Origin of the sequence: Sphingopyxis soli (genome assembly GCF_018682675.1) — a bacterium.
Lineage (GTDB): Bacteria > Pseudomonadota > Alphaproteobacteria > Sphingomonadales > Sphingomonadaceae > Sphingopyxis > Sphingopyxis soli.
Genome location: NZ_JAFMTR010000051.1, coordinates 1 through 57,671, shown reverse-complemented (window position 1 = coordinate 57,671; position 57,671 = coordinate 1). Strand labels below are relative to the sequence as shown.

45 protein-coding genes and 2 tRNA genes are annotated in these 57,671 nt (G+C 66.3%); 17 read left to right on the top strand and 30 right to left on the bottom strand.

From position 1 onward, the window contains the following. The first annotated feature begins 257 nt into the window (after positions 1–257). The 5 genes from J1N50_RS07505 to J1N50_RS07485 all read left to right on the top strand — a co-directional run bounded on the left by J1N50_RS07505 (position 258) and on the right by J1N50_RS07485 (position 10,160). A complete protein-coding gene (locus J1N50_RS07505; protein ID WP_215352077.1) occupies positions 258–3,083 on the top strand; it encodes a TonB-dependent receptor in 2,826 nt (941 codons plus the stop codon). Between the two features lie 74 nt (positions 3,084–3,157). Next, positions 3,158–4,663, top strand: coding sequence for a tryptophan halogenase family protein (locus tag J1N50_RS07500; protein ID WP_215352075.1), 1,506 nt, complete (start codon positions 3,158–3,160; stop codon positions 4,661–4,663). Further along, entirely contained in the window at positions 4,660–6,468 is a 1,809-nt protein-coding gene (locus J1N50_RS07495; protein WP_215352073.1) for an alpha-amylase family glycosyl hydrolase, read from the top strand. Before J1N50_RS07500 ends, J1N50_RS07495 begins: the two co-directional genes overlap by 4 nt. A gap of 15 nt (positions 6,469–6,483) precedes the next feature. Beyond that, positions 6,484–8,118 carry an alpha-amylase family glycosyl hydrolase gene (locus tag J1N50_RS07490; protein WP_215352071.1) on the top strand — a complete coding sequence of 545 codons (1,635 nt, stop codon included), beginning with the start codon at positions 6,484–6,486 and terminating at the stop codon, positions 8,116–8,118. Continuing rightward, a complete protein-coding gene (locus J1N50_RS07485; RefSeq protein WP_215352063.1) occupies positions 8,118–10,160 on the top strand; it encodes a glycoside hydrolase family 97 protein in 2,043 nt (680 codons plus the stop codon). Before J1N50_RS07490 ends, J1N50_RS07485 begins: the two co-directional genes overlap by 1 nt. A gap of 561 nt (positions 10,161–10,721) precedes the next feature. Here the strand turns inward: J1N50_RS07485 and J1N50_RS07480 are convergent. Both J1N50_RS07480 and J1N50_RS07475 read right to left on the bottom strand, forming a co-directional pair. Then, positions 10,722–11,450 (bottom strand): HPP family protein, encoded by a 729-nt coding sequence (locus J1N50_RS07480; protein WP_343828308.1) that lies wholly within the window; start codon positions 11,448–11,450, stop codon positions 10,722–10,724. A gap of 117 nt (positions 11,451–11,567) precedes the next feature. Further along, positions 11,568–11,981: a MarR family winged helix-turn-helix transcriptional regulator gene (locus J1N50_RS07475; protein ID WP_215352061.1), complete on the bottom strand. Its 414-nt coding sequence runs from the start codon at positions 11,979–11,981 to the stop codon at positions 11,568–11,570. Between the two features lie 75 nt (positions 11,982–12,056). On the opposite strand from J1N50_RS07475, the gene J1N50_RS07470 reads away from it, so the two are divergent. Next, positions 12,057–13,796 (top strand): chloride channel protein, encoded by a 1,740-nt coding sequence (locus tag J1N50_RS07470; protein WP_246553220.1) that lies wholly within the window; start codon positions 12,057–12,059, stop codon positions 13,794–13,796. Between the two features lie 154 nt (positions 13,797–13,950). On the opposite strand, the gene J1N50_RS07465 is transcribed toward J1N50_RS07470, so the two are convergent. Genes J1N50_RS07465 through J1N50_RS07445 form a run of 5 tightly spaced genes read right to left on the bottom strand, consistent with a single transcriptional unit; the run spans position 13,951 to position 16,179 of the window. Next, positions 13,951–14,238 carry a TehB family protein gene (locus J1N50_RS07465; RefSeq protein ID WP_054586750.1) on the bottom strand — a complete coding sequence of 96 codons (288 nt, stop codon included), beginning with the start codon at positions 14,236–14,238 and terminating at the stop codon, positions 13,951–13,953. Beyond that, positions 14,235–14,654, bottom strand: coding sequence for a group III truncated hemoglobin (locus J1N50_RS07460; protein WP_420496828.1), 420 nt, complete (start codon positions 14,652–14,654; stop codon positions 14,235–14,237). The genes J1N50_RS07465 and J1N50_RS07460 overlap by 4 nt, the downstream gene beginning before the upstream one ends. Continuing rightward, positions 14,632–15,081 carry a globin domain-containing protein gene (locus J1N50_RS07455; protein WP_215352059.1) on the bottom strand — a complete coding sequence of 150 codons (450 nt, stop codon included), beginning with the start codon at positions 15,079–15,081 and terminating at the stop codon, positions 14,632–14,634. The genes J1N50_RS07460 and J1N50_RS07455 overlap by 23 nt, the downstream gene beginning before the upstream one ends. Before the next feature lie 35 nt (positions 15,082–15,116). Next, positions 15,117–15,461, bottom strand: coding sequence for a DNA-binding transcriptional response regulator (locus tag J1N50_RS07450; protein WP_054586752.1), 345 nt, complete (start codon positions 15,459–15,461; stop codon positions 15,117–15,119). A 28-nt stretch (positions 15,462–15,489) separates the two neighbouring features. Beyond that, entirely contained in the window at positions 15,490–16,179 is a 690-nt protein-coding gene (locus tag J1N50_RS07445) for an alternative oxidase (RefSeq protein ID WP_215352057.1), read from the bottom strand. A 125-nt stretch (positions 16,180–16,304) separates the two neighbouring features. Between J1N50_RS07445 and J1N50_RS07440 the strand changes: the two genes are divergently transcribed. Together J1N50_RS07440 and fixJ are read left to right on the top strand one after the other, a co-directional pair. Continuing rightward, positions 16,305–17,804: a PAS domain S-box protein gene (locus J1N50_RS07440; protein ID WP_343227854.1), complete on the top strand. Its 1,500-nt coding sequence runs from the start codon at positions 16,305–16,307 to the stop codon at positions 17,802–17,804. Next, the gene (fixJ, locus tag J1N50_RS07435; RefSeq protein ID WP_215352053.1) at positions 17,794–18,414 is read left to right on the top strand and encodes a response regulator FixJ; all 621 of its coding nucleotides are present in this window, start codon (positions 17,794–17,796) and stop codon (positions 18,412–18,414) included. The genes J1N50_RS07440 and fixJ overlap by 11 nt, the downstream gene beginning before the upstream one ends. A 126-nt stretch (positions 18,415–18,540) precedes the next feature. Here the strand turns inward: fixJ and J1N50_RS07430 are convergent, their stop codons facing one another. From J1N50_RS07430 to J1N50_RS07410, 5 genes are all read right to left on the bottom strand, one after another. Beyond that, a complete protein-coding gene (locus J1N50_RS07430) occupies positions 18,541–18,837 on the bottom strand; it encodes a helix-turn-helix transcriptional regulator (protein WP_215352051.1) in 297 nt (98 codons plus the stop codon). A gap of 76 nt (positions 18,838–18,913) precedes the next feature. Next, positions 18,914–20,272: a tyrosine-type recombinase/integrase gene (locus tag J1N50_RS07425; protein ID WP_215352043.1), complete on the bottom strand. Its 1,359-nt coding sequence runs from the start codon at positions 20,270–20,272 to the stop codon at positions 18,914–18,916. Positions 20,273–20,698: 426 nt separating this feature from the next. Beyond that, positions 20,699–22,249: a bifunctional 3-(3-hydroxy-phenyl)propionate/3-hydroxycinnamic acid hydroxylase gene (locus tag J1N50_RS07420; protein WP_215352041.1), complete on the bottom strand. Its 1,551-nt coding sequence runs from the start codon at positions 22,247–22,249 to the stop codon at positions 20,699–20,701. After that, positions 22,246–23,079 (bottom strand): fumarylacetoacetate hydrolase family protein, encoded by an 834-nt coding sequence (locus tag J1N50_RS07415; RefSeq protein ID WP_215352039.1) that lies wholly within the window; start codon positions 23,077–23,079, stop codon positions 22,246–22,248. The genes J1N50_RS07420 and J1N50_RS07415 overlap by 4 nt, the downstream gene beginning before the upstream one ends. Beyond that, positions 23,076–24,095 (bottom strand): VOC family protein, encoded by a 1,020-nt coding sequence (locus tag J1N50_RS07410; protein ID WP_215352037.1) that lies wholly within the window; start codon positions 24,093–24,095, stop codon positions 23,076–23,078. The genes J1N50_RS07415 and J1N50_RS07410 overlap by 4 nt, the downstream gene beginning before the upstream one ends. 70 nt (positions 24,096–24,165) lie before the next feature. On the opposite strand from J1N50_RS07410, the gene J1N50_RS07405 reads away from it, so the two are divergent. Further along, positions 24,166–24,828, top strand: a complete 663-nt coding sequence (locus J1N50_RS07405) for a TetR/AcrR family transcriptional regulator (protein ID WP_215352024.1) — start codon at positions 24,166–24,168, stop codon at positions 24,826–24,828. A gap of 45 nt (positions 24,829–24,873) precedes the next feature. On the opposite strand, the gene J1N50_RS07400 is transcribed toward J1N50_RS07405, so the two are convergent. The 5 genes from J1N50_RS07400 to J1N50_RS07380 form a co-directional block, all read right to left on the bottom strand. Continuing rightward, positions 24,874–26,916, bottom strand: coding sequence for a hypothetical protein (locus J1N50_RS07400; RefSeq protein WP_215352022.1), 2,043 nt, complete (start codon positions 26,914–26,916; stop codon positions 24,874–24,876). A 200-nt stretch (positions 26,917–27,116) separates the two neighbouring features. Then, on the bottom strand, positions 27,117–28,610 hold the full coding sequence (locus J1N50_RS07395; protein WP_215352200.1) for a DHA2 family efflux MFS transporter permease subunit: 1,494 nt from the start codon (positions 28,608–28,610) through the stop codon (positions 27,117–27,119). Positions 28,611–28,672: 62 nt separating this feature from the next. Then, a complete protein-coding gene (locus tag J1N50_RS07390; RefSeq protein WP_215352020.1) occupies positions 28,673–29,863 on the bottom strand; it encodes an HlyD family secretion protein in 1,191 nt (396 codons plus the stop codon). A gap of 18 nt (positions 29,864–29,881) precedes the next feature. Further along, complete coding sequence (locus J1N50_RS07385) at positions 29,882–30,040, bottom strand: hypothetical protein (protein WP_215352018.1); 159 nt, start codon at positions 30,038–30,040, stop codon at positions 29,882–29,884. Between the two features lie 40 nt (positions 30,041–30,080). Next, a complete protein-coding gene (locus J1N50_RS07380) occupies positions 30,081–31,505 on the bottom strand; it encodes an efflux transporter outer membrane subunit (RefSeq protein ID WP_215352016.1) in 1,425 nt (474 codons plus the stop codon). A gap of 245 nt (positions 31,506–31,750) precedes the next feature. Here J1N50_RS07380 and J1N50_RS07375 point away from each other — a divergent pair, with 245 nt between their 5' ends. Together J1N50_RS07375 and J1N50_RS07370 are read left to right on the top strand one after the other, a co-directional pair. Beyond that, positions 31,751–32,416: a TetR/AcrR family transcriptional regulator gene (locus tag J1N50_RS07375; RefSeq protein WP_215352009.1), complete on the top strand. Its 666-nt coding sequence runs from the start codon at positions 31,751–31,753 to the stop codon at positions 32,414–32,416. 196 nt (positions 32,417–32,612) lie between these two features. Further along, on the top strand, positions 32,613–33,230 hold the full coding sequence (locus tag J1N50_RS07370) for a response regulator (protein ID WP_215352006.1): 618 nt from the start codon (positions 32,613–32,615) through the stop codon (positions 33,228–33,230). On the opposite strand, the gene J1N50_RS07365 is transcribed toward J1N50_RS07370, so the two are convergent. The 7 genes from J1N50_RS07365 to J1N50_RS07335 all read right to left on the bottom strand — a co-directional run bounded on the left by J1N50_RS07365 (position 33,216) and on the right by J1N50_RS07335 (position 42,137). Beyond that, positions 33,216–35,465 (bottom strand): sensor histidine kinase, encoded by a 2,250-nt coding sequence (locus tag J1N50_RS07365; protein ID WP_215352004.1) that lies wholly within the window; start codon positions 35,463–35,465, stop codon positions 33,216–33,218. The genes J1N50_RS07370 and J1N50_RS07365 overlap by 15 nt on opposite strands. Before the next feature lie 529 nt (positions 35,466–35,994). Then, positions 35,995–36,069: transfer RNA gene (locus J1N50_RS07360), tRNA-Glu, on the bottom strand. A gap of 65 nt (positions 36,070–36,134) precedes the next feature. Beyond that, positions 36,135–36,210: transfer RNA gene (locus J1N50_RS07355), tRNA-Glu, on the bottom strand. Positions 36,211–36,333: 123 nt separating this feature from the next. Continuing rightward, positions 36,334–38,115, bottom strand: a complete 1,782-nt coding sequence (recJ, locus tag J1N50_RS07350) for a single-stranded-DNA-specific exonuclease RecJ (RefSeq protein ID WP_215352002.1) — start codon at positions 38,113–38,115, stop codon at positions 36,334–36,336. Further along, positions 38,112–39,626 (bottom strand): PH domain-containing protein, encoded by a 1,515-nt coding sequence (locus J1N50_RS07345; RefSeq protein WP_215351995.1) that lies wholly within the window; start codon positions 39,624–39,626, stop codon positions 38,112–38,114. Before J1N50_RS07345 ends, recJ begins: the two co-directional genes overlap by 4 nt. Then, positions 39,623–40,150, bottom strand: a complete 528-nt coding sequence (locus J1N50_RS07340) for a PH domain-containing protein (RefSeq protein ID WP_215351992.1) — start codon at positions 40,148–40,150, stop codon at positions 39,623–39,625. The genes J1N50_RS07345 and J1N50_RS07340 overlap by 4 nt, the downstream gene beginning before the upstream one ends. 25 nt (positions 40,151–40,175) lie before the next feature. Beyond that, entirely contained in the window at positions 40,176–42,137 is a 1,962-nt protein-coding gene (locus tag J1N50_RS07335) for an alkyl/aryl-sulfatase (protein ID WP_215351990.1), read from the bottom strand. A gap of 62 nt (positions 42,138–42,199) precedes the next feature. On the opposite strand from J1N50_RS07335, the gene J1N50_RS07330 reads away from it, so the two are divergent. Further along, positions 42,200–42,685, top strand: coding sequence for a flavodoxin family protein (locus J1N50_RS07330; protein WP_215351981.1), 486 nt, complete (start codon positions 42,200–42,202; stop codon positions 42,683–42,685). A 229-nt stretch (positions 42,686–42,914) separates the two neighbouring features. Here the strand turns inward: J1N50_RS07330 and J1N50_RS07325 are convergent, their stop codons facing one another. Beyond that, positions 42,915–43,574 (bottom strand): YggS family pyridoxal phosphate-dependent enzyme, encoded by a 660-nt coding sequence (locus tag J1N50_RS07325; RefSeq protein ID WP_215351979.1) that lies wholly within the window; start codon positions 43,572–43,574, stop codon positions 42,915–42,917. A 56-nt stretch (positions 43,575–43,630) separates the two neighbouring features. On the opposite strand from J1N50_RS07325, the gene J1N50_RS07320 reads away from it, so the two are divergent. Further along, entirely contained in the window at positions 43,631–44,260 is a 630-nt protein-coding gene (locus J1N50_RS07320) for a thiamine phosphate synthase (protein WP_215351977.1), read from the top strand. Here J1N50_RS07320 and J1N50_RS07315 read toward each other — a convergent pair. Beyond that, positions 44,233–44,952, bottom strand: coding sequence for a hypothetical protein (locus J1N50_RS07315; RefSeq protein WP_215351975.1), 720 nt, complete (start codon positions 44,950–44,952; stop codon positions 44,233–44,235). The two genes, J1N50_RS07320 and J1N50_RS07315, sit on opposite strands and share 28 nt — an antisense overlap. A gap of 278 nt (positions 44,953–45,230) precedes the next feature. Between J1N50_RS07315 and J1N50_RS07310 the strand changes: the two genes are divergently transcribed. The 4 genes from J1N50_RS07310 to holA all read left to right on the top strand — a co-directional run bounded on the left by J1N50_RS07310 (position 45,231) and on the right by holA (position 50,079). Beyond that, positions 45,231–45,692, top strand: coding sequence for a DUF3576 domain-containing protein (locus J1N50_RS07310; RefSeq protein ID WP_204994280.1), 462 nt, complete (start codon positions 45,231–45,233; stop codon positions 45,690–45,692). 122 nt (positions 45,693–45,814) lie between these two features. Continuing rightward, entirely contained in the window at positions 45,815–48,379 is a 2,565-nt protein-coding gene (leuS, locus tag J1N50_RS07305) for a leucine--tRNA ligase (protein WP_215351973.1), read from the top strand. A 121-nt stretch (positions 48,380–48,500) separates the two neighbouring features. Then, positions 48,501–49,043, top strand: a complete 543-nt coding sequence (lptE, locus tag J1N50_RS07300) for an LPS assembly lipoprotein LptE (RefSeq protein ID WP_215351971.1) — start codon at positions 48,501–48,503, stop codon at positions 49,041–49,043. A 4-nt stretch (positions 49,044–49,047) separates the two neighbouring features. Beyond that, the gene (holA, locus tag J1N50_RS07295; RefSeq protein ID WP_215351969.1) at positions 49,048–50,079 is read left to right on the top strand and encodes a DNA polymerase III subunit delta; all 1,032 of its coding nucleotides are present in this window, start codon (positions 49,048–49,050) and stop codon (positions 50,077–50,079) included. Between the two features lie 197 nt (positions 50,080–50,276). Here holA and J1N50_RS07290 read toward each other — a convergent pair whose 3' ends face one another. From J1N50_RS07290 to J1N50_RS07275, 4 genes are all read right to left on the bottom strand, one after another. Beyond that, positions 50,277–53,066 (bottom strand): TonB-dependent receptor, encoded by a 2,790-nt coding sequence (locus J1N50_RS07290; protein ID WP_215351967.1) that lies wholly within the window; start codon positions 53,064–53,066, stop codon positions 50,277–50,279. Between the two features lie 158 nt (positions 53,067–53,224). Then, on the bottom strand, positions 53,225–53,935 hold the full coding sequence (pdeM, locus tag J1N50_RS07285) for a ligase-associated DNA damage response endonuclease PdeM (protein ID WP_215351965.1): 711 nt from the start codon (positions 53,933–53,935) through the stop codon (positions 53,225–53,227). 50 nt (positions 53,936–53,985) lie between these two features. Continuing rightward, positions 53,986–55,014 (bottom strand): aspartyl protease family protein, encoded by a 1,029-nt coding sequence (locus J1N50_RS07280; protein WP_215351963.1) that lies wholly within the window; start codon positions 55,012–55,014, stop codon positions 53,986–53,988. A gap of 95 nt (positions 55,015–55,109) precedes the next feature. Further along, positions 55,110–57,518 (bottom strand): ligase-associated DNA damage response DEXH box helicase, encoded by a 2,409-nt coding sequence (locus J1N50_RS07275; RefSeq protein ID WP_215351961.1) that lies wholly within the window; start codon positions 57,516–57,518, stop codon positions 55,110–55,112. Positions 57,519–57,671: the final 153 nt, after the last annotated feature.

Here is a 57,671-nt window from a genome sequence, read left to right as displayed (position 1 = left end):
GCGGGCGATGCCAATCGTCTCGCGCGACGTGCCCGTACCGGGCAAGCGCGACCTGTCGTCGCTGTGACATTTGCGCGGCAGGACGCCCCCCTGCATATTATGCGTATACGTATACCCTATAGCCGCGCCGCCGATTTGGCCTCAATTGCTGCTGCGACGATGGGAAAACCCACGCGACGATGAGGATGCCCACGGCGTGACACGCCGCTTCCCAGCCGCCGCGCGACCGACCATCCCGTCGCAACAGGGGAGCGATTATGCCTAATTCCACCAGCCTTCGCCGCGGCGTCAGCACCGTAGCGGTCGGCCTTGCCTTGGCAGCGATGCTATCGGGAACCGCGATGGCGCAAGACAGCGCCACGCCGCCGGCTGAAGACGTGCCCGCCGAGGGCGATATCGTCGTTACCGGCTATTCGGCCAGCCTCCAGAGCGCGGTCAACGCCAAGAAAACGCGCGACCAGGTCGTCGAATCGATTTCGGCCGAGGATATCGGCAAGCTTCCCGACGCCTCGATCGCGGAGTCGATCGCGCGCCTGCCGGGCCTGACCTCGCAGCGCGTTTCGGGGCGCTCGAACGCGATCTCGATCCGCGGCTTCGCGCCCGACTTCTCGACCACGCTGCTCAACGGCCGCGAACAGACCTCGACCGGCGACAACCGCGCGGTCGAATATGACCAATATCCCAGCGAGGTCATCAACCAGGTGCTCGTCTACAAGACGCCGATGGCGTCGATCGTCGGGCAGGGGCTTTCGGGCACGGTCGATCTGCGCACGATCCGTCCGCTCGACTATGGCAAGCGCGTGATCTCGGTCGGCGGGCGCGGCAGCTGGGCCGAAATCGGCAAGCTCAACGCCGGATCGAAGAAATATGGCTACCGCGTCAACGGCGTGTATGTCGATCAGTTCGCGAACGATACGCTGGGGATCGCATTGTCGGCAAGCTATGTCGACGAACCGTATCAGATCCAGGAATTCAACGCGTGGGGCTATGCCGGCGACGGCACCACTGCGAACCCCGTGGTTATCGGCGGGTCGAAAAGCTATGCCACCTCGACCCAGCTGACGCGGCTTGGCCTGCAGGGCACGCTGCAGTGGCGGCCGAGCCCCAATTTCACCTCGACCATCGATGCCTTCTATTCGGACTTTAAGGACGACCAGATCAAGCGCGGCATCGAACTGCCGCTCGCCTTCGGCGGCGCCGGGGTCAATGTCACCGACGTCGACAGCAGCGGCCAATATGTCTTCGCGCGGTCGGGCACCTTCACCAGTGTCGAGGGCGTCGTGCGCAACGACGTCTTCGAACGGCAGGCAAAGCTCTACAGCTTCGGCTGGAACAACCGCTGGGAAGGCGGCGACGGCTGGAACGTCACCGCCGATATCAGCCTGTCGAAGACCGACCGCAACGAACTGATCCTCGAAAGCAATGCCGGCACCGGGCGCGGCGCGGGCGTCGGCGCGACCGACACGATCGGTTTCACCAGCGACCGCAACGGCACGGTGTTCAGCCCCGGGCTGAACTATGGCGACTATGATCTGATCCAGCTCACCAGCCCGCTCGGCTGGGGCGGCGACCAGACCGGTGTCGACGGCACGCGCATCCGCGGCGGCCAGGACGGCTATTACAACAACCGCATCATCAAGGACGAGCTGTGGCAATATCGCGTCGAAGTCGAACGCGAGCTGGAAGGCTTCCTGAAATCGGTGCAGTTCGGCGTGAACTATACCGATCGCAGCAAGAGCCTTGTCCCCGACGAAGCCTTCGTCGGTCTCGTCGCCAACACCGACGGCCTGACCAGCGTGCCGATCCCCGAACAATATCGCCTTGGCACGACCAACCTGTCGTACCTCGGGCTGGGGCCTGTCGTCAGCTATGACCCGCGCGACCTGCTCGCGGCCGGCATCTATCAGCTGGTCGCCAATCCCTATGGCGACGTCGTGGTCAAATCCTACGACGTGTCCGAAAAGCTGATGACTACCTATCTCCAGGCCAACATCGACCAGGAAATGGGCTCGTCGGTGCTGACCGGGAATGTGGGCGTGCAGGCGGTCTTCACCGACCAGAATTCGAACGGTGCCAGCGCCGCCTATATCGGCCAGAATGCCAACGGATCGCCGAACATCCAGGGCATCCCGCAGCGCGCGAGCACCGACTATGTCGATGTCCTGCCCAGCCTGAACCTGTCGCTGCGTACCGCCAGCGATTTCGTGGTCCGCTTCAGCCTGGCGCGCGAGATCATCCGTCCGCGCCTCGACGACATGCGCGCGTCGCTGAAATATGGCACGACGATCGGCGACGTCGGCAGCGGCGTCTGCCCCGTCGGCCGGCAGTGCGCGGTCGTTCGCGGCGACGCCGGCAACCCGGACCTGCGTCCGTGGCGCGCCAATGCCGCCGACCTGACGTTCGAGAAATATTTCGGGTCGAAGGGCTATCTGGCGGTGCAGCTCTTCTACAAGGACCTGAAGAGCTACATCTACAATCAGGACGTCGCCTTCGATTTCACCGGCTATCCGATCCAGGATCCGGGGCTCGACGTGAACGGCAATCCGATCATCGTGAACTATCTGGGCACCGTGAACGTCCCGATCAACGGCAAAGGCGGCAAGCTTTACGGCGTCGAACTGGCCGGCACCTTGCCCCTTGGCGAGCTGGTATCGGCGCTCGACGGATTCGGCGTGACGGGCGGCGCATCCTATACGAAGACCAAGATCCAGCCGACGCCGGGGGCGCCGGCCCAGGATATCCCCGGCTATTCGAAATGGGTCGCCAACGGCACCGCCTATTTCGAGAAATGGGGCTTTAACGCCCGCGTCAGCGCGCGCTACCGGTCGAGCTTCGTCGGCGAGCTGTCGGGCTTCGGTGGCAACCGTGTCCGCCGCCGCGCCCGCGCAGAGACGATCGTCGACGCGCAGATCGGCTATGACTTCCAGCCGGGCAGCGCGCTTGAGGGGCTGTCGCTCTTTGTCCAGGGCCAGAACCTGACGAACGAGCCCTTCGTGACCGACGATCCGCGCGATAGCCGGGCGGTGATCGACTATCAGGTCTATGGCCGCCGCTACCTCGCGGGCGCCTCGTTCAAATTCTGAACCCTCCCTGACGGGGGCGGCCGGATCGCGCCGCCCCCGTCCTCTTGTTGCGCTACAGGGCAGAGGCTGATCTTATGTCCCCCATGCGGCTAATTATCATCGGCGGAGGCACGGCGGGCTGGATGGCCGCGGCCTGTTTGCGCCATTTCCTGCCGGCGAGCTGGTCGGTCCGGCTGGTCGAATCCGACGCGATCGCGACCGTCGGAGTCGGCGAAGCGACGATCCCGCAGATCCGTCTCTTCAACGACGCGCTCGGAATCGACGAGGATGAGTTTCTTGCCGCGACGCAGGGCACGATCAAGCTCGGCATCGAATTCAACGGCTGGACGCGGCCTGGTCATCGCTACATGCACGCCTTCGGGGCGATCGGGCGCGGGCTCGGCCTGCTTGAGTTCCATCACTATTGGTTGCGCGCGTGGGCGACCGGGGTGGCCGAACCGCTCGACCATTATTCGCTCAACGAGCGGGCCGCATATGCGCGGCGGATGCAGCGCGGCGCGCCTCGCACGTCGCCGCACCTGCTCGAGATGCCCTATGCATATCATTTCGACGCCGCGCTCTACGCCGCCTTTCTCCGCCGCCGCGCCGAAACCGCCGGTGTCGAGCGGATCGAGGGGAAAGTGGTCGATGTCCGTCTGAATGGCGAGACCGGCGATGTCACCGGCGTCGCACTCGATGACGGGCGGTCTGTCGAGGGCGATTTCTTCATCGACTGTTCGGGTTTCCGGGGCCTGCTGATCGAGGGCGCGCTCGAAACCGGATATGAGGACTGGTCGCACTGGCTCCTCAACAATCGCGCGGTGGCGGTGCCGTGCGCGCACGGTGCCACGCCGCAGCTACCGTGGACCGGGGCAACGACGCGCGACGCGGGTTGGCAGTGGCGTATCCCGCTGCAGCACCGGATCGGCAATGGCTATGTCTATTGTTCGGACCATGTAACGGACGACGAGGCCGTCGCGACCCTGCTTGCCAATCTCGACGGACCCGCGCAGGCGGAACCGAACCGGCTGCGCTTCGTCAGCGGCAAGCGGCGCCGGATGTGGAACCGCAATGTCGTTGCGCTTGGACTGGCCAGCGGCTTCATGGAGCCGCTCGAATCGACGAGCATCCATCTGGTGCAGGCCGGCATATCGCGGCTGCTCAAGATGTTGCCATCGGGCGCGACCGACCCCGCTGTCGCTGCCGAGTTCAACCGGCAGAGCGACTTCGAGTGGGAGCGTATCCGCGATTTCATCATCCTGCATTTCAAGGCGACCGAGCGGCGCGACACGGCTTATTGGCGCGACCGGGCAGAGATGCCGGTTCCCGACACGCTCGCGGCGAAGATCGAGCTGTTCCTCGCCCAGGGCCTGATCTTTCGCGAGCATGAGGAGCTGTTCACCGAATCCGGCTGGCTGCAAGTGCTGGTGGGGCAGGGGATTGCGCCGCGCGCGTGGCATCCGCTGGCCGATGGGATCGGCGCCGACGACCTCGCGCGCTATATGGCCGGCGTCGCGGCGATGGTCGAAGCGGAGGTCGCGCAAATGGCGAGCTATGACGATTTCCTTGCGGCAACCTCGCGCGCGGCGGTGGCGGCGTGATCCGCGGGCTCGCCGCGCTTGCGCTGATACTGGCGCCGCTTCCGGTGCTGGCGCAGGCCGGCCTCGCCGACGTCCGCGCGCGTCCCGCGACCGACGAAGTGATCTATTTCGTCCTGCCCGACCGGTTCGAGAATGGCGACCCGCGCAACGATCGCGGCGGGCTGACGGGCGACCGGCTCGCAACCGGTTACGATCCGTCGGCCAAGGGCTTCTATCACGGCGGCGATCTTGCCGGGCTGACGAAGCGGCTCGATTATATCCAGGGGATGGGCGCGACCGCGATCTGGTTCGCCCCCATCTTCAAGAACAAGCCGGTGCAAGGACCCAAGGGCGACGAGAGCGCTGGTTATCACGGCTATTGGGTCACCGATTTCACGCGCGTCGATCCGCACTTCGGGACCAATGACGAGTTCCGGGCTTTCGTCGACGCGGCGCACGCGCGCGGGATGAAGGTCTATATGGACATCATCACCAACCACACCGCCGACGTCATTCGCTACACCGAAGGCGAAGCGGAGGGCTATAAATATCGCAGCCTCGCCGACTATCCTTATTCGCGCCGCGGCGGGGTGAACGGGGCGCCGATCAACCCGGGCTTCGCCGGCGATCAGGATTCCTCGCCCGAAAACTGGGCCAAGCTGACCGACCCGTCTTTCGCCTACACGGCTGTCGTGCCGAAGGGTGAGGAAAACGCCAAGGTTCCGGCGTGGCTGAACGATCCGATCTATTATCATAATCGGGGCAACAGCGACTGGGTCGGCGAGTCCGCGCTTTATGGCGATTTCGCCGGTCTCGACGATCTGGCGACCGAGAATCCGAAGGTCGTACAGGGTTTCATCGACATCTATGGCCGCTGGATCGACGCATTCGGGATCGACGGATTCCGTATCGACACCGCGAAGCATGTGAACCCCGAATTCTGGCAGGCTTTCGTTCCAGCGATGCTGGCCCGCGCAAAGGCGCGCGGGATTCCGAATTTCCACATCTTTGGCGAAGTCTATAACGACGCGGTCGATCCCGGATCGCTGGCGCGCCACACGCGCGTCGCCGGACTGCCGGCGGTGCTCGACTTCAGCTTCGCTCGCGCGGTGATCGATGCGGTCGGCGGAACAACCGGAACCGCCGTCTTCGAACGGCTGCTCGACGGCGATGTTCTGTACAAGGGCGGGCCGGCCGCGGCGCTGCAACTCCCGACCTTCCTCGGCAACCACGACATGGGCCGCTTCGCGATGTTCGTGAAGCAGGAAAACCCCGGTGCGAGCGCCGACGAACTGCTGAAGCGCGTGATGCTGGGTCATGCCATGCTGCTGACGCTGCGCGGTGTCCCGACGATCTATTATGGCGACGAGCAGGGTTTCGTGTCCGACGGAGGCGACCAGCTCGCGCGCGAGGACATGTTCGCCTCGACGGTCGACGTCTATAACGACAACGACCTGATCGGCACCGATGCGACCACCGCGTCGGCCAATTTCGACCCGGCCCATCCGCTCTACCGCGAGATCGCGGCGCTTTCGGCGATCCGCCGCAAGACGCCCGCGCTGCTGCACGGGACGACGAAGCTGCGCGCCATTTCGGAAAAGCCCGGCTTGCTCGCGGTCTCGCGGTTCGATCCCGACTCCGGCCGCGAGGTGTTGCTGGCGTTCAATACGTCTGCAACGCCCGTCTCGGCCAATATTGCCATCGACATGAGGAGCGCGGCCTTTACGTCGCTCCTTGGCGACTGTCCGGCGCAAGCCGCCGCGCCGGGCAGCCTGTTCCTCACTCTCCCCGCCTTCGGTACCGCCATATGCCAGGCCAAAGACTAAGCGGAAAAACGACGCGTGACGACGAACCATAGCCTTGCCCCACAGCCGCACGCCGTCGCCGACCTGCCGTGGTGGAAGGGCGCGGCGATCTACCAGATTTATCCGCGCAGCTTTGCAGATTCGAACGGCGACGGGATCGGTGATCTGGCGGGCATCACCGCGCGGCTCGATTATGTCGCCTCGCTGGGTGTCGACGCCATCTGGCTGTCGCCCTTCTATCCCTCGCCAATGGACGATTTCGGATACGATATTTCTGATTATTGCGGTGTCGATCCGATCTTCGGAACGCTCGACGATTTCGATGCGCTCGTCGCGCGCGCGCACGCGCTGGGTCTGAAGGTGACGACCGACCTTGTCTTTGCGCACACGTCGGACCGACACGATTGGTTCGCGACCAGCCGCGCGAGCAGGGACAATGCGATGGCCGACTGGTATGTCTGGGCCGATGCGAAGCCCGACGGCTCGCCGCCCACCAACTGGCAGTCGGTGTTCGGCGGTCCGGCATGGACGTGGGACGCGCGGCGCGGCCAATATTATATGCACAATTTCCTCGGGACCCAGCCGCAGCTCAACGTCCACAACCGCGCGGTTCAGGATGCATTGCTCGACGTGGTCCGCTTCTGGCTCGATCGCGGCGTCGACGGGTTCCGCATCGACGCGATCAATTTTGCGATGCACGATCCCGAATTGCGCGACAATCCGCCGGCGCCGCCGTCGAACAAGGTCCGCACCCGGCCGTTCGATTTCCAGCTGAAAATCCACAACCAGTCGCATCCCGACATTCCGCTGTTCCTTGAGCGCATTCGCGCGCTGACCGACGAATATGGCGGCAGCTTCACCGTCGCCGAGGTCGGCGGCGACGATGCGGTGCGCGAGATGAAGCTGTTCACCGCGGGCGACCGGCGCCTGAACAGCGCCTATGGTTTCGACTTCCTCTACGCGGACCGGCTGACGCCGAAGCTCGTTCGCGAAGCTGCCGAGCAATGGCCCGACGCGCCGGGTATCGGCTGGCCGAGCTGGGCCTTCGAAAACCACGATGCGCCGCGCGCGGTGTCGCGCTGGACGCCCGCCGGCGTCGATGCCACCGCCTATTCGCGCATGAAGATGGTGCTGCTATGTGCGCTGCGCGGCAACATCATCATCTATAATGGCGAGGAACTGGGGCTCGATCAGGTCGATATCCCGTTCGAGATGGTCAAGGATCCCGAGGCGCTGAAGAACTGGCCGCTGACCCTGTCGCGCGACGGCGCGCGGACGCCTTTGCCGTGGGCAGCGGATGCGGCGCATGCCGGATTTTCGTCTGCCAGCCCGTGGCTACCCCTCGGCGACGCGCACGCCGGCCTCGCGGTCGACCGGCAGGATGGCGACCCCGCCTCGCTGCTCAACCTGACGCGGCGGCTCGTCGCGCTGCGGGCAGCGCACCCCGCGCTCCGTCACGGCCGCGACGGCGGCTGGGTGGCCGAGGGCGACCTGCTGGCCTTCGACCGCGTGGCCGAAGGCGAAACGATCCGCTGCCTCTTCAACCTCGGCGGCGCGTCCATCGACATTGCTGCCCAGCATCGCGGCGGAATGCCGATCGTGGCGCTCAATGGCGCCGACGCCGACACCCTGCCGCCTTGCGGTGCCCTCTGGATCCGGATCGACCATTGATGTCCATGCTTCGCCTTGCCCCGCTCGCGCTTCTCGCCGCGTCGCCCGCCTTCGCGCAGGAGGCGCCCGCGTCGGTCACCGCGACCTCGCCCGATGGTAGCCTGGTGCTGACCGTCGCGACCGACAACGACCAGCGCCCGACCTGGTCGCTGTCGCGCAAGGGGCAATTGCTGTTCGCGCCGTCGAAGCTCGGCTTCCTGCTCACCGACGGGATCGGCCTGCAACGCGGCTTCGCGATTCAGGGTGTCGAGCGCGCCAGCGCCGACAGCCGCTGGGAACAGCCGTGGGGCGAACGCCGCTTTGTGCGCGACCACCACAATGAACTGCTCGTTCGCCTGCGCCAGAACGAAAGCTGGGGCGGCCACGCGATGAACGTCCGTTTCCGCCTGTTCGACGACGGCATCGGCTTTCGCTACGAACTCCCCGAACAGGCGGGGCTCAAGACCGCGAAAATAGCCGACGAGATCACCGAGTTCGACCTGGTGCCCAAGGGCACGGCGTGGTGGATCACCGCCGGCGAGTGGAACCGGTACGAACAAGTCTATCAGAAGACGCCGGTCGATGCCGTCGCCACCGCGCACACGCCGATGACCGTGCGGCTCGACGACGGGACGCACCTGTCGTTCCACGAGGCAGCGCTCGTCGACTATTCGGGGATGTGGCTGAAGCGCGCCGAAGGGCAGAAATTCCGCGCCACGCTGGCGCCTTCGTCGAAAGGACCGCGCGTCGTCCGCGACCTTCCGTTCGCGACGCCGTGGCGCACGATCCGTATTGCAGGCAGCGCGGCGGGGCTGGTCGAAAGCGACCTCGAGCTCAATCTCAACGAACCGAACAAGCTGGGCGATGTTAGCTGGTTCAAGCCGATGAAATATGTCGGCATCTGGTGGGGGATGATCCGCGGCGACTGGACATGGGCCGAGGGGCCAAAGCACGGCGCGACGACCGAACGCACGAAGGCGACGATCGATTTCGCGGCGAAGCACGGGTTCGGCGGCGTGCTGGTCGAGGGCTGGAACAAGGGCTGGAACGGCAACTGGTTCGGCCACGGCGACGAGTTCAGCTTTACCGAGGCGACCCCCGATTTCGACTTGAAGGCGGTCACCGACTATGCCCGCGCGAAGCATGTCCAGCTGATCGGGCATCATGAAACCGGCGGGAATATAAAGGTTTACGAGGCGCAGCTCGACGATGCGATGAGGCTTTACGGGCGGCTTGGCGTCGGGACGATCAAGACCGGCTATGTCGCCGACGCGGGCGGCATCATCGCGCCGGGCGACACCCCCGACAGCGTCGCGATGGAATGGCACGACGGCCAGCGACAGGTGCATCATCATCTGAAGGTCGTCGAGACCGCGGCTAAATATCATATCGCGGTGAATCCGCACGAGCCGGTCAAGGACACCGGCCTTCGCCGCACCTATCCCAACTGGGTCGCACGCGAAGGTGCCCGGGGCATGGAATATAATGCCTGGGGCGCCTTCGCCAACGGTCCCGATCACGAACCGACGCTCGTCTATACGCGGATGCTGTCGGGTCCGATGGACTTCACCCCCGGGGTGCTCAGCCTCGAGGGGGCGAACCATACACCGCTTGCTTCGACGCTGGCGAAGCAGCTCGGCCTCTATCTCGCCATCTATTCGCCGATCCAGATGGCGGCCGATTTTCCCGAAACGCTGGAGAAATTTCCGCGCGAGCTCGATTTCATTTCCAAGGTTCCGGCCGACTGGTCGCAAAGCCACCTGATCGCTGGAGAAGTCGGCGATTTTGCGATCTTCGCGCGCAAGGATGGTGCGAGTGCGGACTGGTATGTCGGCGGGGTCAACGATGCGACCGAACGGACCCTCGACCTGAGCTTCGACTTTCTCGAACCCGGCAAGACCTACACCGCGAAGGTCTATAAGGATGGCGAGGGCGCGACCTATCTGACCGACGCGCGGCACCGGATCGCCTATGACATGGTCAAGGTGAAGAAGGGCGACCACTACCGCCTATGGCTCGCGCCGGGCGGCGGCGCGGCGATGCGGCTCAGTCCCGACCTATGAAAGTCACACGTTATCTCTCCTCGCATTGGTTGCGCCGGGCGCGTGGCTTGCTCTACCGCCGCTTATGCCGAGCGGGGCCTCTTTCTGGAATATCCGCGTGTCGCCGCCACGGGCCTGTCTGAGCAGCGCCTGACCATCGGGTTGCCGCCATCGCCTCCGACACAAGGGCGACCGGCACTTTCGGGTCGGCCGTATGCACGATCGCCTCGACCTCCTCGATCGCGCAGCGTCAAGGTCCGGCAAATGCGGCGGGCCATAAGACGTCGACTTGTTGATCGAAGCGAAGGCAATATCGACTACGGAATCTGCCCGCTCTCGGCATCATGAAAAAGGGAACATCCGTTTCCAGAAGCAGCGTGTTCCGCAATATCCGCTTTTGACAATGACTGCCCTAGCTGCAGACCGTCCGCCATCGGCCAGTACGGGTCTTCTCGCCACTCGCGCTCTAGCTAGCGCGCTTCAGCTCTCGCTGCCGCCTCATAGTCATTTGCTTCATATCCGGTTTGGTGGCATTCTTCATCTCACGCAAGCAGGTGCTGCCGTCCCGTTTGCGCAGCCAGATCAGGCAGCGCGGCTGATATACGAGCGCTGGCCGGTTTCGCCCAAGAGTTGCTCTCGTGTTGCGGCGCGCCGTTCGACAGCACGGACGATCACTGCGAGATCATCGATGTCGATATCGAAGGACTCACCGAGCTCGTCGAGCACGGCTTCGACATCGGCAGCATCGAGGCTTCTTCGATCAATCGATTGGAAGTTGCCTGAAGCAGGGATCGCGCGGTGGGGATAGGAATGGCCCGAGAAGCGGTGAAACGCAATTCCTGCCGCGACCAGAAGGATGGAATTCAGTCCGACCGCCAGAATGGGAAAGTTCCAGCCGAGCGCGTGAACCGCTGGTCCGCCTATGACGGCGGTGAGGGCGGCAGCACCTCCGGGTGGGTGGAGGCAGCGCGCCATAGACATGACGGCAATCGCAAGCCCGACCGCGAGGGCTGCAGCCAACTCGTGCGAGGTTGCGGAATTTGCCACGACGACGCCTGCCAGTGCCGACAGAATATTGCCCCCGATCACGGGCCAGGGTTGAGCCAGCGGGCTGGCGGGCACGGCAAACACGAGGACCGCCGATGCGCCGATCGGTGCGACAAGCCATATCGGAGTGAGGCTCGCCAACAGCGCAGCGCTCGTCAACGCGACAATTAGGATAGCCGCAAGTGCTCCCAGTGATGCCGCCAGACGATCGCTCGACCGGGCACCGGCTAGCCGTGGATGGAAACGCAACCAATCGAAACGCACAGGAGAAGACCCTTGAATATATCCGGCGCGCGCCTTGGCGCATCGCCGATCGTCCGCAAAGAAAGCATTATTTGTGCGGCATGAAGCGCCCAGTCTTCGTCGGTTGCTTGCGCGCGATCATCCGAACCTGTCGAGGAGGTCGGAAAGCAACGGCTTGATGCGCCGTATCTCCTGCTGATGCGCCGCCGACAGTGCCCGCAGCAGATTTTCGGCCTTGGGCGTCAGGTGCAACACGAGTTTGCGGCGATCGCCCTGGGGGGCTTCGCCGGCCAGCAGTCCCAGAGCCGAAAGCCGCTTCGCCAGCTCCGATACGGTGTGCGGCCGCAGAATCAGGCGCTGCGCGAGATAGCCGACGGTGGCTTCGCCGCGCGGTACGCCGCGTATCGCGAGCAGCGCTTGATGCTGCCTGGGGGAGAGGCCGGCCTTGGCGGCTTCGCCTTCGCTGAACGCGAGAAAAATGCGGATCGTCGCACGGAAATCGGCCAGCGCCGCATAATCGGCGTCATCGAGCGCGGCAGGATCTTTGCTCATCGAGCGAAACGGGATTGAGAAATATCGTAATACGACATAATGGGCGGCCTCTCACTGTTCATCCGGAGTTTGTCTATGCCCGCCCACGCAGACAGGCGCCACCGTCTGGCCGATCATAGCGCGGATCGCCGGATGCTGCTTCTGGCGGTGATGGCACTGGTTGTGGGCATTGGAGCGACGGGCGGGGCGTGGCTCCTCATTAGGGCGATCGCATTGATGACGAACCTGTTCTGGTTCGGTCGTCTGTCCACCGCGCCGACCGAGATTATCGATTCGGCGCTCGGGTTCGGTACGATGTTCGTCCCTGTTCTCGGAAGCCTGTTCGTTGGCGTCATGGCACGGTTCGGCTCAGACAAGATCAGGGGCCACGGCATCCCAGAGGCGATCGAGGCGATCCTATTCGGCGAGAGCCGCCTGTCGCTGAAGGTCGCTGTCTTGAAGCCGGTTTCTTCGGCAATCTCGATCGGCAGCGGCGGCCCCTTCGGTGCGGAGGGGCCGATCATCATGACGGGGGGCGCCATCGGCTCGCTCTTTGCGCAGCGCTTCCGGTTGAGCGCCGCGGAGCGCAAGACGTTACTGGTGGCCGGCGCCGCCGCCGGCATGACGGCCATTTTCAACACCCCGCTCGCTGCGATCCTGCTCGCGATCGAAGTTCTCCTCTTCGAATGGAAGCCGCGCAGCTTCGTGCCGCTCGTCGCCGCGGTTCTTGTCGCGTGGACGGCGCGGCCATCGCTTATCGGCGTTGGACCGATGTTTCCCTTTGACGCGGCGATGCCCGCATCGGCGGAATTGGCCGGTGGAGCTGCTGCGATCGGCATCGTCACCGGCCTCCTTTCGGCATTCATCTCGTCGACGCTCTATCTAACCGAGGACCTGTTCCAGCGGCTACCCGTCCACTGGATGTGGTGGCCTGCCATAGGCGCGGTTGCGGTGGGTATCGGCGGCCTGATCGACAAGCATGTTCTCGGGGCCGGCTATGCGAGCATTCAGGCGCTGCTCGATAGCTCGCTCGCGCTCCGGGTCGTTATCGCGCTGATGGTCGTCAAGGCGCTCGTCTGGCTGATCGCGCTCGGTTCGGGCACGTCCGGCGGCGTGCTGGCACCGCTGCTGATCCTGGGCGGAGCAGCCGGATACCTTGCGGGGCAGATGTTGCCGGGCGACGCCGGCTTCTGGGCGATGATCGGTATGGCAGGCATTTTGAGCGGCGCGATGAGAGCACCGCTGATGGGCGCACTCTTCGCGGCCGAGGTAACCGGACATTTCGATGCGCTACCCTTTACCGTCGCTGCCGCGGGTTCCGCCTATGCGGTCAGCGTGCTGCTCATCCGGCGATCGATCCTGACCGAGAAGATCGCGCGCCGCGGCCGCCACATCGTTCAGGAATATAGCGTCGATCCGCTAGCGCTGTTCCAGGCCGATCAGATCATGACACGCGATCCCGCCACGCTGAAAGGCGATCTGCGTGTAGGCGAGGCGCTCGACTTCTTCCAGACCCGCGCTACGCATCGAAGCTATCCCATTGTCGATGAGGAGGGCAGTCTGATCGGACTTGTGTCGCGCACCGATGCGCTGCGCTGGCAAGCGGGCGAGACGCTCCTCACGGCGACATTGTCCGACGCCATTTCCGATGCCGGCCTGCCTTTTGCTTACCCGGACGCGCCAATCGGTGCGATCGCCGATTTGATCGTCGAGACCGGATTTGGCCGGATTCCTATCGTCGAGCCCGTTTCCCGGCGAGTGGTTGGAATTCTCTCGCGGCAGGACCTTTTGAAGGCACGAAAATTTCATCGAATTGCCGAAGATCGGCGCAATTGAGAGTGCCGCGAATGCAGAAGACTGGCTGCGGCGCGACCGCCAATCGCTGGCCCGGAACCCGTGGTGACGGTCATAATAGCTACTTTCGTCCGCTTACCTGGTACCGCAATGCAAAGCTGCCAGTCGGCTCCCGGCCAGCCGCTGCCTCGATGCCTCAGCGCAGAAACTCGACGAAGAACCGCACCCGCCCGATGATCTCCACCTTGTGTATTATCGTCGGTTCCACAATGCCTGGACCACAATCGGATGTCAGGATTTGTTGGGAGGACTGGCGCTGGCTATCGGTCACCAGATAGTACAAGCTGCCCTCTTCGACGTGAATCAAGCCCCAGACGCCCTCTTTCGTCGAATGATCGTTCATCAAGGCGGCGGGTGTCGTCGCTTCGGTGAATGTGGCGGTCCGCTTGTAGGATTGCAGACCGGCGGGCAAGGCTTTCGTCACGATCTCGCCAATCGTTCGCTCTGAAACTGGACGCCAAGCTGCAAGCTCTCGGCGATCCGCGCCGCCTTCGCCTGAAGTGCGGCTGCATTGTCCGGGTCGAGAATATCCCCCGTCGTCTTTTGCCACAAGGCGAGCCAGCGGTCGAAATTGGCCGCACTCATGGCGCCTTCGTGGCGCAGATGGGCGACCATCGGTTGCCCCTTATACCGCCCGCTCGTGAGCATGACGGACGACCAGAAGGCCTGCAACTTTTCAATATGCTCGTCCCAGTCGTCGATTGCGCCATCGAAAATTGGACCCAGAACCGGATCGGCCCTGACGCGCGCGTAAAATTCCGGAACGAGTTTCGTGAGGTCCTGCTCCGAGAGCTCAAGTCTCATCCTGTCTTCCATATCAGGCCGCCACGGCGTCTTCATAGGCTTGCGCCTCTGCGGCGATGAGAATGTCGGCGAGCATCCAATAGGCTTCGCCCCAGGCCGCCAGCACCTCGTCGGTCGCGACATCGGGGCCGAGTACATCGCGGATCGCAGGAAGCAAGGCTTCGGCGACATAGGGATAATGCTCGGCCTTGACGCCGGTTTCGACATGGCGCGCGACCATTCGCGAGACGGCCGGGCGAAGGTTCGCGAGCTTGTCGATGTTGCGGGCGTAGGCAAGGATCGCACCGGCAAGCCGTCGCGGCTGCTCGCCGCTGCTCTGCGCGGCCTTGTCGAACAGGGCCTCGATGGCGGGATCCCGAAAGAGCCGCGCGTACATGGCGGTAGTGATCTCGACGCCATGCTTCTCAAGTGCCGGCGCGGTCGATTTGACGATGGTCATGGCATGGGGAGAGGCGGTGCGCATGCTGTGTTCCTTTGTCTCGATTGGTGCCGCGGCTGTCAGGCGGCGGGATGATAGGTCAGGATATCGGTCAGGGCGTCCGTCAGTTCGTCGCCCGTCAGCGGCTTTTCGATCAGCCGGGCGCCGAGCGCCGCGGCGGAGGCGCGGAGGGTGCGGTCAGGGTGCGTCACAAGCAGAATGGCCGGCGACGCGTTCCCCTCCGCGCGGAGGCTGGCGAGCCATGCCAGTCCGTCGCCGCGAAAACCCTGGTCGATGACCAGGCACATTCGGCTTGTGGGGCGTTCGGCGTCGCCGCGAACGTCGAACCCTTCGAGCGTCAGCGAAAACCGGAGTGCGGAAAGAAGGGCAGGATCGCTCGCGAAGAGTATCACAGGGTGGTCCATGTCCTTCCTCCGTTGCCCGGAGCCGCGGTCAGGCAGCCTTCTTCCAGTTGGGTTCCAGCGTCACGTGCGGCGGGCACTCGGCCACCGGGCCGACGGGCAGGCCGGCAAGCTCGTTGGCGAAGCCGTGGTTGACGTCGCGGTGGTGCGCTTCGTCGGCGCGAACCACCAGGACGACATCGCGTAGCGTCGCATCGGCGGGGAGGCCCCAATAGTCCTTCGCGATTTTCGGTGCCGGCACATTGGCGCTGCGGCCTTCGTCGATCTCGGCGAGATAATGCGTGTAGCTGATCACCGCCTCTTCCTCGAAATAGCCCACGACGCGGTGCGCCGTCTTGGAACTGATCAGGTAGAGCGCGAAGAAGCAGATATAGAACACCCATTGCACGCCGATGATTACGGCCCGTTCGAAGAGCGTCGGCTTGGAAATCTCGATGAAGGTCATGAGGTGCATGCGCTCATTCTCGGCCTCGTCCATGAGCGTCTTGATCCAGCCCTTGTCGTCGCACATGCGGCGGAGACAGGCGAGATGGTTGATTGTCGCGCCCACCATCCCCGGAACCGCAGCGACCGTTTCCAAGACGACAGCGCGGTGTCCGTAACGCTCGGCGAAAAAGGTGTCGGCGCACCAGCGCAGGACCTTGGTGAAGCCATAGGCGACGCGATCGGACAGACCCTTGGGGTTGTGATGAACGCTGAGATCGATGAAAGGTGCAGTCATTGGAACATCTCCGTTCCGGCGGCAGGGGTAGTGATGCCGTCGATGGGGACGAAATAGGCCGGAACGAGGAGCGCGGAAATTTGGATGATGTCCTTACCGTATCTCCCCTAAGGGATTTACCGGAGGTGCGCCGTGCTCGTCTGACGAGCCGTTTCCTTCCGCGCCTCCCCGTGCTCGCGGCCTTCGGCATCGCCCTGCTTTTCGTCGCCGGCGGCGTGGCGGTGCGCCTGCTGTTCGCTACGGAGCTCGGGCAGCGCGCGACCTTCATCTTTTTCGTGCCGGGGGTCGTGGTCGCGGGCGCGCTTTCGGGGCTCCGCGCGGGCACTCTGGCGGCTCTGGCCGGCGTGGCGACGGGCTTGTGGTGCGACAGCCGAATCGCGCCTGTCGAGGGCGGCAGCCTGATTGCCGCCGGCTCTTTCTTTGTGATTTCGCTCGCGATCTCGCTGGGCGGCGAGTGGTTTCAGCATGCCCGTGTCGAAACCGAAGAGGGTGCCGCGGCGCTGGCGGACCGCGAGGCGCATTTGCGTTCGATCCTCGAAACCGTCCCCGACGCCATGGTGGTGATCGACGAGGCGGGTGCGATCCGCGATTTCAGCCCCGCGGCGGAGCGCATGTTCGGCTGGCGAGCGGACGAGGCGGTAGGGAAAAATGTCCGGATGCTGATGCCCGAGCCCTATCGCGCCGCGCATGACGAATATCTCGATCGCTATTACCGGACGGGTGAGAAACGGATCATCGGCATGGGGCGGCTCGTCGTCGGCGAACGGCACGACGGCTCGACTTTCCCTATCGAATTGTCGGTGGGCGAGATGCGAGCAGGCGGTGAGCGCTTCTTTACCGGCTTCATTCGCGACCTCACCGAACGCCAGCAGGCCGAGGCGCGGTTACAGGAGCTGCAGAACGAACTCGTCCATATGTCCCGCCTCACCAGCCTGGGCGAGATGGCTTCGGCGCTCGCGCACGAGATCAACCAGCCGCTTTCGGCGATAGCCAACTATCTGAAGGGCAGCCGGATGCTGCTTGCGCGCGAGGACGTCCCGCACGATCGGCTGTCAGAGGCCGTCGAAAAAGCCGCGGCGGAAGCGCTTCGCGCAGGCGATATCATCCGGCGCCTGCGCGATTTCGTGGCGCGCGGCGAGACTGAGCGCGCCGTCGAAAACCTGCCCCAGCTGGTCGAGGAGGCGAGTGCGCTTGCGCTGGTCGGCGCGCGCGAACATGATATTCGCATTCGCTTCGCCTTCGATACCGCCGTCGATCTGGTGCTCGTGGACAAGGTACAGATACAGCAGGTGGTGCTGAACCTCGTACGCAACGCGGTCGACGCCTTTGCCGAAACGGCTGCCGGGGACCGCAAGCTGACGATAGCGATCGAGGCCGATGGTGACATGGCCCGGGTCACCGTGACCGACAATGGCCCCGGCATTGCCCCGGCCGTCGCGGCGCAATTGTTTCAGCCCTTCATAACCACGAAGCGGACCGGCATGGGCGTGGGCTTGTCGATCTCGCGCACGATCATCGAAGCGCATGGCGGAAAGATTTGGGTCGATCCGGCACCTGGCGGCGGGGCACAGTTCAGCTTCACCTTGCCGAGGATGGGTCAAGAGGAGTTATATGATGGCGAGTGATCCGATCGTCTATGTGATCGACGATGACGACGGCGCTCGAGGCTCGCTCGAGTTTCTTCTCGATTGTGCCGAAATTCGCGTCCGGGGTTTCGCGTCCGCCGATGCGTTCCTGAAAGCCTCGCCGCCGCTCGAAGGCGCGTGCGTGGTGACCGATGTGCGGATGCCGGGCACGAGCGGTATCGAGCTGGTCGAGGCGCTGAAGGCGCGAGGCGTGGCAGTCCCGGTCATCATGATCACCGGCCATGCCGATGTTCCGCTCGCCATTCAGGCCATGAAGGCGGGTGTCGCCGATTTCATCGAGAAGCCGTTCGATGACGAGGTCATGCTCGGCGCCATCCGGCGCGCGCTGACGGTGCAGGCCGGGAGCGAAAGTGCGCGGGCCGAACGGCAGGCAATCCTCGAACGGATGGCCGCACTTTCGGCGCGTGAGCGGGAAGTCGTCGACGGTCTTGTTGCCGGCAAGGCGAACAAGGCCATCGCTTTCGATCTTTCAATTAGCGCGCGGACGGTCGAGGTCTACCGCGCGAATGCGATGATGAAGATGCAGGCGAAGACATTGTCCGATCTGGTGCGGATGGCGACGATCATCCAGCTCGACGCGCCGCGATAGCGAGCGCTTATGGGCCGCTTTTGCCGTCGCCTCATCGCTTAGCGGAAAGTCTGGTTTCGGCCAGAAGCAGCCGGTAGGTCCAAAGCCGGCACCGAATATACCGATGCCGGCTCATATATTGCTTGGCTAATTCTTCACTGCTTTGACGGGTGCATGAGGCGAGCCATGTTTGGCTGGTCTCACCTCGCCCAAACCCGGATCTGAGGTCGACCGCCGCGTTCCAAGCTCGGCCCACGCATCAAGATCGTCGATCGCGTAGACCACCCGGCCGCCCAGCTTGCGATATGTCGGGCCAGTACCGTAGCATCGATGCTTCTCGAGAGTTCGAGGCGATAGGCCGAGGTGTATGGCTGCATCCGGCGTCGTCACATAACGAGGCGTGATCGTCGTGTCGGTTATCGACCGTTTGATGTCATTGGACATGTCTTACTCCTTGTAACCGGGCCATAATTGGCCCGATCAAAGGAACGGTTCTGGCTATGGGCGTGACCTTGCCCCCTCAAGCGGCGAGAGATTCTCCGCTCGCGTCGGCGGCGGGCTCCTCTGCAACAGCGGCCGCCAGAAAGCTCGCAAGAGCTTGCTTTCGAGAAGTATGGTCGAGTGCGTAAGCCGTCAGCTTGTAATGGGCTCCATCAAGAAGGCCTTGGATATATCCGGCAACCGTGTCTGCGGCTGCGATGAGCGCGGCATCTATCGTGTGGATATAGCGGCCGGTCACCGACCCCTTGGCATGCCCTAGAAGCGCTGCAACCGTGGTCTCAGTAAAGCCAAGATCATTCGCTATACTGGCGAAACTATGCCGCAGCACATGAGGTGTGATGTCGTCCAGACCGCATCCGCCGAGTATCTTCGTCCAGTGATCGGGAAGGGCTCCGAAGGCGTTGTCGCGGCCGGTGCCCGGGAATACATAGGTTCGAGCATCGGACACCCTCTGTTGTTGCAGGCATTCAATGACCGGCAAGCCGACGGGCCGAACTGATTTTCCTTCCTTGCTATCTTCGAGGCGAAGGCAGCTGCTTTCGATGTCGACTTCGCTCCACCGGAGCTTGGTGAGTTCGCTACGACGACAACCGGTAAGCGCCAGCAGTCTGATAATCTGTGCAGCTATCGCATATTGCCCATCGATCTCCGCTTCGCGAAGTTTGGTACCGATCAAGCGGTACTCGGCCTCCGACAACCGACGGTCGCGAACATTGTCCTTCGGTTTGCGGATACCGAACGCCGGATTGGTTTCGATGATCCCGGCCTCGACGGCATAGGTCAGGATGCCTCCAAGCAAGCCAATCGTTCTGGCGGCGGTTCCAGCTCCGCCTCGCACAATAGCCTTGCCTCGCAATTTCGCTGTCTTGACGCTGACCGCTGTCCTACCGGCCATGATGTCTTTCATCGCCTTGTTAATGTCGGCCTTGTCCAGATCCTTGACCCGCCGCGGTCCAAGCAGCGGCACGATGTGGCGGTGCATGCGACCCGTATCGGTGTCGATGGTCGATTGCTTCTTCGGCCGCCCACCTTTGCCGATAATAAGCCCGGCGTTGAGGTCGGTCAGATACAAGGCGCAAAGCTCCTTGACCGTGATCGCCTGCCTGTCGATCTGTCGCTCTTCCTGCGGGTCTTCGCCTTGAGCCACGCGGCCCAGTTGAATGCGTGCTTCCCGGCGCGCCATTTCGGGGGTCCAGATGCCGTGCATGCCGATCGTCAGACGCCGGGATCGTCCCTGGGTGCGATACTGGATGATGTAGCTGCGCTTGCCAGACGCGAATATCCGGATACCGAAACCCGGCAATTCATCGTCCCAGATGATATAATCCTTCACCTCGGCGACAGCCGCCTCTACAAGGCGTTTTGTGATCCTGCCCATAGGCTGCAACCTCTTCGAACCGTACTGCTTCCGCGAAAGCACCGCGTAAGCAACAGGGGGTGTATTCTCGGCGGGCCTAGGTTAGCATCGGCAGCAGCGATTTTCATCTTTCCGATGAAATATGAGTATCTTAGAGTAGGAAAACAGGCTCTGGCGTTGAATAGCGTAGCCTGTTAGTACCCGCTCCGAAGGCAGAGGCCAGGGGTTCGAATCCCTTCGGGTGCGCCATTTTCTGCGGCTCTCGAAACTTCGCTGCATATGTGTGGCGGTTTGGGGCCTTGTCGGCCTTCCAGGTCAGCGAGAAATTCCGACACCGGCGTCACGCCGCTGACGTGAAGGCGGTCGCGAGGGTGGCCTTGTCGCCAGTGAACATCGTGTTGCGGAAGCCCGGGATGGGCGGCGCGAGTGCCTCTTCCTTCGGGCTCGTTACCGCGAGACTGAAGCAATGCCGCGATCCGAAATCGCCGGATCCCGACCCTGGCCGCTGCGTGCCGCCGGATGCCCGCGCAGATCCGCAAGGTATCGCGCCGTCAGTTCGTCCGCCGGCCCGCTGCCGAACACATAGCGGTCGGCTCGGACGAGCACTGCCTCGGCGCCATGGTCATCGAGCCAGTGCCGGACTTCGGCGCCAAAAGGTTCGATGTCATCGAGCGAATAGCAGGGCACGGCGCTGCTGGACGGCGGGGTTTCCCGCGCGACGACCCAAGGTCCCGGGCCCAGCAGATCGTCGAGCCGCCTCGGCCCCGCTTTGGGCTGCGGAAAATAGCTTCCCGCGCCCGGCGTGCCCGCGTGGATCAGGCCGGTCAGAATATCGGGAAAGGCCGCCGCCGCGGCCGACTGCGGATTGGCGGCGCGCGCCGCGAGCATCTGCGCGTCGCGGGCGGCTGCCGCGTCGGGATCGGTGATGCACACCGTCCGACCCATCATCATCGCGAGACCGACGATCGCGCGGACGTTGGGCTCGCGCTCGGGCTGGTAGGTCTCGAGGATGGCCGCGGCGGCTTCGCCCTTTACGACAGCGGCGATTTTCCACGCGAGATTGGCCGCGTCGCGAATGCCCGAACACAAGCCCTGACCGGCAAATGGCGGCATCTGGTGCGCGGCGTCCCCTGCGAGGAAGATGGCGCCCCGCTGCCACTGTTCGGCGATCCGCGCCGAAAAACGATAGACCGCCTTGCGTTCGATCTCGACTGCGCCCGCGACATCCCAAGGTTCGAGCAGGCGTCCGATCATGGGGTCGTCGAGCAGGTCGTCGGGCGTTTCGCCCGGCTTCACCATGAATTCCCAGCGGTGACGCCCTTCGCCCATCAGCACGCACGTCGTCGGGCGCGTGGGATCGCAAACCTGCAGATTGACCTCGGGAAGCCGCGATACGTCGTTTACGATCGTGTCGACGATCAACCAGCTTTCGTCGAAATCGAGGTCGTCGATGCCGATGCCGGCCAGGTCGCGCACGGTGCTGCGCGCACCGTCGGCACCTACAAGAAAGCGGGGCCGAACGAGCTGCGCGCCTTGCTCCGTCGCGAACTCCGCCGCCGGAGCGTCGCAACCGCCGCCGAGGCCGGTCAGCCGCCATCCCGCGCGTAGCTCGATATTCGGCTGTGCCGCAACGGCCTCGCGCAACAGCCGCTCGATCGACGGCTGATGGATCATGTTCGCGCTATGCCAGCCGCCCGCCGCGATCCTGTCCGCCCCGTCGAGGCGAAGCAGCACCTGCCCGTCGGCGGTCACGAAATCATAGCGCGGGCTGTGGCGGCACGTCGCGACGATGGCTTCGGCGATGCCGAGTTCCTGAAAGACGCGGAGGATCTGGTGATCGATATGCGCGGCGCGTGGCAGGGCGTAAGGCTCGGTGGCGCGCTCGGCGACGATGACCGTCACGCCACGCCGCGCGAGCAGCAGCGCAAGCGTAAGCCCGGTTGGCCCGGCGCCGACGATCAGGACGTCGCAGGAGTCGGCTTTGGTGCTGCTGCTCACGCCTCCGCCTCCATCGCCCCCTCGATCGCGCCGAGCCCGTCGATTTCGCAGCGCACGACGTCGCCGGGCTTCAGGAACCGGCGCGGGTCCATTGCGGCGCCGACGCCGCCGGGCGTGCCGGTGAAGACGAGGTCGCCGGGTTCGAGCGTCATCGCCGCCGAAAGATGCTCGATCTGCTGCCACAGGTCGAAGACCAGATGACGGGTGTTCGACGATTGGCGCAGCTCGCCGTTCACAAGGCAGCGGAGGTCCAGGGCGTGCGGGTCGACTTCGTCTGCCGTCGTGATCCACGGCCCGATCGGGGCGTGCGTGTCGAACGACTTTCCGAGCGACCATTGCGGCCCCGCATGCTGCCACATGCGTTCGGTCACATCGTTGCCGACGCAATAGCCGAAGACATGCTCGTGCGCCTGCGTCGCGGGAATATGCTTGCCGCGTTTGCCGATCACCGCGACCAGTTCGACCTCATAGTCGGCGGTGAAGGTATTTTTCGCGATCAGGATCGGGGCGAAGGGGCCGTTGATCGAGGTCTGCGCCTTGGTGAACCAGACCTGCCGCTGCGGCGTCTCCATCTTCGATTCGGCGATATGGTCGGCATAGTTGAGGCCGATCGCGAATATCTTGCCGGGGCGCGCGATGGGGGCGGCCAGTGTTACCGCGGCAAGCGATAGCGCGCCGCGGTCGTCGAGCGCTTCGAAGGCGGGGCGCAGCTCGTCCCAGCGCGCGATCAGATCGATCATGCTGCCGGGAAAGCCGGTGTCGACGATCGTCTCGCCGCGAACGATGCCGATGCGCGCGGCGCCATTCTGTTCGTAGGTTGCGATTTTCATGCTGCGATATCCTTGGGTTTGCGGCGGAACAGCGCCTTGAAGCGGAGCCGGAGGGCAAGCAGCCTGCCGATGGTCTCGGGCTTCGGCGCGCGCTTGCCGGCGAGCGCGGGGAAGGGCGCCCCCCATTGCACGCCCAACAGGTCGCGCATGGTCGACAGGCGCGAACCGTCGGCGGCGGCGAACAGGTCGCCGTCGGTCCAATGCTCGAGTTCGTGCCCCCAGGGATCCTTCCAATAGTCGAAGATCTGGCTGCCGAGCACATGGCGCCCGACGCCCCATGCGGCGGTGCGCCCGGCGCGCTTCAGATGCTCGTGGCCGGCCATCAGGTCGTCGAGACCCTCGACCTCGAACGCGGCGTGGTTGAAGCCGGGGCCGGGCGGCAGCTGGGCGAGGAACAGCGTGTGGTGATCGGTCGGCGTGTCGCCGCGGTCGCAGCGCATGAAGGCGCCGATCGCGAGCCCCGGCGCCGCCTCGATCTCGTCGGAGGTGATGAAGCCGAAGCGCGCCTTGTACCACGCCTCCGACCGACGAAAGTCCGCGACGTTCAGCACCACATGACCGAGACGCCGGACGCGCGAGGGCCGCTGCGCGATGCGCACGGGCGCGCGCAAGCGGCGGCGCGCCGCGACCGAATTGAAAGGGGCTTCGCGGTCGGGTGAAACCGGCTCTCCCCATGCCTGTCCGGTGACGGCTTCGACGCGGTTGCCATCGGGGTCGGCGAGGCGGACGACATGGCCGCCGCCCGGCGCGGCCGATGCCTCGACCGCGACGCCATCGGCGGCCGCCAATGCCTCGAGGTCGGCGAGGCTGCCGACCCGAAAGGCGAGGCCGGCGAAGCCTGCATTCCCCGCGACCGTCGCGTGGGCAAAGGGCGCGCCGTCGGACCCGCGGCCGTAGAGCACGCCCTGCTCCTCGAAACAGGCGAGCCCGAAATCCTCGAGAAATGTCCGCATCGCGCCGAGGTCCGGCGCGGCGAAGCGCACATGCGCGATATCCTCTGCCCGTGTAATGCTCATCGTTCGCGACTCGCTGTTGACTATCCGGTCAACTAAGCGAATATGACCATTTAGTCAACTGTGAGCGAAGATGACGAGCGAAGCCCTCTCCCCCCGCGCCGCGCGGACCCGGACCGCCCTGCTCGACGCGGGGCTGGACCTGCTCGCCGACCGGCCGATCGATGCCATCGCGATCGACGAACTGGTCGCCGCCGCCGGGGTCGCAAAAGGATCCTTTTTCAATCATTTCGGCGACAAATATGGTTTTGCGAATGCGATTGCCGAGGCGATCCGCAGCGATATCGAGGCGCTGATCGGCGCGCTCAACGCCGATGAGCGCGACCCGCTGGCGCGGCTGTGCGGCGGGATGATCGGCGCCGCCGCCTTTGCCCTCAGCGAGCGCAAGCGCGCGGCGGTGCTGATGCGCAGTGCGCGCGGCATGACGCTCGAGCAGCATGTGCTCAACCGCGGCGTCATCGCCGACCTCGGCGCCGTCGGCGCGGCGCATCGGCTGGTACCCGCCGCCGGGCGCGCGGGGGTGCTCTTCTGGCTCGGCTGCTGCCAAGCGCTGATGGGCGGGCTGATCGAGCAGGAGGCCGCTCGCGCCGAGGTCGCCGCAATGCTGTCGGACATGATCGCGCTGGGGCTCGGCGGGCTCGGCGTCGATGCGGCAAACCGCGCGCGGCTGAGCGACGCCGCGCGTATCGGGCAAGAACTCGACCGCGCGATCGGGCTTTTGAACGGAAATCGATAGGGCCGCGGCAGGCGAGGGCGCACCGGTGCGCCCTCGCCCGAACCGTCACCGCTTGCGGGGACGGCCGCCCTTCGCGGGGCGACCGCCGCCGCCGATCGCAGGACGGCTGCCACCCTTGGCGCCGGTGATCCCGCCGTTTCCGATGCTGCCGCGTTCGGGTCGCTGACGGCTGGTCGAGGCGGCCTTGCTGCCGGTGCCGCGGTCCACCGGCCCGGTCGTCGTGCCGGACGATCGCTGCCCATTCTGCCGCTGCGCCGTGCTGCGCTCCACCTGTTCCCAGCCGCTGTCGGTCTTTTGATAGACGTCGCCATTTTTCCCGGCATAGACATCGTCGCCGACCTTGACCGCGCCACCGGCGTTCACCGTGCCGCTGTCACGGTCGTAAGTGACGCCGCCGACGCCCGCAGCGTTGCCGCCGGAACCCGTCGTCGAGAATCCGCCGACCGCGCCCGCGCCTTCCGGGCCGACACCCGCCGCGCCCGCCATGCTCGTCTGGCGGCCGGTGTTGCTATTATAGACCTCGCGGTGGTTCGCGGCGCCCGCCTGTCCCGTATAGGGGTTATAGGCTGCGACGCCTTCGTTCGCGACGACACGGCCTGTTTCGGGATTGTAGCGCACACCGCGCGCCACCGCGGTGGTGGTGCCGGTATAGGCGTTGGTGTTGACCGCCGCCTGTCCGACCCCGCCTCCACCGGTCGCCTGGTTGTAATAGCCGCCTTCCACCGCGCGGCCGTAATTGCCGGTCCACGGATTGGCCCATGCCGCCGCGGTGCCCGCGACGACGGCATTGCCCCACTGGCCATAGACGTTCCACGCCCCCGCGACGGGATAGGCGCCGCCATACCAATAGGCGGCGGGCGCGTAAGTGGCGGGACAGCCATACCAGACCGAACCGACCCACGCGGTGCAGCGATAGCCGGTGCCATAGACGACGACGGTTCCGGTCGACACGATGCCGTAATAGCCGGGCGTATAGCCGACCAGAACGCTGTCGCCGCTGACCCCATAGACGCGGACATAGGTCACAAAATGGAGCGGCGAGCTGGCCGGGATCGTATAGATTGCGGGCGCGACGCTGGTCGCGACCACCCACGGACCGTGCGGCGACGACGCGGCGAACCAGACGCCATTCGAAACGGCGTAATAGTGGCTGGCATCGACGCCGATCACCGGCACCGCCGCATTGCGCGCGTAGGTAAGACCGGTCCCCGTCACGGCGCGGAATTCGGGATTGCCGTCATAAGTCGCGGTGAAGCTTGCCTGCTTGCGATCGACCGTCGCGGTCTGCGGGATGCTGTTGCTGGCGATTGCCGCCTTCGCCTGCGGCGTCCCGGCAACCGATGCGAGGACCACGCCCTTGGGGCTGTCGGCGGGGATGCGCGCGAAGTCGGCGGGCAGCCTGTCGGGCGCGACATAAGTCCATGGCCCCTTCGCCGACGGCGCGACGAACCAGCGTCCCGACAGCAGCAGATACCAGTTGGTGTTCGCGGTGACAAAGACGTCGGCGCGCGTGTTCGCGACATAGGCGAGCGTCGTGCCCGCGATCGGCGCGAATTGCGGCTCGCCCGATATGGCGATCAGCTCGGCAGCGTCGCTGCGCACGACGATCACCGGCGCGCGGCCGGTGCGCAGCAGCGCGGCGACATCGTCCGCCGTCTTGTCCATCGGATCGGCCAGCTTGTGCGATGTGGCTTCGTTCAGCGCCCAGGTCACATTGGCAGGCACGTCGCGGGCCAGCGTCCAGCGGGCGTTCAGCGCGGTTGCGGTCAGCCAGCGGCCGCCGACGCGCAGATAGTAAAGATTGCCTGCCCGGACCAGCAGCGCGCGCGTGTTGACGACGCGCCGGACGCCCGCCGACTTCATGTCGCGAAGCACGGGCTTGCCGTCGATATGCACCATGACCGTCGGCTCGAAGGCGAAGACGATCGCGGGCGGTGTGTTGTCGACCGCAATCGTAGCGGTCGTCGCGGTGGTCGCGGCGTCGGCGGGATGTTCCATGGCGACGAGCGATGCGCCGGCAAAAAGCAGCCACAGCGCGGCGGCTTTGCCGTATCCGGCGCGGCGGTTTCGGTTGGGAATATTGGTCATGACATAATCCTTGTTGCTTGATTTCGGGTGCAAAAATCCTGTGACGCAGAATCGCGTTTCGGCTTGATTGCGGGGCGAAGGATCGAACGCGAGCCGACCGACACGGGGGGAGCGGTCGACCGGCTCGCGCCGACGATGGTCGTTCCGGGCGGGCGGGGGGCAGGGGGAGGTGCCCGCCCGGAACTTCCGCACGATGCAGGTCAGTGCACCGAACTGGTATCCACGGCGCGCGTCGGCCGCGGGGCAAGCCAGATGATCGAGGCGGCGGCAGCGAAGACGAACGCGGCCCAGACGAAGGTCTGCCCTGTCGCCAGCGCGACGCTTTCCTTGTCGACCATCTGGCTGATGATCTGGCGGGCCTGCTCGAGGCTGTAGCCCTTGGCCATCAGCCCATCGATCGCCGCCTGCGTGCCGTGGAGGACGCCCGAGAGGCCGTCGCGCTTTTCCTGCGCGCCGTCGTACCAGAGCGTCGTCGAGATCGCGACGGCGACGGCCCCGGCCATCGTCCGCAGGAAGTTCATCACCCCCGCCGCCGAGGCCGTTTCCTCTTCGTCGACCGCGCCGAGGGCGATGGTCGTCAAAGGCACGAAGAAGAAGGGCATGCCCGCGCCCTGGATCAACTGGGGGAGCGCCAGCGTCCAGAAGTCGGCGCCGCTGTTCCACCAGAAGACGCGGAGCAGCGAGGTGCCGCCGAGCCAGAGCACGCCGATGAAGACGAGCCGGCGCGGATCGACCTCGGTCATCCGCTTCGCGACGACCGGCGCCATCAGCACCGCCGCCACGCCGTTGAACGCGGTGGCATAGCCGGCCCAGGTCGCGGTGTAGCCCATCGCGCCCTGCAACCATTGCGGGATCACCACCAGGCTTGCGAAGAAGGTGCCGTAAGCGAACACCAATGCGATGACCGCCACGGTGAAGCCGCGGTGGCGGAAAGGCCGAAGGTCGACCACGGGCCTGTCGTGCGTCAGCTCCCAGATCAGGAAGCTCGCGAAGCCGATGATCGCGATGATGGCGAGCTGGACGATGATGTCCGCGCTGAACCAGTCATGTTCGCGCCCGAGATCGAGCATCAGCTGCAACGCACCGACCCAGAGGACGAGCAGAACCAGCCCGAAACCGTCGACGGGCTCGTTCACCTTCTCGGTCTCCGCTTTGCGCAGCACCGTCCACGCCGTGAAGGCGCAGATCGCCGCAACGGGGACGTTGATGAAGAAGATCCAGTGCCAGCCCCAGCTGTCGGAGATGGTGCCGCCCAGGATCGGGCCGAAGATCGGCGCGGTCAGCGTCGTCATCGCCCAAATCCCCATCGTCATCGCATGTTTGTCCTTGGGAAAGACCCGCAGCAGCAGGGTCTGACTGAGCGCCATCAGCGGCCCGCCGCAAATCCCCTGCCCGATACGGAAGGCGACGAGCATGGTGAGGCTGGTCGCGGTGCCGCAGAGGAAGGAGAAGATGCCGAAGCCGAGCATCCCGCCCGCGAACAGCCGCACGGTGCCGAGGCGCCGCGAGAGCCATCCGGTGAGCGGCACGCAGATCGCCTCGGCCACGGCATAGGATGTGATCACCCATGTTCCCTCCGAGGAGGAGATGCCGAGGCCGCCGGCGATATGCGCGACCGACACGTTCGCGATCGTGGTATCGAGCACGACCATGAAGTTGCTGACCGCGAGCACCGCCCCGGCGAGCAGCAACATGCTGCCCGTCAGGATCGTCGAGCTGTGGTCCCCGGCGCCGGAGTGCTGGGTGCCCGCCGCGCTCACCGGACGTCCTTCCGGCGGCTTGCGACGTCGATCTCGGCCTCCATCGACAGGCCGACGCGCAACGGATGCCGCTTGAGCTCCTTCGGATCGAGCGAGACGCGCACCGGCAGGCGCTGGACCACCTTGATCCAGTTGCCCGTCGCATTCTGCGCGGGGATCAGCGCGAACGCCGAACCGGTACCGCCCGAAAAGCCCTCGACGCGGCCGTGGAAGACGACGTCCGACCCATAGAGGTCGGAGACGAGCTCGACCGGCTGGCCGACGCGAACGCGTTCGAGCTGGCCTTCCTTGAAGTTGGCGTCGACATAGACGGCGCCGATCGGAACGATCGTCATCGCGACGCTGCCCGCCGAAACGCGCTGGCCGACCTGCACTTGCTTGTTGGTGACGACGCCGTCGACGGGCGCGCGGATCACCGTGCGTTCCAGGTCGATACGCGCCTGATCGAGCTTCGCCTTGGCGGCGAGCACATCGGGGTGGTTGTTGACCGAAACGCCCGCGATCATCGCATTGTTCGCGGCGAGCGAGCCCGACGCCGAATTGCGCGAGGCGACGGCCTGGGCCAGCCCGGCCTTCGCCTGCGCCAGATTGCCCTGCGCGGCGGCATAGGCGTTGCGGACGACGGTCAGTTCCTCGCCCGACACCGCGCCGCCGTCGGCAATGCCGGCGCGGCGGTCGAGGTCGATGCGCGCCTTGGCCAGCGCTGCAGTCGCGATCTGCACCTGCGCCTCTGCCTGACCGATCGAGGCCGCACCGGCGCTGACCTGTCCGGCCAGCGAGCTGCTGGTCGCGACCGCCTGGCCGAACTGGCGGCGGGCGCGGGCATAATCGGCCTCGGCGCGCGCCAGCGCCAGTCTGGCGTCGGTGTCGTCGAGCTGGATCAGGATATCGCCGCGCTTCACATTCTGCGTGTTGACGACGAACACCTTGACCACCGCGCCCGAGACAAGCGGGGTTACCTGCGCCGAGTCCGCGGCGACATAGGCATTGTCGGTCGCGACCAGATCGCCGTCGGCGAGCAGCCAGTAACCGGCACCGGCGAGGAGCACCGCGCCGCCGAGCGCGGCAAACAGCTTCTTGCGCCTGGCCGAGGTCGCGGCCTCGTTCGCGTTGATCGTCGGTTCGGTGGCCCGCGCGCCGTCGTCGCGGAAATCATCGGCATGGTCGAGAAAAGCTACTTGAGTCATCGGTCTGTCCTTTGGAAATCATCGTGCGGAAATGATCAGAGGGGGGGTGGTCATGATCTGCTGGGCGGTTGCGGCGAACAGCCAGGCGCCGCCAACGAGCGCGAGCTTGAGCAGCAGGCCGTAGCCCAGCCAGCGCAGCGCGCGCTGGCGCTTCGGATTTTTGACATTGCTATTCATGGGGATGGGTCTTTCCTTTGGTGGTTGGGAGGGGAGAGGATCAGGCTTTGGTGAATCCGCCGCCGAGCGAGCGGACCATCTGGACGTCGAGCGTGAAGACGCGCGCCTGGAGGTCGGCGACCGAACGCCTCGCCTGCAGGACATTTTCCTCGTTGCTGAGCACATCGAGATAGGAGGCGAGTCCGCGCTCGTAGCGCTGGCGCGAAAGGTCGTGCGCGGCCTCGGCATCCTTGAGCGAAGCCAGCGACAGGCTCAGCCGTTCGGCGAGCGCGCGGCGGCTGACCAGCGTGTCGGCGACATCGTGGAGCGCGCCGATCACGGTCGCGTCGTAGCGCGCGACGGCTTCGTCATATTGCGCCCGCGTGCCGCGATATTGCGCGCTGATCGCGCCGCCGTGGAAGACCGGCAGGCTGATCGCGGGGCCGGCACTGCCATAGAGCGAGCCGCTGTCGGCGAGATTGCCGATGCCGAGCGCCTGCAAACCGATCAGCCCGGTAAGGCTGATGTTCGGATAGAAGGCGGCACGCGCCGCCTTGATCCGGCTCGTCTGCGCATCGACACCGGCGAGCGCCGCAGCGATGTCGGGACGGCGGCCGATCAGGTCGATCGACGCATTGGCGGGGACGCCGCGGACGGCGGCGAGCGCGACCGCGGGGCGGCCGATCGTCAGCGCGCGGTCGGGACCGGCGCCGGTGAGTTCGGCGATGCTGTTCTTCGTCAGCGCGATCGCTTCGTCGGTTGCGGCGAGCTCGGCCCTGGCGGCGGGAACGCGCGAGCGCGCCTGCTTGAGCGCGGCCTGATTGTCGAGCCCGGCATAGACGCGGTCGCCGACGAGCTTCAGCGTCTCGAGCCGGTTCTGCACCGTGCGGTCGAGCACGTCGCGCTGGGCATGAAGCCGGGCGAGTTCGGCATAGCTGCCGGCGAGCGCGGCGGTCAGTGCGCTCCGCGCTTCCTGCACCTCATAGGCCGCCGCCAGCGCATCGGCTTTCGCGGCGGCGAGCGTCGCGCGGTTCTTGCCCCACAGATCGAGGTCGAGCGAGAAGGAGAGCCCGGTCTTCGCGGTGTCTTCCCAGCCGTCGGGGACGAATTGCGCGGGGACGCCGTTATTCTCGCTCTGCTGGACGAAGCCCGCGCTGCTCGTCCCATCGATTTGCGGCAGCAGTGCTGCGCCCGCCTGACGGGCATAGGCCTGCGCCTTGCGGAGTCGCGCCGAAGCCATGCGCAGGTCGGGCGATCCGGCGATCGCTTCCTGCATCAGCGCGTCGAGCTGGGCATCGCCATAGCCTTTCCACCAGCCGTCGGCGGGCCAGACACCGGCGTCGCCGCCCAGGCTTGCGGCGCTGGCGATGGTTTCCGGCGCACGGGTTTCGGGGCGCGCACCGAGGTCGGGGACCGAGGCGCAGGCGGTCAAAGTGGCGGCGCTGGTCATGAGCATGGCCAGCCCGCCGAAGCGGGTTACGATCATCGTCGATTCCTTTGAGGTACTATTCAGTACCCTTTAAATCGCGATTCGTGCCCCGAATGTCAATCCAAAAATGGTACTACGCGGTACCTTTATATAACACCATAAATTTCAACATGATATGCGGCATTATGCGATAAATTCAGTCATGATATGGTACCGGAATGCAGAGAATGTGCAACGATGCAGTACCCCATTCGGGATTTTCCTCTCTTGCAAAGGGTGGGGGCTGGTACCATATTGACGGGATGAAAATTGGTAAGAGAGAGAGCCAGCGGCTCCAGAAGCGCGCCCAGATCATCGCTGTCGCGCGCGAGCATTTTTTCGAGAAGGGCTTCGAGGGCGCGTCGATGTCGGCCATCGCGGCGCAGCTCGGCGGGTCCAAGCGCACCCTCTGGTCCTATTTCCCGTCGAAGGAGGAGTTATTCGCCGCGGTCGTCGAGGATACGGCGGCCGGGATTCGCGGCGGCATCGATTTTTCGGCCGCTGGCGATTCGCCGCTCGATCAGCTGACGCATCTGTCGCGGACGATCATCGAACGCATGACCGCGCCGATCGCGGTGCAGATGTTCCGGCTGATCAGTCCGATGTCCGAACGCAATCCCGAACTGGTGCGCATCTTCTTCGAACGCGGCCCGCGCCGGACGCAGAAGAGTATCGCCGACTATCTGCGCACCAATTTCGGCGACCTTCTCTGGACCGACGATTATTGGCAGGCGGGCGACGACCTCGTCGCGCTGGCCGCATCGAATTTCCATTTCGAGAGCCTGTGGGGTCTCACCAACCCGCCGACGCCGAAGCAGAAGGACGCCCGCGCGCGGCTTGCCGCGATCCTGTTCCTCCGCGCCTATGGCCGGCACCCCGAGCGGTGGGCGCCGATCGATCAAGTGGATGGCGCCAAGGAAACGGCATGACCGGGGCTGCGGGGATGGCTTAGGGCCCGACCCGAGCCTGTTGGCGCCCGCTTCCAGGGCGGAGGTCGGGGCTTCGAGTCGCTTCGAGTGCGCGACTTTTCCAATATTACCGCGTGCCCTGCCTCAAATTTATTGGGGTTGCGGGCGCTTGTCCGTCTGGGGCATCGATGTGCGGTCCGATCGGGGCGGGAGGGCGATGAGCGACACGCACAGGATCTTGATCGTCGACGATCACCCGCTCACGCAGAGCGGGCTCCGGCTGCTTTTTTCGGCGCATCCGCGCTTTTCGGTGGTCGGTGCGCTCGACCGCGGGGCGACGGTCGCCGCCTTCGTCCAGTCGCAGCCGGTCGACCTCGTCATTCTCGACCTCAACATGCCCGACGTGCGCGGGATCAACATCCTCGCCGAAATCGTCGGGTCGCGCGACATGACGGTGATCATCCTGACCGGCGAATCGGGCTATGGCGAGGTCGATTACGCGCTGAAACTCGGCGCGCGCGCCGCGGTGAGCAAGGCCGACCCGGCCGAGGAAATCATCGCCGCCTGCGACGCCGCGCTGGCGGGCGACGTCTATCTGTCGCCGCATATGGAGGAGGCGCTCGGCAAGTACAGCGCTGCGCCCGTAACCCTGTCGTCGCGCCAGATGGCGATCCTGCATTATCTGGCGCAGGGCGAGAGCAACAAGGAAATCTCGTACCGGCTGTCGATCGCGCAGCCGACGGTATCGTTCCATATCGCCGAACTCCGCCGCAAGCTCGACGTGCCGAACAACCGCAAGATCGTCGAGCGTGCGCAGGAGCTAAAGCTGCTCTGACCCGCGCACGACGAGCGGGTGGCGCATCAGCTCGCGGCACGGCGGTTTCAGGATCATCAGGCCGACAAGCTCGCTGAGCCGACCGCGCGTGACCGTCGTGTCGTCATAGGTCAGCGCGGCGATCCCGCGTCTGGAACCTTCGGCCGCGGCGAGCGCGGCATCGAACGCGGCGCGCTCGTCGAAGTCGAGAATGCGCCAGCCGGGCAGGGCCGCCTGGAGCTCCTCCGCCGGACAGGGGGTGATCGCGGCGTAGGCGGCGGGAAGCCGGACGGCGATCGTCGTGCCGCCGCCGTCCGAGGCGGTGATCGCCAGCGACCCGCCGAGCGCCCCGATCAGCCGCTTCGCCGAATGGAACCCCGACCCCGAGCCCGCCGCGCGCGCGTCGGCGCGGACGCGCCGGCCGTCCGCTGCGTTGAGGGCGCGGACGATGTCGGCGGGCATCCCGCTGCCGGTGTCGGAGAGGCGGATCACGGCCTCTTCGCCTTCGCGGTCCAGCGTCAATGTGGCGCCGCCCTTCGCCGTATATTGATAGCTGTTGCTGATCAGGTTCGCGAGCACCCGCATCAACAGCGGCTTGTCCGAAACAAGCATGATGTTGGTGTCGACCCGGACCGCAAGGGTCAGTCCCTTGGCGGCGAACGGCGCGCGGAACATCATCTGCAGCGGCTCGACCAGCGCTGCCCCGCTGAAGGCGCCGAGCGCGACGAAATCATCCTCGCTGCCGACGATGTTGGCGCCCGACATCGTCGTCGACACGATTTCGCCCAGATAATCGGCCGAGCTTTGCAGCATCGCGGTCAACTCGCCGTTCGCCGCCGGGTCGCGCTTCAACACGTCGACCGCGCTGTTCAGCGCGAGGATGACCTGCTTGCTGTCATGCCCCGAGGCATGGAGCAGCGCGTTCTGGCTGTGCACGGTTTCGAGCGCGAAGGCCTTTTCCTCGGCGAGGCGCGCGGCGCGCTCGCTGACCGCGAGGCGTCCGGCGAGCTCGCGCGCATAGGCTTCGTCGGCGGCGAGCTTGTCGGCCTGGATCTTCTTGAGGTTGAGGCCGAGCGCTAGCGTCGCCATCAGCGATTCGAACAGCCCGACCGGCCCCGCGAGGTGCCAGTTGATCGGCAACCAGGCGAACACCCCCATCGACGCGATCGCGGCATAGACGATGAAGAGCGCGAGGCTGGCCCAGCCGACGAACAGCGGCCAGAGCTGTCGCCCGATGCGCTTCATTGCGGCATAGCCGACAAACGGCAGAAACAGGGCGCCGGCGACCGCGATGATCCAGCAACCGATGTGCAGGCTGTGCCGGAAGCCAGGCGGATAGAGCGCGAGGCCGGGCTGCAGCGCCATCAGCGCCAGCGCCGCGCCGATCAGGACGCGGAGCGCGACGTCGGTCTTCGGAAATCGCGTCGCGGTGCCGATGAAACTGCGCGCGAATTGCGCCATGGCCCCCGCGAAGCCGCATTTGAACATATCCTCGATCCCGACGCTGGTCAGCGGATTGTCGGAAAGGAAGAAGATGGTGAAATAGCCTTCCGAATGGATCGTGTTGATCGCGAAAAAGGTCTGCGCGACCGCGAGCCACACGAATTCGCGGTGCCCGGTGATCGAGAAGAAGAGGAAATTCAGAAAGATCAGGACCGCGACCCCCAGCACGACCCCCGACACCAGCGCGATGTTCGCGCGCCGGTCCTTGAAGAAGCTGCCATAGGTCTGGATCTTGAGCGGCATATAGGTCGAATTTTCGGACACGAAGTCGATCAGCAGAAGCTTTTGCTGTCCGGGATCGAGCACGAATTCGGTGCTGAACGCCTGATAACTAAGCAGATTCTCGCGCGCAGCCTCGGCGTCGGTGCCGTCGACGATCAGGTCGAACCGGCCGTCCGTGACCTCGTAGAGGCGGAAATATTTGAGCGATCCGCGCCCGGTGGTGAAGATCCAGCTCCCTTGCGCGTCGCTGGCGTTACGAACCTTGACCGCGACGATCGTCCGCGCGCCCGGCGGACCGAAATGGACGCTCTGTCCCTGTACGGCTGCGAGCGGCGCCGCCAGGATCGCGGCAAGGCCCCGCCCGTCGGGCGCGCCGGGATCCTTCGCATAGCGGACATAGGGCGCGACCGCGGGGCCATCGGCGCCGGCGCTGAGCTCGATCGTCGGGATCGCCTGCTCCGATGCCGCGGCGGGAGCCGACAGCGCCGCGATCAGCAAGAGCACCCAGCCTATCCGTGAGATGATCGACATGCGCCGACCTGTGTCGCGTGACCGCCAAGCAAAGTCAAATTTCGACTGGTTTTCCAATGCCGCGCGGCAAGCGGCCCCGTTTCTCCCCCGAACGGACCGGGCGCCGGTCGACCCCAACAAACATTGGGTAGCACGCCGGCCGGAGCCGACCTAGGGGTGACGCAACGGCCGGAGGCGTACGAACGACCACCCGGCGCGCGGGGGCGCAACGACATCGCGATGGATCGGGCTGGCCGGCGCCGGATGCCGCGGCCCTGTCCATCGGCTCAACCGCACGAATTGCCTCCTGATCTTCTGCGACCCGGGTCAGGACAGTTCGGTGGTGGGGCCGGGGCGGCTGCGCTGCCCCGGCCCCTTCTTTTTGTGATGCGACAGCGGCGACGGCTACCCGGATCAATTGCGGCGGCGCTTGCGCCCCGTCGGCTCCCGATCGGCCAGAATGCCGGTCTTTTTCCGCCCCGTGGTCAGAGGGGATTGAGCCTGCACCGACGGGTCCGCCGCGGGCGGGGGAGTCTGAAATTTTGCTGGCTGGTGACCCCTACGGGAATCGAACCCGTGTTTCAGCCGTGAGAGGGCCGCGTCCTGACCGCTAGACGAAGGGGCCGTGTCGGTCGGATGTATCGGAGGGAAGGGGCCGACCGCCCGCCTGCACCCTGCCCGTCTGTACCGTGGTGACCCCTACGGGACTCGAACCCGTGTTTTCGCCGTGAAAGGGCGACGTCCTAGACCGCTAGACGAAGGGGCCGTCAAATCGGTGAAGCGGCGCCTTAGACGGGCGTTCCCGCGCGGTCAAGCGCGCGCGCGAATTTATTGCGCCGTCGCCGGTGTTCGCGTCGGCCGTCCACCCCCGGCTGGCGGGAGCCAGCCGTCAGTCGGCCCACGCGGCATCCTCGAGGTGCAGTTCGGCGGCGGGGCGGCTGCCCCAATCGTCGCGCTTGGCGCGTCCCGCGAGCCACAATTTGCGCCCGCGCGCGTTCAGCAGCGTCTGCCCCAGATCGGTCTCGGCGGCGCGAAAGGCGATCGCCTTGAACCGCGCGCCATCCTCGCCCGCGACGATCAGGCGGAGATGGTCGGTGCCGACGATCCCCGATTCGACGATTCGCACCGGTCCCGTCGCGACGCGCGGCGCGGGCCAGCCGGCGCCATAGGGCCCGGCGCTCTCGATCGCGTCGCACCACAAGGGATTGATCCCGCGCGGCGCGAGCACCGCGTCGATCAGCAGCGACTTGTCCCCGCTCGCGCGCTCGACGTCCGCCGCCAATCGCTCGTTCAGGAAGGCGCCGAGCGCATCGACCTTGTCCTTCTCGACGGTCAGCCCCGCCGCCATCGCATGGCCGCCGCCCGCGACGAGCAGCCCCGTCTCCTTCGCGGCGAGGATCGCGGCGCCGAGGTCGACGCCCGAGATCGAGCGCCCCGAACCCTTGCCGACGCCGTCGGCATCGACCGCAATGACGATCGCGGGGCGGTGCAGCTTTTCCTTGAGCCGCCCCGCGACGATGCCGATCACCCCGGGGTGCCAGCCATCGCCCGCGACGATCGCGACGGGGGCGTTGGCGCAAGCGGCGCTCGCCTCGATCGCCTGGTCGAGCACTGCCGCCTCGATCGCGCGGCGCTCCTCGTTGAGGCGATTGAGCTCCTGCGCGATTTCGGCCGCCTCTTGCGGATCGCTCGTCGTCAGCAGCCGGACGCCGAGGTCCGACTTGCCGACGCGCCCGCCTGCGTTGATCCGCGGCCCCAGCGCAAAGCCCATGTCGCTCGCGGTCGGCGGCCTGGTCAGCCGCGCGGCGTCCATCAGCGCCGCCATGCCGATGTTGGCGCGCTTCGCCATCACCTTCAGCCCCTGCGTCACCAGCGCGCGGTTGAAACCCGTCAGCCGCGCAACGTCGGCGACGGTGCCGAGCGCGACAAGGTCGAGCAGCTCGATCAGCTGTGGTTCGGCGCGGATGGCGAAATGGCCGCGCGCGCGCAGGGTGCGCAGCAACGCCGCGCCGAGCAGAAAGGCAACCCCGACCGCGGCGAGATTGCCGTGGACCGCCGCGTCGGGTTCCTCGTCGAGCCGGTTCGGGTTCACCACCGCAAAGGCCTGCGGAAGCATGGTCGCGCACTGGTGATGGTCGACGACGATCACCTCGATCCCCGCCGCCTTGGCCTCGGCGATCGCGTCAAATGCCTGTGCGCCGCAATCGACCGTGACGACCAGCTTCGATCCCGCCTCGCCGATCTTGACCAGCGCGGCGCCCGACGGGCCATATCCCTCCATCAGCCGGTCGGGAATGTACGCGCCGACGGGGACGTCGAGCGCGCGGAGCAGGCGGACGAGCAGCGCCGCCGAGGTCGCGCCATCGACGTCGTAATCACCGAAGATCGTCACCGCCTCTTGGCGCTCGACCGCATCGGCGAGCCGCGCGGCGGCGGCGTCCATGTCGCGGAACAGCGAGGGGTCGGGCATGAATCCGCGCAGGGTCGGGGTACGCTGGCGCTCGATATCATCGCGCGGCACCCCGCGCGCCATCAGCAATTGCGTGACGAGATCGTCGGGCGCGAGGCTTTCGCCGCCCCTCTCGCCGCCCCCCATTGACGCACTGGTCCGCCGCCAGTGCCACGGCTGGCCGCTGATCGAGTGGGTGATGCCCAGCGCAGCTTCGGTCATTGCCGCAGCCCTGCCGCAAGGATGCGGCTGCGCAAATCCTGTGCGACGCCGAGCGGGATCGCCGGAATCTCGTGGCTGGCAAGGCTGCTGCCGCCCGGTACCCCGAAGACGAGCGTCGCGAGGCCGAAGGGGCGGAGGATGAAGTCGGTCTTGAGGTCGACGCTCTGCACCGACGCGTGCGGCAGCAAGGTCATCTTCGGCTTCCACCAGCCGCGGCGGATCGCGACCTGGTCGCCGATATCGGCCCACAGATGATAGCGCGCCGCCCAGAGGGCGATCAGCGCGATCAGCGGCGCGGCGACGATCCCGAGCCAGCCGACGGCATTGCCGAGATAGAGCGCGATGCCGCCGCCGATCGTCGCGGCGGTCGCGCCGATGATCGGACCCAATGCGACGATGCGGTGGCTGTGCTGCCACGCCTGCGCATCATCGGGTCGGCGGATCGCGACCTCGCCCAGAACCGGGTCGATCTCCTCGATCCGGCCGAAGGGAACGACCTGATGGTCGCGCTCCTTCTCGCCGTCGCTCGCGAGGCTCTGCAGGCGCAGCTCGTGCCAGCCGAAGCGCTTGCGCAGCCAGCCGGTCACAAGGATCGCCGCCTGTACGCGCTTCACCGGCACCGCGACGTCGGTGCGCGTCGTCAGCCCGCGCGTGCGGCGGAGCGCGCGCGGCTCGCGCGTCAGGTGGAAATCCCAGTTGGCGAACATCATCGTCGCGACGCCGCTCGCGAAACCGATGAACAGCAGCGAGATCGCGGCGCCGATCCCGGCGATCCAGCGGTGCGCGAGCAGCCAGCTGTCGAGTCCGTAGCGCCCGGCGATGTCGATCCAGTCGGCGGGATTGAAGATGTTGAAATCGAACGGCAGCAGATTGTCGAAGAATTGCATACCGCCGCCGACGACCGCGAGCGCGGCGAGCGAGAAGTTGAACAGCCCGGCGACGAGCAGCCGGCGGGGCCCCATGGCGAAGAGCAGCCGGTCCTCGGCGGGCGCGGGGGCCGATTCGGGGGCATCCGCCGCGGGCGCCGCGACGGGCGTGCTGCGATGCGCGCGGATCGTCGTGCGCAGCGCCTGCGCCGCGTCGAGCCCGATCGCGTCGAGATGCGCATCATTTTCCTTGCCGCCCGCGCCCGTTTCGAACCCGACCTTGGCGATGCCGAGCGCGCGCGACACCAACCCCTGTTCGATGCTGACGTCCTGGATGCGGTCGAAGGGGATGGTGCGATGCTGGCGCGACAGCACGCCGCTTTCTATCACCACCGCGTCGTCGCCGACGATGAAGCGAAATCGCATCCATTGCAGACAGGCGGCGGCGAACGCGATCAGCAGATAGGCGAGGATTGCAGGGACGATCCAGACCCAGTTGCCGGTGAAGCCAAGCGCCGCGACCGCGGGCAGAAACTGCAGCGAGCGCGGCCCGATCCGGACAAGCGCGAGGGCCAGCGTCGCCGGATGCAGCCGCTGCCAATGCGGCTCGTCGGCGGCCGCGGGAAGGGCGGCGGCGTCGCTCATGCAAAGTCGGTCTGGATGTGGCGGCGGATCGTCTCGCGCATCGCGGCGGCGAGGTCGGCCTGCAGGCCGGGCAGGGTGACGGTGCTGTTATGCGTGCCCGAAGTGTGGACGACAAGGTGCGAGAGGCCGAACCAGCGCTCGACCGGTCCCTGCCCGACGTCGATATGCTGGACGCGCACGAAGGGGACGATCGTGTCGGTGCGGAACAGCCAGCCGCGCGCAACGCGGAGTTGCCCTTCGCCGATCCGGTAGCCCCAGCGCGAAACGCGGCGCGCGGGAAAGGTGACGATGGCGATCGCCGCGAACAGCCACGCGGCGACGCTGACGAGCCCCGTCGGTCCACCGATTCGCGGCATCACGAGCAGGTCGAACAGCGTCGCGCCGATCGCCAGCGGCAGCATGTTGAGCGCCGTCGTGATGCGCAGGACATGGCCATAGGCGGGATCGACCGGACCCAGCCCCTCGCTCGCGTTGAGCGCGTCGGGCGCGAAGGGGTCGGTGGGCGCGGCAGCGGTGTCGGTCATGATCCTCCGTTAGTCGGTTGGCGTGTCAGGGCACAACTATATTGAAGCGCGGGTCCTGCGGCGGGTGCAGCGCGAACCAGGAAAGGAACGCCATGCGGTCGCCGTCGATCCTGATCGCGCCCGACTGCATCAGTGCCGGGAACTGCGCCTGCCCCAGCATCACATCGTCGAGCGTCTTGCGATCGATGGTGATCGTCGCGGTCGGCGCCGCGTCGGTGACGCCATAGCGCGGAAACTCGACCCCGCCGCCGACGACCACCGCGACGGCCTCCTTGCTGTCGGGCAGGATGAACTGGAAGGTGCCTTTGAGGGCCGCGCCCTTCGCTGCGTCGAACCGCGTCGCGAGCGCGTCGAAGAAGACGCCGGTCGGGATCGCGCTGACGAAGCTGCGACTCTGGCCGTTGCCCGAAATGCTTTCGACCGCATTGCCGCGCAGGCTCGCGGCGGCGGCAAGATAATAGTTCCGCCACGCGCCGGACTCGGCCTGATAGCCCATCTGGTCATAGGCCGAGGCGAGCGCCGCGCGCGCGTCCTTGTTGCCGGGTTCGGCGAACACCAGCTTGTTCAGCAGTTCCGCCGCCCAGCGGTAGTCGCCCGCCCTGATCGCGTCCCTCCCCGCGGCGAGCAATTTGTCGGCGCCGCCGGCGAGCGCGACATATTTCGGCGCCGACTGTTCGGGCGGCAACGGGTTGAAATTCGCCGGATTGCCGTCCCACCAGCCGAAATAGCGCTGGTACGTCGCCTTCATGTCGTGGTTGAGCGTGCCATAATAGCCGCGCGTGCCGAAATCGCTGCCCTGCACCGGCGCCTCGGCGGTCTGATCGGCAAGCTCGTGCAAGGTCGCGCCCTTGTTGGCGAGGAACAAGGTCCGGTCGTGCACATAGCGATAGGCGTCGCGCTGGTTCGCCAGCAACTCGCTGACCTCGCCCGCGCCCCACGTCGGCCAGTGATGCGACGCCATCGCGACCTCGGCCTTGCCGCCCCATTTGAGCAGCATCGCGTCGATCACCTTCGACCAGTGCAGCGCGTCGCGCACCTGTGCGCCGCGCAGCGTCAGCACATTGTGCAGCGTGTGCGTCACGACCTCGGTCGTGTGCAGCGCCTTGTATGCGGGGATATAGAAAACGAACTCCGACGGCGCCTCGGTGCCCCCCGCGTCGAGGAACTCGAAAACCAGCCCGTCGATCGTCAGCGTGCCGCCTTTCTCCGACACCGTCTCGGTCGGCTCCATATAGCCGATCGTCCCCGACGACAGTTTCGGCCCCAGCCCGGTGTCGACCTGACCCCGCACGCCGGGCGGCACGATCGACCCGAACATATAGAGCGCGCGCCGCCCCATCGCGGTGCCGGCAAGGACGTTCTCGGATGTCGCTTCTTCCGAGAAGCCGTGCGGCGCGATGATGCGGACCTTGCCCGCCTTCACCTGTTCGGGGGTGACGATCCCGCCGACCCCGCCGAAATGGTCGCTGTGGCTGTGGCTGAAGATCACCGCCCTGATCGGCAGCGCCTTGTCCTTCGCCTCGACCGTCTCGGCGAACAGCTTCCACCCCGCGGCGGCCGTTTCTTCTGACAGCAAGGGGTCGACGACGATCCAGCCGCTCTTGCCGCGGATGATCGTCATCACCGACAGGTCGTAGCCGCGGATCTGCCAGATCCTCCCCGGCACCACCTCGAACAATCCGTGCACCGCGTCGAGCCGCGCCTGCCGCCACAGCGACGGGTTCACCGTGTCGGGCGCGTCCTTCGATTGCAGAAATTCATAGGGCCGCCGGTCCCACACCGTCTTGCCTTGCTTGTCGAGAATCACCCCGCCCGGAATCTCGGCAAGCTTGCCGCGCCGCACATTGGCTTCGTCGCGCGGGTCGTCGAGCGGCAGGCGCCTGGCGATTTCGGCCTGCGCGGTGCGCGTGGCGTCGCTCGCGGCATCCTGCGCGATCGCGGCGAACGGTATCGAGCTGGCAAGCAGCGCGGCGGTCAGTCGGCGCATGTTATCCTCCCCTGTTTCGGGGCAGCTTGCGCCGCGCCGCGGGGCTTGGCAAGCATCGCGGCATGGCCGACGCGCCGCACCTGCTGATCGCCTGGCACAGCCGCACCGGCGGCAGCGAAGCGCTTGCGCGCGCGGCCGCCGATGGGGCGGGGAGCGCGCGGCTGCTCGCGGCGGACGAGGTTGCGCCCGACGATCTGCTCGCGGCGGGCGGTTACCTGTTTGTCGGGCCAGAAAATCTTGCGGCACTGTCGGGCGCGATGAAGGAGATGTTCGACCGTTGCTATTATCCCTGCCTCGGCAGGCTCGAAGGGCGCCCCTATGCGACGATCATCTGCGCGGGCTCGGACGGCGCGGGCGCCCAGCGCCAGCTCGACCGCATCGCGACCGGCTGGCGGCTGAGGCGCGTCGCCGATCCGGTGATCGTGAACACCGATGCGCAGACGCCCGAAGCCATCCTCGCGCCCAAGACGATCCCCGCGAACCACCTCGCCGAAGCGCGCAATCTTGGCGCCGCATTGGCGGAGGGGCTGGCGTCGGGGATTTTCTAAGGCACGCGGCATCGGCACTCCGAACTGTATTGTTTGTATAATACAGCCTGGGGGCGTTGTCGATATGCACTTGAAAGGCGGTTTTGGGGTAGAAAGCCGTCGTTTTCTTCGTTCGTTACCCCCGGGCTTGACCCGGGGTCCATTCACGCAGCGCTGAAGGATTGGTTCCCGGATCGAGTCCGGGATTACGATGAAAGATATGCTAGGTTCCGGCCGATTCGCGCCAACCTCAACGCGCGCCGAACAGCGCCGTGCCGACGCGGACATGCGTCGCGCCCAGCATCACCGCGGTTTCATAATCGCCGCTCATCCCCATCGAGCGCAGCGCCAGGCCGTGGCGTTCGGCAAGCTCGTCGAGCAATGCGAAATAGGGCGCGGGTTCTTGCGTTGCGGGCGGGATCGCCATCAGGCCGTCGATCTTGAGCCCCGCGTCGCGCGCCTCCGCGAGCAAGGCGGGCAGGGCGGCAACGGCGCAGCCGCCCTTCTGCTCCTCGTCGCCGATATTGACCTGCACGAAGAGCTGCGGCTGCTTGCCCGCCTTGGCGCAGGCCTTGGCAAGCGCCTGCACCAGCGACGAGCGGTCGACCGAATGGATCGCGTCGAACAGCGCCACCGCTTCCTCGGCCTTGTTCGACTGGAGCTGGCCGATCAGGTGCAGCACGATCCCGGGGGTCTCGGCGCGCAGCGCGGGCCATTTGGCCGCCGCTTCCTGCACGCGATTCTCGCCGAAATGATGCTGGCCCGCGGCGATCAGCGGGCGGATCGCCGCGGCCTCGTGCGTCTTCGACACCGCGATCAGTTCGATCCCGGCGGGCTCGCGCTGCGCGCGCTTCGCCGCACCCGCGATATTCGCCCTTACTTCGGCCAGCCTTTCAGCAGCGTCGCTCATATTTGATCCTCGATCGGCGCGTTGCGCGCGCCCGCGACGCGCCTATAGGAAGGGCGATGGTCGGACGCCACCCCTCCTGCTCCCGAAACCTGCCTGCGATATGGCTGTTCAGCGACGAGCGGCTTGCGGCCGGGATGCGCGCGCTGGCAGCGATCGTGCCGCCGGGCAGCGGCATCGTCGTGCGCCACGACGCGCTGCCGGCGCGATTGCGCTGGCGGCTGGTCCGGCGGCTCCTGCGCATTGCACGGACCCGCAAGCTGATGGTCCTGCTCGCGGGATCGCCCGCGCTGGCACGCCGGTGGGGCGCCGATGGCGTCCATCTCCGCCAGCCGATGGCCGCGCGCGCGCGGCAGGCGCATCGCCTCGGTCTGGTCGTCACCATGCCGGTTCACGACGCGGGCGAGGCGCGCGCGGCGCGGCGCGCGGCCGCGCACGGGGCCTTCATTTCTCCGCTCCACCCGACGCGCTCGCACCCCGGCGCCCCCGCGCTGGGCCGCGCCCAATGGCTGCGACTGGCGCGGCTCGCGGGCGGGAAAGCCATCGCGCTCGGCGGGCTGACATCCGCGCGGGCGCGCGCGCTCCAGCGCGCAAGCGGCATCAAACCCGGCTGGGCAGCAATCGATGCGTGGGATCACAAAGCGGCGAAACGCCGGACAGGTCAGAAGCGGAAGGCTGTGCCGACATAGACCGCCTGGCTGTCGCGGCGCGCGTCGGTCAGCGGCTGCGCGCGGTCGTCGGTGCGATAGCGGACGCCGGCCGTCACATCGATATTCTTCGTCAGGCGATAGCTGCTGACGACATCGACATTCTGGTCGTCGCCGGGCGCGGTGACGCGGTCGGTCGCGCCGGCGGGATCGCTCGGCCGGCTGAGGACGCGTGTTGCGAAGCGCGATTTCTTTTCGGCGAGCTGTTCGGGTTCGCGCGCGACCGGCAGATTTTTGAGGTCGATGCCGCGCGGCAGCGCCGGGGTGACGAATTTCTGGAAGCCGACCGACGCGCCAAGGTCATAGGCGACGGGCGCGACCGTGATCGGCGCCTTGGCGCGGCCGGCGGTCAGCGCGGCGGTGCGCGCGGCGCTCGACGTGTCGTCGCGGCTGCGGATCACGACGGTGATCGCCCGGTTCCGGCGGCCCTCGTCGGTCAAGGCAGGGGTGAAGCTGAAGCTGCTGCGCGCTTCGGCCGACATTTTGGCGTAGCGCGCGATCAGGCGCGGATCGCCCGATGCCGGGGTGAACTGGCCGAGCAGCGTTTCCGACAGCTGGGTGTCGCGGATGCGGTCGGCGCGGGTCATCGCCGCGAGCGCAGGCGGAAGCGCGACCGAAATCGCCGCAGCGGCGACCAGCCCGGACTTCCAGAGATGTCGCGATTTCCGCGCCATTAGACTGCGACTCCAACCCCAATCGAATCCCCAGATAGGCCTGCGGCCCCGAAAATTCCAGTGATTCGCGAACGAATGATCCCGCCGTTCCGGCTTTTCGCCGAAGCTGTTGCGTTGACACCACAGTGCGACGCGTTGATGACCGCGCGATGAACGGCGGAAAAGAGGCGATTGCCGCGCTTGCGGCCCGGGAACAAGGGCGATAGAGACGCTTGCAAATTCCGCACGCGTCCGTGCCCCGATCGGGCAGGCGACGCCCAAATATAAGGTGTTCCGGCATGTTCCAGCTTCCCGTCCCTGCCACGTTCGGCCGTCGTCCGGCTGCGCTGGCGCTGCTCGGGCTCGCCGCGCTCGGCCTGTCGGCCTGCGCCGGCAAGGAAAAGCCGAAGGCCGACCTCGCCGCGTCGCAGGTGACGACGATCGGCGTGAACTCCTATCTGTGGCGCGCGTCGCTCGACGCGCTCTCTTTCATGCCGCTGCTCCAGGCCGACTCGTCGGGCGGGGTGATCATCACCGACTGGTACGCGAATCCGTCGAACCCGGGCGAGCGCATGAAGGTGACGGTGTCGATCCTCGACCGCGACCTGCGCGCCGATGCGCTGCGTGTCGCGGCGTCGCGCCAGGTGTCGCAGGGCGGCGCCTGGGTCGACGCGCCGGTGCAGGCGGCGACGGTGCAGAAGCTCGAGGAAATCATCCTCACCCGCGCCCGCGACCTCCGCCGCTCGGCCATCGAAGGCTGACGCAGTTTTCGTCATCCCGGCGAAGGCCGGGATCTCACCCTCGCGTTCTGACGCACCGGCGAGATCCCGGCTTCCGCCGGGATGACGTCCATGTTTGATCGTATCAACGGGGTAACTGACCAATGACCCGCGAAACGCGCTTTGGCGCTCTCGCCGCCGATGCCCGCTGGCAGGCCGCCTGGGACGCCGCGAACAGCTTTGTCACCACCGACTCCCAGAATGCCGATGGGGCCGCCAAGCCGAAGGCCTATATCCTCGAGATGTTCCCCTATCCCTCGGGGCGCATCCATATGGGGCATGTCCGCAATTATGCGATGGGCGACGTGCTCGCGCGCTTCAAGCGGATGACCGGCCACGACGTCCTTCACCCGATGGGCTGGGATGCGTTCGGCATGCCCGCGGAAAATGCTGCGATGGAAAAGGGCGTCGCGCCGGGCGGCTGGACGCGCGACAATATCGCGTCGATGCGCGCGCAGCTGAAGCGCCTCGGCCTCGCGATCGACTGGAGCCGCGAGCTCGCGACCTGCGAACCCGACTATTACGGGCAGGAACAGGCGCTGTTCCTCGACATGCACGCGGCGGGGCTCGTCACGCGCAAGGAAAGCTACGTCAACTGGGATCCCGTCGACATGACCGTGCTCGCGAACGAGCAGGTGATCGACGGGCGCGGCTGGCGCTCGGGCGCGCTGGTTGAAAAGAAGAAATTGTCGCAGTGGTTCCTCAAGATCACCGACTTCGCCGACGAATTGCTCGAAGGGCTGAAGGGTCTCGACCAGTGGCCCGACAAGGTGCGGCTGATGCAGGAAAACTGGATCGGCAAGTCGCAGGGGCTCGAATTCAGCTTCCGCATGGCCGGCGGCGCGCCGGGCTTCGACGTCTTCACGACGCGCCCCGACACGCTCTATGGCGCGAGCTTCGCAGCGATCTCGCCCGACCATCCGCTCGCCGAGCGCCTCGCGAAGGATTCGCCCGAACTGGCGGCGTTCATCGAGGAGTGCCGGCGTCAGGGCACCGCCGCCGAACAGCTCGACACCGCCGAGAAGATGGGCTTCGACACCGGCTTGTCGGTCGAACACCCCCTCGATCCGAACTGGCATTTGCCGGTTTGGGTCGTGAACTATGTGCTGATGGATTATGGCACCGGCGCGATCTTCGGCTGCCCGGCGCACGACCAGCGCGACCTTGATTTCTCGCGCAAATATGGCCTGCCCGTCCACCGCGTGATTGCCGACGGCGACGAGACCGGACAGGTTTTCCACGGCGACGAGGCCTATGTTGGTCCCGGCAAGCTGGTGAACAGCCATTTCCTCGACGGCATGACGATCGAGGAAGCCAAGGCCGCGATCATCGCGCGCGCCGAGCATGAGGGCTGGGGCAAGGGCACGACCGTGTGGCGCCTGCGCGACTGGGGCGTCTCGCGCCAGCGCTACTGGGGCACCCCGATCCCGTTCATCCATTGCGACGCGTGCGGGCTGGTGCCGGTGCCGAAGAGCCAGCTTCCCGTCGTGCTGCCCGAGGACGCCGATTTCTCGGTCCCCGGCAACCCCCTGGACCGCCATCCGACGTGGAAGCATGTCGCCTGTCCGAGCTGCGGCGGCGACGCGGTGCGCGAGACCGACACGCTCGACACTTTCGTCGATTCGAGCTGGTATTTCCTGCGCTTCGCCTCGGCGCCCGCGGACAAGCCGTTCGATCCCGACGTCATCCGCCGCTGGCTGCCGGTCGACCAGTATATCGGCGGCATCGAACATGCGATTCTGCATCTGCTCTACGCGCGCTTCTGGACCCGCGCGCTGAACAAGCTGGGGATGATCGACATCGAGGAACCCTTCGCCAGCCTGTTCACGCAGGGGATGGTGACGCACGAAACCTATAGCCGCGACCAGGGCGAGGGCCATGCGCCGGTCTTCTTCACCCCCGACGAGATCGTCCGCACCGCCGACGGCGCGACGCTGGCGGCCGATGGCGCTCCGGTCGATGTCGGCCGCGTGATCAAGATGTCGAAGTCGAAAAAGAATGTCGTCGATCCCGACGCCATCCTCGACCAGTACGGCGCCGACGCCGCGCGCTGGTTCATGCTCTCCGACAGCCCGCCCGAGCGCGACCTGCCGTGGAGCGAGGCCGGGATCGAGGGCGCGTGGCGCTTCGTCCAGCGCCTGTGGCGGATCTTTGGCGAGACCGAAAATGCCGGTGACGGCGGCGAGGACCGGGCACTTGCGCGCAAGCTGCATCAGGCGATCGCGGGGGTTGCGGCCGATATCGAGGCGCTGGGTTTCAACAAGGCGGTCGCAAAGATCCACGCGCTCGCGAACGAGATCGAAAAGGCGCCGCCGTCGGCGACCCGCGCCGAGGCGTGCCGGACGCTGATCCTGCTCGTCGCGCCGATGATGCCGCACCTTGCCGAAGAGGCGTGGGCGGCGCTGCCGGAAGGCCAGCGCACGACCGCGATGATCGCCGACGCCGCATGGCCGGTCGCCGATCCCGCGCTGCTCGTCGACGACGAGGTGACGATCGCGATCCAGGTCGCGGGCAAGCTGCGCGACACGATGACGCTTGCGAAGGGGATCGACAAGGGCGCCGCCGAAGCCGCGGCGCTCGCGCGCCCGCGCATCGTCGAACTGCTTGGCGGGGCCGCGCCGAAGAAGGTGATTGTGGTCCCCGACCGTTTGGTGAATATCGTTCCGTAAGGGCTGGCATCTCCATCTCCGTTCGCATCGAGCGAAGTCGAGATGCCCATCGTTCGGGCTTGCCTTCCGGGTGTCTCGACTTCGCTCGACACGAACGGAATAAGGGTTACTGGTGCTTAAGATGCGTAGTCTTCTCGTCTCCTCGCTTGTTGCCGCCTCGCTGGCGCTCGGCGGCTGCGGCCTGCGCCCGCTCTATGCGAACGGCAGCAAGGGTGCGGTGGCGCAGGTGCTCGCCGACGTCGACGTCGCGCCGATCGAGGGGCATTCGGGCTGGCTGGTCCGTAACGCGCTCCGCGACCGGTTGCAGGCGACGCAGGCCGGGCATGGCGCGGGCAAACGGCTGCGGCTCGACGTGCGGCTCGAGGATTCGATTACCGGCTTCGGCGTCCGCGCCGACGATGCCGTGACGCGCGAGCGGCGGACGCTGCGCGCGCGCTACCAGCTCGTCAACGCCGCGTCGGGCGAGGTGTTGCTCGACGCGACCGCGGCGCAGGACGCCGGGATCGACGTCGTCGGCAGCGAATATGCAACGATCGCCGCCGAATCGACCGCGCTCGAACGGCTCGCCTCGGGCGTCGCCGACCAGATCGTCGCACGGCTCGCGGTGTTCGCGAACCGTGGCGGCGGCGAGTCCGCCGACCCGCCGGCGGCGCCTGGCGGCTAGGCTCGTGAAGAGCGTCAAGCCCGCCGACTTCGAACGCCAGACCCGCCTCGATCCCGCGGTTCGCTTCGCGCTCCTCACCGGGCCCGACGAGGCGACGATGGGCGCGGTCGCGCAGCATCTGATCGGGCTGGCCGGCAAGGACGCCGAACGGCTGGACCTTACCGGCGCGCAGCTGTCGCAGGATCCGTCGCTGCTCGCCGCCGAGGCGGCGTCGATGTCGCTCTTTTCGCCCGCACGCGTGATCCGGCTCGAAATCCCGGGCAACGGCGACGACAGTCTCGCCGCGGTCGAGGCGCTGCTCGCGGCCGACACCGTCATCAACCCGGTGATCGCGACCGGCGCGTCGGTCACCGCTAAGTCGAAGCTCGTCAAACTGGTCGAAGGGTCGGACCATGCGGTGGCGGCGATCTGCTACCAGCCCGACCGCCGCGCGCTCGTCGGCATCGCGATGGCCGCGGCGCAGGAACAGGGGCTGCGGCTCGCCAATGCCGAGGCGCAATTGCTCGTCGACCTCGTCTCGGGCGACCAGGCGCTGATGCGCCGCGAGATCGAGAAGATCGCGCTCTACCTCGACGCCGCGCCCGACCGGCAGCGGCAGGTGACACCCGCCGACATCGCCGCGCTCGGTGCCGCGACGCACGAGGAAGATGTCAGCGAATGCATCAACGTCGCGCTCGGCGGCAAGGTGCGCGACCTGCCCGAGATGCTGAGCACCGCGGCGGCGGTCGGCGTCGCCGAGATCCGCATCATCCGCGCGCTCGGCATCCGCGCGATGCAGCTCGCGCGGCTGCGGGCAGAGGTTGATGCCGGAGCCCACCCCGCGACCGTCGTCGCGGCGAAGAGCAGCGGCGTCTTCTGGAAAGAACGCGACGCGGTGACCGCGCAGCTCCACATCTGGGATTCGGTCCGCGTCGCGCGGCTGATGACGCGGCTGCTCGATTGCGAGCGCGCGCTCAAATCCTCGGGCACCGCGGGCGCGGTGCTGTTCCGCAAGCTGATGACCGACATCGCGCATCAGGCTGCGCGGGCGCGCTGACTGTTTCACACGAAGACGCGAAGAGATGGTGTCGGCCGCAAAGCGGCTCTTTTCCGCCGTGTCGCGGGGGGCGCGACGATGATCATATAAGGGGCCTGTCGGCCCGGAATCGTGATCTTCGCGGCTTCGCGTGGGACAAAAAGAAACCGCCCGTTCGCGCAAGCGAGCGGGCGGTTCCCGTAACCCTGCCTACGCGATCAGAATTTGCCGCGCAGCGTCACGCCATAGGTCCGCGGCTCGGCAAGGAACTGCGAGAAGAGCTGGCGGCCGCCCGGATATTGCGGGTCGGCGAAGGCGGTGCCGGTCGACGTGCCGCCTTCCTGGAACGGCGAGTTGAACGCCACCTGGGCATATTGCTTGTTGAAGATATTCTGGCCCCAGAATTCGATGCCCCATTTCTCGTCGGGACCGCGCAGGCCGATGCGGGCGTTGAAGATCGCATAGCCATTCTGTTCCTTCTGCGGGAACAGGTCGGAACCGGTGTTATAGTCGCTGGTCATGCGGCCATCGATATAGACGAGGCCGGTGAGCCCGCTGCTGCCGATATCGGGGGTCCAGGCGATGCTGCTCGTCGCGACCAGTTCGGGCGCGTTCGACAGGTTGTTGCCGGGAAGCAGGCGCAGCGCCTGATCGAGCGGAGCGCCCGAATCATTACCGACCAGATTGCCGCGATATTTGGTGCGGGCATAGGTCAGCCCCGCGGTCATGCGGAAGCTGCGCGCGGGGACCAGCGAGGCTTCGAGCTCGAAGCCCTGCGAGCGCACACCGTAACCGACGTCGTCCGACGGGCAGGCGCCCGTGGTCGCCGCCGCCGCATTATAGTTCGGTGCGCCGGTGAACTTGCTTTGGTCGCGGTCGCCGCCGTTCAGGCTGCTCGAACAGCCGTTGATGTTCTGGACGAGGAAGACCGTGCCGTTGAACGTATTGAGCTGGAAGCTCGAGAAGTCCGACCGGAAGAAGGTCAGCCCGGCGCTGAACGGACCGCTCGAATATTTGGCGCCCAGCTCGTAGCTGTTCACCGTTTCCGGATCGAACTGCAGGTTGCCGACCAGCGATTGCGCGCCGCCCGGGGTGGCCGCGAACGGCAGGATCGGGGACTTCAGCGCCGACCCGTCGAGGTTGAAGCCACCTGCCTTGTAGCCGCGCGAGTAGCTCGCATAGACCATCAGGTCGTCGACCGGCTTGAACGACAGGATAGCCGTGCCGGTGAATTCGTCCTCGCTCCGCTTGTCGTTGATCGACACATTGTTGAGTTCGGCGGTCGAATTGCCTTGGCAGCTGAGGCCGATGAGGGCGCCGGCGAGCGCGCGCGCGGTCGCGTTCGTGCTCGACAGATCGTCGAGAACGAGTCCCTGCACCGTGGTGCAAACCGTGTTGTCGTTGGTGAAGGTCGCCGAGAACTTCTTCTTGTCGTTCGTGTACCGCAGCCCGAACGTGAAATCGAGCGTGTCGGTGATGTGGAAGATATTGTGCGTGAAGAGCGCCCAATTCTCGCCATTCTGACGATAGACGTCGTTGATGCTGCCGCGGTCGTTGAGACCGTCGAGCGCGGTGAAGGCGGCGAGAATGTCGGGCCCCGATGCGCCGCTGGCGCCTGCGATCGTCGCGGGTCCGACGCCCGGAACAACGCAGAGCGGGTTGGTGGGCGAATAGAGGCCGGCGAGGCCGCCGCCCGAGATGATGCGGCAGTTCGCGAAGCGGCCATATTGGCTGCCGAAGCGCAGGTTGTCGCGCACGCGCAGCTTTTCGTTGGCATAGAAGCCGCCGACCAGCCAGTCGAGCTTGCCGTCGAACGCCTCGCCCTGCAGGCGCAGCTCCTGGGTGAAGGTGTGGAACTGGCGATAGGCGTCGTCGCTCGGGGCGCGATAGAGGATGTCGACCGCATTATAGTCGACGTCGCCCGCCTGGCCGGAGCGATATTCGCGGTAGGCGGTGATCGAGGTCAGCGTCGCGCCGCCGAGATCATAGTCGATCTGGCCCGAGAAGCCGTAGTCTTTCGTCTTGCCGGCAAAGCTGCGTCCCGGGGTGACCGAGATATTGCGGCTATAGCCCTGGTTGAACGCCGCCAGCGGCTGGCCGAGGTCGGCGAGCACGCGCACGATATTGTTCGTCGTCGCGCTTGCGGGCACGCCGGGATTGTTGAGGTTGCCGATGTACGGATTGACCGACGAACTGACATAGGTCGCCGCGCAGCATTCCTCGTCGCGATAGGTATAGTCGGCGATCAGCCGGACCGACAGCGCGTCGGTCGGCTCGAACAACAGCTGGCCGCGCAGGAAATAGCGGTCGCGGTTGTTGACGTCGCGATTGTTGTTGGTGTCATTGTAGAAGCCGTCGCGCTTCACCCACACGCCGTCGAGGCGCGCGGCGAGCGTGTCGCCGATCGGGCCGGTGACGCTGCCGGCGAGGCGCCAATAGTCATAATTGCCATAGGTGATCTCGCCATTGGCGCCGAAGTTGAAGTCGGGCTTCTTCGAATAGATGCTGATCAGGCCCGCCGACGAGTTGCGGCCGCCGAGCGTGCCCTGCGGGCCGCGCTGCACCTCGATGCGGTCGATTTCGCCGAGTTCGTTGAGGCCGATCCCGGACCGCGAGCGATAGACGCCGTCGATGAACACCGGAACCGAGCTTTCGAGGCCGGGGTTGTCGCCGACCGTGCCGATGCCGCGGATACGCGCCGAGCCGTTCGCTTCCGAACCGGTCGAGGAGACGAGCAGCGACGGGGCGACCTGGTTCAGCTGGCGGATGTCGTTCGCGCCGCTGTTCTGCAGCGTTTCGGCGCTGACCGCCGAAATCGCGACCGGCACGTCGGACAGCAGCTGGGCGCGGCCCTGCGCCGTGACGACGATCGGCGCGTCGGCGCTGTCGTCGGTGGTGTCGGCGGCATCCTGCGCAAAGGCGGGGACCGAAACGGCGGCTACGGCGATCGATACGCCAAGCGCGCTGCTGCGCAAAAGGCGCGCGGCACGAAGGGAAGAAGTTGTCATAACGGGCACTCCTCTCAACATTTCATTATTTTTGTTGCCTGCCGAACATATCGAAATTGATCCGCCGATCCAGCCGGAGGCCTGCATTTGCGTCGTTTTTCGGGGGGTGATGCTTTTTGGCCACAGGCGGGGCAGCGGTGCGCCACACGCCGGACGGGTCAGCGGCGCGCGGCGATCCGGCTTTCCGTAACGTCATTGTCGCCCACGCCGCGGCATGGAATCGACAGCAAGCGTCCGCGTGCGACGAGCATCGCCCGATAGGGTCCGGTGAAATTGCGGGCGATTGCAGAATCTTCGGCCGCAAGGCCGCCGGTCAGGCTGCCGAAGGCGGGCAGGATCAATCGCTGCGCATCGCCTGCAAAACAGGGGCGCGACACGGGGCGCCCGCGCAGGCTCAGCCGCAGTTTGGGGTGGAAATGCCCCGAGATTTCGGGCCGGCTTTCCTGCGCCTCGCTCTGGTGGCGAAACACGATCCCGTCTCTCTCCAGTTCGTCGGCGACCTCGCCGCCCCACGCGCCGCCCGAAAGGCCGTCGTGATTGCCCGCGATCCACACGAGCTTCGTCGCCGCGGCATGGTTCAGCAGCCGCCCGGCGACCGCGGGCGCGATGCGCGCGGCGGCGTCGCGGTCGTGGAAACTGTCGCCAAGGCACCACAGCTGGCGCGCGCCGGTGTCGGCGACCAGCCTTGCCAGCCGGTCGAGCGTGTCGTGGCTGTCATAAGGGGGCAGCGGCTGGCCGTGCGCGGCGTACCAGCTCGCCTTTTCGAGGTGCAGGTCGGCGACGACCAGCGCGCCGTGCCGCGGCCAGAACAGCGCGCGATCGGCGAGCATCCGAAAGCTGTGGCCAGCAAAATCGAAGGCGACGGACATCGCCCCGCTATGGCGCCGCTGGCGCCCGCGGGCAACTCCCCAGTCCGCGGTTAGCTTCCGCGCACCGCCATATTCGCGGCAAGGCGGAGTTTCGTGTCGCGGCTCGCGCCGTCGGGCAGATCGAAGACGACGCGCTTGTTCGGGAAGTCGATCTCGACCCGGTCGAACAGCGCGAGGCTGTCCATCCCCAGCAGCAGCGCGGGCCGGTCCTCCAGCCCGAGCGCGCGAAAGGCCTGGCTGTCGGCGAAGCTTACCGGCAGGTCGTTGACGTCCATGCCGGTGATCACGATCCGCTTGATCGCCGTGCGCAACGCCGGCACCGCCTCGCCCGACACCGCGTCGAGGGTCGACTCGATCAGCGGCAGCCGGTTCGCGCGGCGGCTCATCACCAGCTTTTGCAGGGCAAGGTTGCCGACGCTGGTCTGCGCGCCGGTGTCGACGATCACGTCGATCCGCTTTCCGTCGAGCCGCGCGTCGGACAGGATCAGCCGCCCGGCCGAGTTGCGCGCCATCACGACGATCGCATCATCGTCGCGGATGAGCGGCCGCGACTGCTTGCGCGTTTCGAGAATCTGCATGCTCTGCTTGCGGAAATCGATCAGGATTCGCCGTTCCTCGAGCATGTCGACGCCGATCAGCCCGGCGGCGCCGATGTGGCGCCCCGAAAAGGCGGGCGCATCGACGGCGGCAAGATGAAGGTCGGCCATCTGCAGCGCGGCGATGCGGTAGCTCGCCACCGTCGCGGACCCGCCGATCGTCGCGAGGCGCAGCTTCTCGCCCTCGACCAGCTTCAGCCGCTCGGCGAGTTCGCGCGCGATCACCGTGCGCTCGGCGCCGGTGTCGACGAGGAAGGAAAAGGGCCCCTGACCGCCGACCATGACCTGCACCGCCATCCGCCGCGTCGCGTCGAGGTCGAAGGGCTGGACGATCGGGGTCACCACGACCGGCGGATCGATCGTCGTGCCGGGCGGCACCGCGGGTGCGGCGGCCGGCTCGGCCGGGGCGGGCGATGCGCCGGCCAGCAACGGCGCGGCGAGCAAAAGCGCCCAAGGGACGGACCGCTTCGAAACATGGGTCATCGCAGGCATCCTCGCTATATTTTGCGCCAATCTACGCCTCCTCGTCTTTCGCGGCAAGCGAAACGCCGGTTACGATACCGGGCCGGATCGGGGCGCTAATCGGCGCGCATCGCCGCCTCGGCCAGCGTATCGGCCAGTTCGCCAAGCAGCGCGTCGTCGAGGTCCGATGCCGCGACATTCTCGCGCCCGATCAGCACCAGCACCGGGATCGCGAGCGGGCTGATCCGGTCGAGCCGCTGGTGCACCATCGTCCCGGCCGCGCGGTCGAGCAGGTCGCCGAGCCGCGCGACGTCGGTCAGCCGCTCGCGCGCGTCGGCCCAGGCGGCCTCGAGCAGCAGATGGTCGGGCTCATATTTGCGCAGCACGTCGAAGATCAGGTCGGTCGAGAAAGTGACCTGCTTGCCCGTCTTGCGCTTGCCCGGATGCTGGCGTTCGATGAGGCCGCCGATCACCGCGACCTCGCGAAAGGCGCGCTTCAGCAGGTGCGAATTTTCGACCCATTCGACGAATTCTTCGGACAATATTTCGGCATCGAACAGATTTTCGGGATGCAGGACCGGGCGCAGCGACCAGATGGCGAGCGCATAGTCCGACGCGACGAAACCCAGCGGCTGCAGCCCCGCGCGCTCCATCCGCTTGGTGATCAGCATGCCGAGCGACTGATGCGCGTTCCACCCCTCGAAGGGGTAGCAGACCAGATAATGATGCCCCTCGTGCGGGAAGGTCTCGACGAGCAGCTCGCCGGGGCGCGGCAGCACCGACCGCAATTGCTGCATCTCCAGCCAGAAGCGCACATCCTCGGGAAAACGCCGCCAGCTTGCCGGATCGGCGAGGAAGCCGCGCACGCGGTCGGCGAGCCGCGTCGACAGCGCCATGCGCGCGCCGACATAGGAGGGAATGCGCGCGGGCCGCGTCGTCGCCCGCACGATCAGGTCGGTGTCGCGGATGCTCTCTACCTCGAGGCTCAGGCCTGCGAAGGCAAAGGTGTCCCCGGTCACCAGCGTGCTCGCGAAATATTCCTCGACGCTGCCCAATCGGCGCCCGTTCCTGAAGCGCACATCGAGCGTCGGCGCATCGACGATGATCCCGGCGTTGAGCCGGTGCTGCGCCGCGAGCTTCGGATGCGCGATCCGCCAGCCGCCGTGGCCGTCGGGCGCCAGACGCCGGAACCGGTCGTAGCTTTTGAGCGCATAGCCGCCGTCGCGCACGAAACCGAGCAGGCGGCCGAAGGTCCCGGCATCGACCCAGCGATAGGGCGCCGCGCTGCGGATCTCGCCCAGCAGCACCTCCTCCCTGAACGGCGCCGCGCAGGCGAGCGCCATCACATGCTGCGCGAGCACGTCGAGCGCGCCGGGGCGGAAGCGGTCGGCGTCGCGCTCGCCCGCCTCGACCGCGTCGAGCGCGGCGCGCGCCTCCAGATATTCGAAGCGGTTGCCGGGAACGATCAGCGCCCGGCTCGGCTCGTCGAGCCGGTGGTTCGCGCGCCCGATCCGCTGGAGCAGCCGCGAGCTGCCCTTGGGCGCTCCCATCTGGATCACGCAATCGACATCGCCCCAGTCGAGCCCGAGGTCGAGGCTCGACGTCGCGACGAGCGCGCGCAGCCGTCCTTCGGCCATCGCGGCTTCGGCGCGCTGGCGCGCCTCGCGGTCGAGGCTGCCGTGGTGGATCGCGATCGGCAGCGACAGGTCGTTGACCTTCCACAATTCCTGAAAGATCAGTTCGGCGAGGCCGCGCGTGTTGCAGAAGATGATCGTCGTGCGGTTCGCCGCGACGACCTCCATCACCTGATGCACCGCCCAGCGCCCCGAATGCCCCGCCCACGGCACCGCGCCCGCGGGCAGCAATATGGCGATGTCGGGATCGGCGCCCGCCTCGCCCTCGACCAGCGTGACCTTCCCGGCATCGGCGTCGGGAGCCAGCCAGCCGGCATATTGCACCGGATCGGCGATCGTCGCCGACAGGCCGACGCGGCGCAGGCCGGGCGCGATGTGCTGAAGCCGGGCGAGCGCCAGACTGAGCAGATCGCCGCGCTTGCCGGGCGCGAAGGCATGGATTTCGTCGATCACCACGGTCTTCAGATCGGCGAACATGGTGAAGCTGTCGGGATAGGATAGCAGCAGCGACAGCGATTCGGGGGTCGTCAGCAGGATGTTCGGCGGCCGGCTCCGCTGCCGCGCCTTCTTGTCGGACGAGGTATCGCCGCTGCGGCTCTCGACGCTGATGTCGAGGCCCATCTCCGCAATCGGCGCGGTGAGGTTGCGCTCGACGTCGGCGGCGAGCGCCTTCAGCGGCGACACATAGAGCGTGTGCAGCCGGTCCGTCGGGTTCGCGGCCAGGTCGACAAGGCTCGGCAGGAACCCCGACAAGGTCTTGCCCGCCCCCGTCGCGGCAACGAGCAGCGCGCTCTCGCCGCGCTGCTCAGCCGCCAGCATCGCGGCCTGATGCTGCCTGAGCCGCCACCCGCGCGCGGCGAACCAGTCGTGGAAGGGCGCGGGGAGAGGCATAGGCGGAAGGTGGGGCGGGACGGAAGGGCGTGCAATGTTTTCTTGATCGTCGGCTGGCGACCGGAAGTTGTCCTTCCTTGTCTCGTCACTCCGGACTTGATCCGGGGTCCATTCGCGCAGCGCTGGAAAAATGGATTCCGGATCGAGTCCGGA

Coding starts and splice junctions, on each gene's coding strand:
- J1N50_RS07505 (WP_215352077.1), top strand. CDS start 258: ATGCCTAATTCCACCAGCCTTCGCCGCGGCGTCAGCACCGTAGCGGTC.
- J1N50_RS07500 (WP_215352075.1), top strand. CDS start 3,158: ATGTCCCCCATGCGGCTAATTATCATCGGCGGAGGCACGGCGGGCTGG.
- J1N50_RS07485 (WP_215352063.1), top strand. CDS start 8,118: ATGTCCATGCTTCGCCTTGCCCCGCTCGCGCTTCTCGCCGCGTCGCCC.
- J1N50_RS07475 (WP_215352061.1), bottom strand. CDS start 11,981: ATGAGCAAAGATCCTGCCGCGCTCGATGACGCCGATTATGCGGCGCTG.
- J1N50_RS07470 (WP_246553220.1), top strand. CDS start 12,057: ATGCCCGCCCACGCAGACAGGCGCCACCGTCTGGCCGATCATAGCGCG.
- J1N50_RS07460 (WP_420496828.1), bottom strand. CDS start 14,654: ATGAAGACGCCGTGGCGGCCTGATATGGAAGACAGGATGAGACTTGAG.
- J1N50_RS07455 (WP_215352059.1), bottom strand. CDS start 15,081: ATGCGCACCGCCTCTCCCCATGCCATGACCATCGTCAAATCGACCGCG.
- J1N50_RS07450 (WP_054586752.1), bottom strand. CDS start 15,461: ATGGACCACCCTGTGATACTCTTCGCGAGCGATCCTGCCCTTCTTTCC.
- J1N50_RS07445 (WP_215352057.1), bottom strand. CDS start 16,179: ATGACTGCACCTTTCATCGATCTCAGCGTTCATCACAACCCCAAGGGT.
- fixJ (WP_215352053.1), top strand. CDS start 17,794: ATGGCGAGTGATCCGATCGTCTATGTGATCGACGATGACGACGGCGCT.
- J1N50_RS07430 (WP_215352051.1), bottom strand. CDS start 18,837: ATGTCCAATGACATCAAACGGTCGATAACCGACACGACGATCACGCCT.
- J1N50_RS07425 (WP_215352043.1), bottom strand. CDS start 20,272: ATGGGCAGGATCACAAAACGCCTTGTAGAGGCGGCTGTCGCCGAGGTG.
- J1N50_RS07415 (WP_215352039.1), bottom strand. CDS start 23,079: ATGAAAATCGCAACCTACGAACAGAATGGCGCCGCGCGCATCGGCATC.
- J1N50_RS07410 (WP_215352037.1), bottom strand. CDS start 24,095: ATGAGCATTACACGGGCAGAGGATATCGCGCATGTGCGCTTCGCCGCG.
- J1N50_RS07405 (WP_215352024.1), top strand. CDS start 24,166: ATGACGAGCGAAGCCCTCTCCCCCCGCGCCGCGCGGACCCGGACCGCC.
- J1N50_RS07400 (WP_215352022.1), bottom strand. CDS start 26,916: ATGACCAATATTCCCAACCGAAACCGCCGCGCCGGATACGGCAAAGCC.
- J1N50_RS07395 (WP_215352200.1), bottom strand. CDS start 28,610: ATGTTGCTGCTCGCCGGGGCGGTGCTCGCGGTCAGCAACTTCATGGTC.
- J1N50_RS07390 (WP_215352020.1), bottom strand. CDS start 29,863: ATGACTCAAGTAGCTTTTCTCGACCATGCCGATGATTTCCGCGACGAC.
- J1N50_RS07385 (WP_215352018.1), bottom strand. CDS start 30,040: ATGAATAGCAATGTCAAAAATCCGAAGCGCCAGCGCGCGCTGCGCTGG.
- J1N50_RS07380 (WP_215352016.1), bottom strand. CDS start 31,505: ATGATCGTAACCCGCTTCGGCGGGCTGGCCATGCTCATGACCAGCGCC.
- J1N50_RS07375 (WP_215352009.1), top strand. CDS start 31,751: ATGAAAATTGGTAAGAGAGAGAGCCAGCGGCTCCAGAAGCGCGCCCAG.
- J1N50_RS07370 (WP_215352006.1), top strand. CDS start 32,613: ATGAGCGACACGCACAGGATCTTGATCGTCGACGATCACCCGCTCACG.
- J1N50_RS07365 (WP_215352004.1), bottom strand. CDS start 35,465: ATGTCGATCATCTCACGGATAGGCTGGGTGCTCTTGCTGATCGCGGCG.
- recJ (WP_215352002.1), bottom strand. CDS start 38,115: ATGACCGAAGCTGCGCTGGGCATCACCCACTCGATCAGCGGCCAGCCG.
- J1N50_RS07345 (WP_215351995.1), bottom strand. CDS start 39,626: ATGAGCGACGCCGCCGCCCTTCCCGCGGCCGCCGACGAGCCGCATTGG.
- J1N50_RS07340 (WP_215351992.1), bottom strand. CDS start 40,150: ATGACCGACACCGCTGCCGCGCCCACCGACCCCTTCGCGCCCGACGCG.
- J1N50_RS07335 (WP_215351990.1), bottom strand. CDS start 42,137: ATGCGCCGACTGACCGCCGCGCTGCTTGCCAGCTCGATACCGTTCGCC.
- J1N50_RS07330 (WP_215351981.1), top strand. CDS start 42,200: ATGGCCGACGCGCCGCACCTGCTGATCGCCTGGCACAGCCGCACCGGC.
- J1N50_RS07325 (WP_215351979.1), bottom strand. CDS start 43,574: ATGAGCGACGCTGCTGAAAGGCTGGCCGAAGTAAGGGCGAATATCGCG.
- J1N50_RS07320 (WP_215351977.1), top strand. CDS start 43,631: ATGGTCGGACGCCACCCCTCCTGCTCCCGAAACCTGCCTGCGATATGG.
- J1N50_RS07315 (WP_215351975.1), bottom strand. CDS start 44,952: ATGGCGCGGAAATCGCGACATCTCTGGAAGTCCGGGCTGGTCGCCGCT.
- J1N50_RS07310 (WP_204994280.1), top strand. CDS start 45,231: ATGTTCCAGCTTCCCGTCCCTGCCACGTTCGGCCGTCGTCCGGCTGCG.
- leuS (WP_215351973.1), top strand. CDS start 45,815: ATGACCCGCGAAACGCGCTTTGGCGCTCTCGCCGCCGATGCCCGCTGG.
- lptE (WP_215351971.1), top strand. CDS start 48,501: ATGCGTAGTCTTCTCGTCTCCTCGCTTGTTGCCGCCTCGCTGGCGCTC.
- J1N50_RS07290 (WP_215351967.1), bottom strand. CDS start 53,066: ATGACAACTTCTTCCCTTCGTGCCGCGCGCCTTTTGCGCAGCAGCGCG.
- pdeM (WP_215351965.1), bottom strand. CDS start 53,935: ATGTCCGTCGCCTTCGATTTTGCTGGCCACAGCTTTCGGATGCTCGCC.
- J1N50_RS07280 (WP_215351963.1), bottom strand. CDS start 55,014: ATGACCCATGTTTCGAAGCGGTCCGTCCCTTGGGCGCTTTTGCTCGCC.
- J1N50_RS07275 (WP_215351961.1), bottom strand. CDS start 57,518: ATGCCTCTCCCCGCGCCCTTCCACGACTGGTTCGCCGCGCGCGGGTGG.